Annotated in this window: 54 protein-coding genes (1 of these 54 cut by a window edge); 18 read left to right on the forward strand and 36 right to left on the reverse strand. The window is 56.5% G+C overall.

Translation table 11 applies throughout. The features are described 5' to 3' along the window. On the forward strand, positions 1-752 hold a 752-nt coding region (locus E5180_RS14950; protein WP_206338744.1), incomplete at its 5' end, for a hypothetical protein. A gap of 47 nt (positions 753-799) precedes the next feature. Here the strand turns inward: E5180_RS14950 and E5180_RS14955 are convergent. The 18 genes from E5180_RS14955 to E5180_RS15035 form a co-directional block, all read right to left on the reverse strand. After that, positions 800-1,081 carry a hypothetical protein gene (locus E5180_RS14955; protein WP_138925247.1) on the reverse strand — a complete coding sequence of 94 codons (282 nt, stop codon included), beginning with the start codon at positions 1,079-1,081 and terminating at the stop codon, positions 800-802. A gap of 152 nt (positions 1,082-1,233) precedes the next feature. After that, positions 1,234-2,532 carry a DUF5623 domain-containing protein gene (locus E5180_RS14960; RefSeq protein WP_138925248.1) on the reverse strand — a complete coding sequence of 433 codons (1,299 nt, stop codon included), beginning with the start codon at positions 2,530-2,532 and terminating at the stop codon, positions 1,234-1,236. 372 nt (positions 2,533-2,904) lie between these two features. Then, the gene (locus E5180_RS14965) at positions 2,905-3,633 is read right to left on the reverse strand and encodes a DUF736 family protein (RefSeq protein ID WP_138925249.1); all 729 of its coding nucleotides are present in this window, start codon (positions 3,631-3,633) and stop codon (positions 2,905-2,907) included. A 172-nt stretch (positions 3,634-3,805) separates the two neighbouring features. After that, entirely contained in the window at positions 3,806-4,054 is a 249-nt protein-coding gene (locus tag E5180_RS14970; RefSeq protein WP_138925250.1) for a hypothetical protein, read from the reverse strand. A gap of 92 nt (positions 4,055-4,146) precedes the next feature. Then, positions 4,147-4,593, reverse strand: a complete 447-nt coding sequence (locus E5180_RS14975; RefSeq protein WP_138925251.1) for a DUF6915 family protein — start codon at positions 4,591-4,593, stop codon at positions 4,147-4,149. 1 nt (position 4,594) lies between these two features. Further along, on the reverse strand, positions 4,595-4,981 hold the full coding sequence (locus E5180_RS14980) for a DUF6878 family protein (protein ID WP_138925252.1): 387 nt from the start codon (positions 4,979-4,981) through the stop codon (positions 4,595-4,597). Positions 4,982-5,151: 170 nt separating this feature from the next. Next, the gene (locus E5180_RS14985; protein ID WP_138925253.1) at positions 5,152-9,411 is read right to left on the reverse strand and encodes a strawberry notch-like NTP hydrolase domain-containing protein; all 4,260 of its coding nucleotides are present in this window, start codon (positions 9,409-9,411) and stop codon (positions 5,152-5,154) included. Positions 9,412-9,530: 119 nt separating this feature from the next. Beyond that, entirely contained in the window at positions 9,531-10,187 is a 657-nt protein-coding gene (locus E5180_RS14990) for a DUF6927 domain-containing protein (protein WP_138925254.1), read from the reverse strand. Positions 10,188-10,288: 101 nt separating this feature from the next. After that, on the reverse strand, positions 10,289-10,882 hold the full coding sequence (locus E5180_RS14995; protein WP_138925255.1) for a regulator: 594 nt from the start codon (positions 10,880-10,882) through the stop codon (positions 10,289-10,291). 84 nt (positions 10,883-10,966) lie between these two features. After that, a complete protein-coding gene (locus tag E5180_RS15000; RefSeq protein WP_138925256.1) occupies positions 10,967-12,949 on the reverse strand; it encodes a ParB/RepB/Spo0J family partition protein in 1,983 nt (660 codons plus the stop codon). A 156-nt stretch (positions 12,950-13,105) separates the two neighbouring features. After that, positions 13,106-13,495 (reverse strand): DUF3768 domain-containing protein, encoded by a 390-nt coding sequence (locus E5180_RS15005; protein WP_138925257.1) that lies wholly within the window; start codon positions 13,493-13,495, stop codon positions 13,106-13,108. Positions 13,496-13,585: 90 nt separating this feature from the next. Continuing rightward, positions 13,586-14,518: an ArdC family protein gene (locus E5180_RS15010; RefSeq protein WP_138925258.1), complete on the reverse strand. Its 933-nt coding sequence runs from the start codon at positions 14,516-14,518 to the stop codon at positions 13,586-13,588. 41 nt (positions 14,519-14,559) lie between these two features. Further along, complete coding sequence (locus E5180_RS15015; protein WP_138925259.1) at positions 14,560-15,030, reverse strand: hypothetical protein; 471 nt, start codon at positions 15,028-15,030, stop codon at positions 14,560-14,562. Positions 15,031-15,792: 762 nt separating this feature from the next. Further along, complete coding sequence (locus tag E5180_RS15780) at positions 15,793-15,945, reverse strand: hypothetical protein (RefSeq protein ID WP_171048986.1); 153 nt, start codon at positions 15,943-15,945, stop codon at positions 15,793-15,795. Between the two features lie 37 nt (positions 15,946-15,982). Further along, positions 15,983-17,038: a plasmid replication protein RepC gene (gene repC, locus E5180_RS15020; protein WP_138925260.1), complete on the reverse strand. Its 1,056-nt coding sequence runs from the start codon at positions 17,036-17,038 to the stop codon at positions 15,983-15,985. Between the two features lie 238 nt (positions 17,039-17,276). Next, the gene (gene repB / locus E5180_RS15025) at positions 17,277-18,245 is read right to left on the reverse strand and encodes a plasmid partitioning protein RepB (RefSeq protein WP_254700586.1); all 969 of its coding nucleotides are present in this window, start codon (positions 18,243-18,245) and stop codon (positions 17,277-17,279) included. Further along, positions 18,245-19,444, reverse strand: a complete 1,200-nt coding sequence (gene repA / locus E5180_RS15030; RefSeq protein WP_138925262.1) for a plasmid partitioning protein RepA — start codon at positions 19,442-19,444, stop codon at positions 18,245-18,247. Before repA ends, repB begins: the two co-directional genes overlap by 1 nt. 597 nt (positions 19,445-20,041) lie before the next feature. Then, a complete protein-coding gene (locus E5180_RS15035; protein WP_171048987.1) occupies positions 20,042-21,151 on the reverse strand; it encodes a tyrosine-type recombinase/integrase in 1,110 nt (369 codons plus the stop codon). A gap of 113 nt (positions 21,152-21,264) precedes the next feature. Between E5180_RS15035 and E5180_RS15040 the strand changes: the two genes are divergently transcribed. The 9 genes from E5180_RS15040 (at position 21,265) to E5180_RS15080 (ending at position 31,761) form a co-directional block, all read left to right on the forward strand. Further along, positions 21,265-22,227 carry a DUF1403 family protein gene (locus E5180_RS15040; protein ID WP_138925264.1) on the forward strand — a complete coding sequence of 321 codons (963 nt, stop codon included), beginning with the start codon at positions 21,265-21,267 and terminating at the stop codon, positions 22,225-22,227. An 11-nt stretch (positions 22,228-22,238) separates the two neighbouring features. Continuing rightward, positions 22,239-22,883: an SMC-Scp complex subunit ScpB gene (scpB, locus tag E5180_RS15045; protein WP_138925358.1), complete on the forward strand. Its 645-nt coding sequence runs from the start codon at positions 22,239-22,241 to the stop codon at positions 22,881-22,883. An 84-nt stretch (positions 22,884-22,967) separates the two neighbouring features. Further along, positions 22,968-24,194, forward strand: a complete 1,227-nt coding sequence (locus tag E5180_RS15050; protein ID WP_138925265.1) for an ATP-binding protein — start codon at positions 22,968-22,970, stop codon at positions 24,192-24,194. Further along, a complete protein-coding gene (locus E5180_RS15055; RefSeq protein WP_138925266.1) occupies positions 24,191-25,096 on the forward strand; it encodes a restriction endonuclease in 906 nt (301 codons plus the stop codon). Before E5180_RS15050 ends, E5180_RS15055 begins: the two co-directional genes overlap by 4 nt. Positions 25,097-25,220: 124 nt before the next feature. Further along, positions 25,221-27,149 carry a Qat anti-phage system ATPase QatA gene (gene qatA, locus E5180_RS15060; RefSeq protein ID WP_138925267.1) on the forward strand — a complete coding sequence of 643 codons (1,929 nt, stop codon included), beginning with the start codon at positions 25,221-25,223 and terminating at the stop codon, positions 27,147-27,149. Then, positions 27,149-28,015, forward strand: a complete 867-nt coding sequence (qatB, locus tag E5180_RS15065) for a Qat anti-phage system associated protein QatB (RefSeq protein WP_138925268.1) — start codon at positions 27,149-27,151, stop codon at positions 28,013-28,015. The genes qatA and qatB overlap by 1 nt, the downstream gene beginning before the upstream one ends. Further along, entirely contained in the window at positions 28,012-29,352 is a 1,341-nt protein-coding gene (gene qatC / locus E5180_RS15070) for a Qat anti-phage system QueC-like protein QatC (protein WP_138925269.1), read from the forward strand. Before qatB ends, qatC begins: the two co-directional genes overlap by 4 nt. Continuing rightward, positions 29,345-30,103, forward strand: coding sequence for a Qat anti-phage system TatD family nuclease QatD (gene qatD, locus E5180_RS15075; RefSeq protein ID WP_138925270.1), 759 nt, complete (start codon positions 29,345-29,347; stop codon positions 30,101-30,103). The genes qatC and qatD overlap by 8 nt, the downstream gene beginning before the upstream one ends. Positions 30,104-30,204: 101 nt before the next feature. Then, positions 30,205-31,761, forward strand: coding sequence for an LA2681 family HEPN domain-containing protein (locus E5180_RS15080; protein ID WP_138925271.1), 1,557 nt, complete (start codon positions 30,205-30,207; stop codon positions 31,759-31,761). Positions 31,762-31,871: 110 nt separating this feature from the next. Here the strand turns inward: E5180_RS15080 and E5180_RS15085 are convergent, their stop codons facing one another. From E5180_RS15085 to E5180_RS15115, 6 genes are all read right to left on the reverse strand, one after another. Next, positions 31,872-32,459, reverse strand: coding sequence for a hypothetical protein (locus tag E5180_RS15085; RefSeq protein WP_138925272.1), 588 nt, complete (start codon positions 32,457-32,459; stop codon positions 31,872-31,874). A 231-nt stretch (positions 32,460-32,690) separates the two neighbouring features. Next, the gene (locus tag E5180_RS15090) at positions 32,691-33,266 is read right to left on the reverse strand and encodes an ImmA/IrrE family metallo-endopeptidase (protein WP_138925273.1); all 576 of its coding nucleotides are present in this window, start codon (positions 33,264-33,266) and stop codon (positions 32,691-32,693) included. Beyond that, on the reverse strand, positions 33,250-33,621 hold the full coding sequence (locus tag E5180_RS15095; protein ID WP_138925274.1) for a helix-turn-helix domain-containing protein: 372 nt from the start codon (positions 33,619-33,621) through the stop codon (positions 33,250-33,252). Before E5180_RS15095 ends, E5180_RS15090 begins: the two co-directional genes overlap by 17 nt. Positions 33,622-34,366: 745 nt before the next feature. Continuing rightward, entirely contained in the window at positions 34,367-35,293 is a 927-nt protein-coding gene (locus E5180_RS15105; RefSeq protein ID WP_138925276.1) for a tyrosine-type recombinase/integrase, read from the reverse strand. A gap of 172 nt (positions 35,294-35,465) precedes the next feature. Beyond that, positions 35,466-36,221, reverse strand: a complete 756-nt coding sequence (locus E5180_RS15110; RefSeq protein WP_441351455.1) for a hypothetical protein — start codon at positions 36,219-36,221, stop codon at positions 35,466-35,468. Between the two features lie 201 nt (positions 36,222-36,422). After that, entirely contained in the window at positions 36,423-36,746 is a 324-nt protein-coding gene (locus tag E5180_RS15115; RefSeq protein ID WP_138925360.1) for a winged helix-turn-helix transcriptional regulator, read from the reverse strand. Positions 36,747-36,930: 184 nt separating this feature from the next. Here E5180_RS15115 and E5180_RS15120 point away from each other — a divergent pair, with 184 nt between their 5' ends. The 5 genes from E5180_RS15120 to E5180_RS15140 are packed head-to-tail and all read left to right on the forward strand — an operon-like array spanning position 36,931 to position 40,949. Next, positions 36,931-37,743 (forward strand): DODA-type extradiol aromatic ring-opening family dioxygenase, encoded by an 813-nt coding sequence (locus E5180_RS15120; protein WP_138925277.1) that lies wholly within the window; start codon positions 36,931-36,933, stop codon positions 37,741-37,743. A 55-nt stretch (positions 37,744-37,798) separates the two neighbouring features. Then, positions 37,799-38,698, forward strand: a complete 900-nt coding sequence (locus E5180_RS15125; RefSeq protein ID WP_138925278.1) for an NAD(P)H-binding protein — start codon at positions 37,799-37,801, stop codon at positions 38,696-38,698. Between the two features lie 10 nt (positions 38,699-38,708). Next, positions 38,709-39,344 carry a glutathione S-transferase family protein gene (locus E5180_RS15130; RefSeq protein WP_171048988.1) on the forward strand — a complete coding sequence of 212 codons (636 nt, stop codon included), beginning with the start codon at positions 38,709-38,711 and terminating at the stop codon, positions 39,342-39,344. Positions 39,345-39,404: 60 nt separating this feature from the next. Beyond that, entirely contained in the window at positions 39,405-40,436 is a 1,032-nt protein-coding gene (locus tag E5180_RS15135; RefSeq protein ID WP_138925280.1) for an Atu2307/SP_0267 family LLM class monooxygenase, read from the forward strand. A 24-nt stretch (positions 40,437-40,460) separates the two neighbouring features. Beyond that, positions 40,461-40,949 (forward strand): luciferase domain-containing protein, encoded by a 489-nt coding sequence (locus tag E5180_RS15140; RefSeq protein ID WP_138925281.1) that lies wholly within the window; start codon positions 40,461-40,463, stop codon positions 40,947-40,949. A gap of 252 nt (positions 40,950-41,201) precedes the next feature. Here E5180_RS15140 and E5180_RS15145 read toward each other — a convergent pair whose 3' ends face one another. The 11 genes from E5180_RS15145 to E5180_RS15195 form a co-directional block, all read right to left on the reverse strand. Then, on the reverse strand, positions 41,202-42,344 hold the full coding sequence (locus tag E5180_RS15145; RefSeq protein WP_089423291.1) for an acyl-CoA dehydrogenase family protein: 1,143 nt from the start codon (positions 42,342-42,344) through the stop codon (positions 41,202-41,204). A 2-nt stretch (positions 42,345-42,346) separates the two neighbouring features. After that, positions 42,347-44,335: an acetyl/propionyl/methylcrotonyl-CoA carboxylase subunit alpha gene (locus E5180_RS15150; protein WP_254700588.1), complete on the reverse strand. Its 1,989-nt coding sequence runs from the start codon at positions 44,333-44,335 to the stop codon at positions 42,347-42,349. Further along, positions 44,332-45,132 (reverse strand): crotonase/enoyl-CoA hydratase family protein, encoded by an 801-nt coding sequence (locus E5180_RS15155; protein ID WP_138925283.1) that lies wholly within the window; start codon positions 45,130-45,132, stop codon positions 44,332-44,334. Before E5180_RS15155 ends, E5180_RS15150 begins: the two co-directional genes overlap by 4 nt. Positions 45,133-45,141: 9 nt before the next feature. Further along, positions 45,142-46,740 carry an acyl-CoA carboxylase subunit beta gene (locus E5180_RS15160; protein ID WP_138925284.1) on the reverse strand — a complete coding sequence of 533 codons (1,599 nt, stop codon included), beginning with the start codon at positions 46,738-46,740 and terminating at the stop codon, positions 45,142-45,144. After that, positions 46,737-47,360 carry a TetR/AcrR family transcriptional regulator gene (locus E5180_RS15165; RefSeq protein WP_089423295.1) on the reverse strand — a complete coding sequence of 208 codons (624 nt, stop codon included), beginning with the start codon at positions 47,358-47,360 and terminating at the stop codon, positions 46,737-46,739. The genes E5180_RS15160 and E5180_RS15165 overlap by 4 nt, the downstream gene beginning before the upstream one ends. Positions 47,361-47,433: 73 nt before the next feature. Then, on the reverse strand, positions 47,434-47,868 hold the full coding sequence (locus tag E5180_RS15170; protein WP_138925285.1) for a PaaI family thioesterase: 435 nt from the start codon (positions 47,866-47,868) through the stop codon (positions 47,434-47,436). Next, positions 47,861-48,826 carry a methylmalonyl Co-A mutase-associated GTPase MeaB gene (gene meaB, locus E5180_RS15175; protein WP_089423297.1) on the reverse strand — a complete coding sequence of 322 codons (966 nt, stop codon included), beginning with the start codon at positions 48,824-48,826 and terminating at the stop codon, positions 47,861-47,863. Before meaB ends, E5180_RS15170 begins: the two co-directional genes overlap by 8 nt. A 5-nt stretch (positions 48,827-48,831) precedes the next feature. Continuing rightward, positions 48,832-50,523 carry an acyl-CoA mutase large subunit family protein gene (locus E5180_RS15180; protein ID WP_302664659.1) on the reverse strand — a complete coding sequence of 564 codons (1,692 nt, stop codon included), beginning with the start codon at positions 50,521-50,523 and terminating at the stop codon, positions 48,832-48,834. Positions 50,524-50,538: 15 nt separating this feature from the next. Further along, positions 50,539-50,967, reverse strand: a complete 429-nt coding sequence (locus tag E5180_RS15185) for a cobalamin B12-binding domain-containing protein (protein ID WP_138925286.1) — start codon at positions 50,965-50,967, stop codon at positions 50,539-50,541. After that, the gene (locus E5180_RS15190; protein ID WP_138925287.1) at positions 50,960-51,613 is read right to left on the reverse strand and encodes a TetR/AcrR family transcriptional regulator; all 654 of its coding nucleotides are present in this window, start codon (positions 51,611-51,613) and stop codon (positions 50,960-50,962) included. The genes E5180_RS15185 and E5180_RS15190 overlap by 8 nt, the downstream gene beginning before the upstream one ends. Before the next feature lie 189 nt (positions 51,614-51,802). Further along, positions 51,803-53,104: a TetR/AcrR family transcriptional regulator gene (locus tag E5180_RS15195; RefSeq protein WP_254700589.1), complete on the reverse strand. Its 1,302-nt coding sequence runs from the start codon at positions 53,102-53,104 to the stop codon at positions 51,803-51,805. A gap of 106 nt (positions 53,105-53,210) precedes the next feature. Here E5180_RS15195 and E5180_RS15200 point away from each other — a divergent pair, with 106 nt between their 5' ends. The 3 genes from E5180_RS15200 (at position 53,211) to E5180_RS15210 (ending at position 56,859) form a co-directional block, all read left to right on the forward strand. After that, positions 53,211-53,972 carry a glucose 1-dehydrogenase gene (locus E5180_RS15200; RefSeq protein ID WP_089423321.1) on the forward strand — a complete coding sequence of 254 codons (762 nt, stop codon included), beginning with the start codon at positions 53,211-53,213 and terminating at the stop codon, positions 53,970-53,972. Positions 53,973-54,070: 98 nt separating this feature from the next. Continuing rightward, positions 54,071-56,008, forward strand: coding sequence for an AMP-binding protein (locus tag E5180_RS15205; protein ID WP_138925288.1), 1,938 nt, complete (start codon positions 54,071-54,073; stop codon positions 56,006-56,008). After that, the gene (locus tag E5180_RS15210; RefSeq protein ID WP_089423323.1) at positions 56,005-56,859 is read left to right on the forward strand and encodes an SDR family oxidoreductase; all 855 of its coding nucleotides are present in this window, start codon (positions 56,005-56,007) and stop codon (positions 56,857-56,859) included. Before E5180_RS15205 ends, E5180_RS15210 begins: the two co-directional genes overlap by 4 nt. Before the next feature lie 18 nt (positions 56,860-56,877). On the opposite strand, the gene E5180_RS15215 is transcribed toward E5180_RS15210, so the two are convergent. Then, on the reverse strand, positions 56,878-57,361 hold the 3' portion of the coding sequence (locus E5180_RS15215) for an NADPH-dependent 2,4-dienoyl-CoA reductase (protein ID WP_138925289.1). 1,556 nt of this gene lie beyond the right edge of the window; the window shows 484 of its 2,040 coding nt (coding positions 1,557-2,040); its start codon lies beyond the right edge, outside the window; its stop codon occupies positions 56,878-56,880.

Here is a 57,361-nt window from a genome sequence, read left to right on the forward strand (position 1 = left end):
ATGGGCGCATACCCGATGAGAGCTTCGCATCTCAAGGGTTGAAAGTGTTGCTTGATGAAGGCGAAACACCATCCATAACAGATCTCGATTTGGCGATGCGCCTTGCATCCGCTGCAGTCCCACTACTTGGGCAAAAGCAGTTCGTGGATATTGATAGTGTCCGGTTCAAACTGTCTCAGCCACTCATGCAGATTTGGCAACCTATGGAGTTTTCAGCGCCGGACTTGCTCGATGATCGACCAATGTTCTGGATACCTGACGGTGGGTATTGGACACACGCAGGCGACGACTACCTGATGGATCACGATATCTGGACGCATAGCACACTGGGTGAGCCTCTGGATCTGGCATTGGCGCTCATCAATATTGACGATCCAGATGTCTTCTTGAAGGTGTCTCTGACGCCCATGCCAAAAAGACCGAAAAAATCTGGCCCGTTACAAGAAAATTGGCGGGGAGGGTTTCATCGTTCATTCCAGGTTCTGAGGATACGGACGGGTGAACCAACCCAAGAACTTTGCCTGAGTGGTGCCACAAAAGAACGTTTCGAACAGGGCTTCATCGGGTGGGCAATTCATGAGGGGCATGAGGTTGTCGACGATCGGTCGCAAACAAAAACCGAAGCGCTTATCCAGCGCGATGTGAGGCGTGCCTCGCAACACCTACGACAAGTAGAAGCGATCATGGGTGGGGCCAATCCAAGAGACAAAGAGCTCTTGAAACGCATTAGAGAGGGAAAAGAGGACGTCTAGGCAGCGCCATGCCGGTCGGCCTCTTTTTGCGGAGCCCCTTGCGAGAGTTATTGAACCACAATGCTCTCACCGAGGGCGAAAGCGGCCAAAGCAGGGTAGTGTGAAAACACGCCCTGTTCAGCACCTGCAATCTCGGCAAGCCGAGACCGAGCCTCAGCGACAGATTTCGCATCTTCGGGGACCAGTTCGCGAAAAACGGCCAAAACGGGCATCGCAACCTCAACTGTCGTCGCGAGCGTACCGCGTTCGCTGAACTCGTTGTTAAAAGCTCCTTTGCCGATGTCATCGACCAGAGCAAAGGCTTCTCGGCAAATTTCCGGGTATTTCATTATCTGTCTTAACCTTTAACCAGAGTGCAGGAAGGATTGGCGCGTTTGCTGTGCCAATCCAAATTGTGTTTCATCGTTCTAGGCCGCAGACTAAGCTGTCCCCGCGACTTTGTTTCGGGGACGGCCCAGTGGTCTCATCCAAACTTCGTCGCTCATTTCGCCTTTGCCAGAAGTAAAATTGACATCTCGACACGCCGGAGCTGCTGGCGAAGTGGCGCGCAATCTGGATAGGCAAGCTTTAACTTCCGTTCCAGTCCACGAAGGGCTGCAATAACGTTTTCTGTTGAACGAAGCTTCTCAAGAAAAGACTGATCCTCATCGGTCCACTGATAGTAGACCTCGAAGAACTCGGGCCCTTCGAGCTGCCCCTGGCCAATTTCTAGGCTCATCCAGCCCTCTAGATCTGACCGAAGCGGGCTCATGCGCGTGTAAACCACCGAGCGCGAAAACTCTGAACGCATCGCAGTCTTAATGATACGTCCGGCTTCGATATGACCTTCAATTCCGAGTTCACCGATTGGACGGCGTCGAGAACACCCAGGGTTATAGTTGTAAGGCACCGTCGATTTACTCGGCGATGGGTAGATCATGCCTTTGCATCTTGCACGGCGCTCGTCCTGCCGAGTCTTGGCCAACGGACTCAGAAAAGTCTCCCAAGAACTAACGGACTCGCCGGTCCAGTTGCCGCTGACCATGGGTGCTGGCATTGCATCAATCTTCTCGATCAAGGCATCAAGATCGTAACCGGAGCTCTCATCGACACCGACATACAGATCACAATTGTAGGGACTATACAGACCTGGCCAATCAGTCTTTTCGATGCGCCAACCTGTTCGATCAGCCCAAGCTGCGCGCTCTTCAACATCAGGAGCGCCCCCGTAAGGTTCATCAATCAGGACAAACTGACCGCTGGCTTGGTCAATCCAATCCGTCGAGTGGTCCATGTTTGGAAGTTTATCGCGATTCAGAATCTTGGGATATGCAGTACGGTTTCGATATGGCCGCAGCCCAGTATGCTCTATGAAGCGAAGCGATCGTTCTGCGGTACAAAGCCTGCTTCGCGCATATTCTTGGTTCGGTGCGATGTCGTCACACACGAAATGATCGCCGGCAACCATTCTTAGATTGCCGAAGCCACGCACGTACCTTAGTGCGCTTTTCTCGCACAGATCCAGAATTGGCATCGACATTTCAATCCGCAGAGTTTCTCGCCCGCATCGATGGCGGAGCTCTTTGTCGCTCCAATAGATGGTCAAGAGTATGTATGGTTTTGAAAGTGCGGTCCGGGTCATAGGGAGGGACCGCTGCGCGTGACGGAAACTCTCAAAATTCGCAGATTTGGCAGCAAGTTCCAGCGCGTCAGAGTGCCGGATACCTTTCGTCTTCTTGTACTGCTTGGCAAGCCGTTTTACCCCGGCAAGGGTGTTGGGATGAATATCTTCGATCAACATAGCAATCTCCGGGCCTGAAATGGAAACGCCACTCGCCAATCGCCCCTCAAGCCAGAATGCTAGCCAATAAGGAAGATGTGAAATTCGTGGGCAGCGCTGCCTGCAGCTTCGAAACGGCGAGTGCCATGCTCCTGCCAAGAGCATCTTCAATATACGAAGCAGCGCTTTGATTAGCAAGTCTCACTCGGCAATTCCAAGTACTTTAAACACTGGTCTGCGAAATTCTTATAGGTTTTTCAAGACCCTGACCGATCGCGACTTTTTCTTACCACGCCGAGTAGTATTTTGGCAGCCTTTCAGCCAACCCGACAAAAAAAGGGGAACCGCGTTGCCGCGGCTCCCCTACCCTGTCTGTCGATGGTCACGCTTCGATCAGGCAACCAGTGACAACCCACTGCTTGCGTCCGGCTGCTCATCCCCGCTCTGCACAAACGGAATGATCGAGAACGTCTGGCCACCCCGTTGCTCTTCGTTCTGCACGGCATTGACGCGCAGATCACCGTCAGGCGTGTTGATCAGCAGCGACAGATAATCGTTGCCGGTCCGGGTGCTTTTCGCCATCCAGGCGGAACCGACGCGGATCGCTTTGCCCTTCGGCGAGCTGACCTCGATCCGGTAGTCGGGATGGGTTTCCTCGGTCTTGTAGTCGTTCTCGATGAGCATGAAGTCCAGATCGAACATCATGTTGGCGATGTAACCCGCAAATGCGTTGTCAGCATCCATAGCCGTCAGCTCGCCCGAGATTGATCCGGATTTCATCGTGCCGTTTGAGACCAGCGGGATGATTTCGAAGTCTTCGCTTTTGGCTTTTCGTGCCTCCTGCGTTTGCACCGCATTAACGCGGAATGGCCCAAGACCAACATCGATCTGCATTGAAATGTAGGGATTACCACTGGTATTTCCGGTTTCGTTCCAAGCCGTGCCGATACGCACCTTGCGACCGGATTTATTGACGGCGGTGACGTCGAAGTCCGGGCTGCGCTCAGACATCTTTGCGCGAGTTTCCAACTGGATCGCGATGTCGAACTTGGTGTTGTGGATTGTGCCGGTGAAGACAGCGGCTGCGGTGTCGGCGTTTTTAGTAAGGGTTCCTGCGAACATGGGTCTTATCCTTCTTGGGTTATCGGTGCCCGACATCTTGCCAGACCATCCGAGATTGCTTTTCGACCCCTTGTGGGATCACAAAACAGAAAGCCTGCTTTCAACTTTCTCCCGACCTTTCCGCCGGGAACGCACTCTATTTGTGGGTTGAGGCAGTGCCGCATAGATCACCCTAAAATTCCTTCTGACTGATCGTCGCGGTGATGCCCCGCACGGGGGCGTCACACTCAGCGATGAAGAACTCACCTTCCGCTCCATTGAGCTGTGTTCCGGCGCGATTGGTCAGTCCGATCGCGTTACCGTTGGGCAAATAGACAATCAGATATTGCCCAAGGCAATCTTTACGCACGACGTAGCCCGTGTTGACCCAATGCATGGTCTTGCCTGCATCTACTGCGGTTTTAATGTCGTTGATGTTCATCAGATTCTCCTCGGTTGGCACAAAAAAGCCTCCGAGACAGCAAAGTCTTAGAGGCGGTGAAATTCGGAATTAGGCGCAGGTAGGATGGTGTTTCAGCAGTGGGCCGTACGCGCATTCATCCAATCGTTGAAGTCGAGAACAGTTTTGCCGGTGATAACCTCGGCAATCCAATCCGCACGCGGATCGCTGCCAAGTTCGGCTTGCGCCAAGTCAATATGCCCATTGGCCATCCAGCCTTCAGGTTGGATATGCCGAAACCAATCCGCCATGCCCGGAATGCGGCCCTGACAGTCTTCTTTCACGTGCTGTTCCCCGATCCAACGGACGGGAATTGAACGCCCTGCAGAATTCGTGATGGTTAGACCGAAGACCCGCTCCGCCTCAAAGATGCCCTGCGTGTGATGCCGCAAGGCGCGATGCGTGAAGAACGCCATATGCGCCTTGGAGGCATCAAACCAATCGTGAATGACTTGATAGTCGGTGGGTTTGCCGCCGAATTTACGCGCCGAACTTTCAGCGTGATGCAGGGGATGAGCCATATCAAAGCCCCTCGTGATAGCTGTGGGTGCTTTCGACGTAGCGGTCGGCATGATCGAGGTCGATGCTGTCCTTGGTGAGATCCCAGGTCAGCGTACCATAGCCACCATCGTTGTTCTCAAAACCCGGATGCTGCTGATAGGCAAATGCCCAAGCAAACTCGTCTAGCTGGCTGGAGAGTTCAGACGGCAGCACAGTGGCACTCGGCTGCAGCGTGATGTCCTCAACATTGCCTGAATCGCCGTAGCCTTCGTATTCTGCGGTCACCTCAGTGACCCCGAGTGCGCGTAACTGCACGAGCATCATGGCGCGGGTTTTGGCGTTTTCAGCGTCGCGTTCGGCAGCCCATTTTTCCATTGTGCTGGCGAAGTCTGTGTTTGTATCTGTCATGGTCTGTTCCTTTTATTGGAGGGTGTTTGACGATGCCCGTCCCCAAGATAGGACAGGCATCATCTGGCTCGTTGTTGGGAAGAGAACGGGATCAAGGCACTTGGCACCGCTGTGAAACAGCGCCTGATTGGTCCCCATCCCGCACACCCGACCAAAGGCTGACTTTCTCTTTAGGCCGCCTGCTCGCTCGGCCTCTCGACCCCGTTCCCCACGATCCGGGTCAGAATCGCTTCCGCATCGACCCCTGCCCCGTGCGGGACAAAGACCCGCAGCTGGAAGGCGATGATTTCAGTAAAACACCCGAGGGTTTTGAGACCATCAATCGTGCCCTTGTCCGCCCCACCAATTTCCAAGCGCACATCGCCTGCAACACGGCGGCGCGTCAGAGTCATGCCGCGCCCCAGATCGACGGGTGCCGTCGTGCCAAGCGCCGCTGTCAGCATTTCACTCGGTGTTTCAGGCGTCCCTGTCATGAATCGCGCCCGAAGGGCTGCAGCCCCCTCCTCACTAAGTGTGCGTCCGATCATGCTCGCACAGCCCTCGGACGTGACGCGATAGATACGCTCGTTGCTTGTCGGGATGGTCTTCCAGATCGGAAGCAACAGACCCGTGAGCAAGTAGAGCTTTGTCGTGGTGGTTTTGGGCAAGCTGTCGGCCTCATCGTCCCAAAGCCGAATGAACTCTGATTGCTCGACAGCCTCCCAAGCCGAGGCTTCGAACTTGGCCTCTTCGAGGTAGGATTTGCCAGTTGGACGGATAACCTTGCGCATCAGGGTGACCATGTCTTCGTCATACATCTGCATAGGACGTTTTGAGATCAGCCCAACCCGCCCCGATGCGCGATTGACCATAGGGATTTTGTCGAAGTTGTTGCCGAGTGCACCATCGGCGCGCGCAATGTGAACAGGATCCGTCACCTCCAATCCGATGATACGAGTGACTGCACCCGATTGCGGGCAGGTCCATAGATCCTCCGCCGAGACCTGTCTAATCGTTTCGCCTCGCAGCGTTTCCACCCCGAGATCAAGCGTACCTGCATCCCTTGCACGTTCAGTTTGGTCCGCGATGCGCTGCATAAACTCAGCAAAGAGCGCGTTCTGCATATGGATAGGAAGGGCCAGCACCCGATTGAGGAACCGCTGGATGGGCGGCAGTTCTTCCAGCAGCACGCCATCCTTGTCGATTAGCCGCAACGCCGTCCAATCGGTAAAGGTCTCATAACCCATCGCCTCCGCTCGCCCCGCCGCAAGATCGGCGTAATATCCACGCAGCGCGGATCGCGCGATGGGGCTTTCGAGATTGTCTTCTTCGCGGAACATGCCTTGCGAGCCAGTCTCGCGTTGGCCTTTGGTGAGTGCGCCAAGTTGGTCAAGACGTTTACTGATTGTTGACGTGAAGCGTTTTTCACCGTGGACGTCCGAGGTGCAGACCCGGAAGAACGGCGCGCTGACTTGCGCGGAGCGATGTGTACGCCCAAGCCCTTGGATGGCTGCATCCGCGCGCCAGCCGGGTTCCAGCAGGTAATGGCGACGCCGCTTCTGGTTCTTGGCAGTTTGTGCCGCATGATAGGATCGCCCCGTGCCACCCGCATCCGAGAATATCAGGATGTTCTTTTCCCCATCCATAAACGCCTGCGTCTCGGAGGAATTACTGCTGGGGCTGCGCTTTTCGATGAAGAGAGCGCCGTCGCTCGATTTGAGCGGGCGGATGGACCGCCCCGTCACCTCTGCGACTGCCTCATCCCCGAATGCCCAGAGGATTTGATCCAGTGCCGCGGGGATCGGGGCCAGCGCCATCAAATCCATCATCGCCTCGTCGCGCAGGGCCAGCGCTTCGCGAGAGACGACCAAGGCCCCAGTTTCATCCCGCAGCGGCTCTGCAACAACAATGCCGTCAATCTCGACCAGCTTCTGGGTGTGGATCGGAAAGGCCTGTTCGAGATAGCCAAGCACGTAGTCGCGCGGCGTCAGCGCGCCCTCGACGAGTTCATCATCGGGGTCCATCACCTCCATGCGCCGTTTCAAAAGGCTTTCGCCCGTTGAAACCATTTGGATAACGCAGGCATAGCCATCGGATAGGTCCTGCTGAATAGCGCTGACAATCGACGGAGCTTTCATCCCCATCAGCAGATGATTGAAGAACCGCTGCTTTGTGCTCTCGAACCGCGACTTGGCGGATGCTTTTGCAGCAGACGCATTTGTCTCTCCCGAGGCATCATTGACGCCTGTCGCGGTCAGTGCGGCCTCCAAGTTATGGTGGATCGTGCGGAACGCGCGCGCATAGGCATCGTAGATCTCTGTTTGGGCGGACGTCAGTGCATGTTCCAGCACATCGTATTCGACCCCGTTAAAGCTCAGCGCCCGCGCGGTGTAGAACCCGAGCGTCTTAAGATCGCGGGCCACAACCTCCATGGCAGCCACGCCGCCCGCCTCCATCGCTGAGACGAAGCTCTCGCGGCTGGGGAACGGATATTCTGGGCCTTGGCCCCAGAGCCCGAGCCGGGATGCATAGGCGAGGTTGTGGACAGATGTGGCTCCCGTCGCCGAGATATAGAAGACGCGAGCGCTCGGAGTGGCGAGTTGCAGGCGCAGACCTGCAAGACCTTGCTGGGATGGTTTTGCCCCCCTGCCCTGCTCTGATCCGGCCGCATTTTGCATCGCGTGGGCCTCGTCAAAAGCGAGCACGCCATCGAAGTCGTCTCCCATCCAGTCGAGAAGCTGGTTCAGGCGCGTGGTGCCACATTTGCCCGCGGAGCGCAGCGTTGCATAGGTGACGAACAAAATGCCATCGCCCATGGTGACAGATTGATCCGGTTTCCATTTCGAGAGCGGCTGTATATCTGCGGGTGAGCCACCAAGGTCGGTCCAGTCGCGCACGGCGTCTTCAATCAGGGTTGCGGATTTTGATACCCAGACGGCTTTGCGCCGCCCAGAGAGCCAATTGACCAGAATGAGGCCTGCGCACTCGCGTCCCTTACCGCAGCCAGTGCCATCCCCGAGGAAGTATCCCAAGCGGTAGGCTCGTGCCTCCGTATCCTCATCACTGCGCAACATCTTGGTCTGATCCTCATCGATGGTGAACTTGCCGGGCAAGTCCCGCGCATGGGCGTCGTTGGCCATGATAATGGTTTCAAGTTGGGCCTCAGAGAGATGGCCCTCTGCAATCAAGCGGTTCGGCAGCCGCAGCCCCTCGGCGGCCTGCAAGGACGGCACGGGGGGTGCGACTGAGGCCATGGCAATGCTTTCAACAAGCGGCGTCGGGTGTTCCTGTGCGCCGGCGATATCGATCCGCTGCGGGCGATAGCGGGCGTATATCTCGGAGATGGGGGTGTTTTCGCGCGGTGTCTCGAGCGTGGCGAACGACAGCGGTGTTGCAGCGTGTTTAGGAGTTTTGGCGGCAGATGCCTTTGATGCGACAGGCTTGCGTGCCTTGTGGGACCCGGGTGGCATCAGAGGGAGCCCGACATTCAATGAGCGTGCCGCCGTCACAGGCGGGCGCGTCGCGGCAATCTTGTCCACGATACTGACCGCCTCATCGAGATCATCAACGGAGGCTCGGATCATCTCGCCGCCCTCATCAACCTTATCGAAGACCATCAGCTGGGTATCCACGCTGGTGCCAAGTTTACGGTAGACATGGCCGGGGATGGTCAGGGCCAGCCGTGGCGTGAGAAGGCTCATCGCGCGGGTCCAATGTGCAGCATCCCGCTCGGGGGTGAAGCCCATCGGCATGATCGCAACAAGACGCCCTCCAGGTGCCAATCGTTTCGCGGCGCCGATGAGATGTTTTGCTGCTATATGCTTATCACGAGAGCGATCGACCGAGGATGCAAACGGCGGGTTCATCACGACAACGCTGGGGGCTGTTGTTGATGTCAGCAGATCATCGATATGCTCGGCATCATGTCCGCTCGCCTGCGCGTCAAACATCACATCAAGCAGCCGTTGGCGAAACGGATCGACTTCGTTAAGGAAAAGCTTGGCCCCTGCCTGCTTGGCAAAGCCTGCCAATGAGCCGGTTCCCGCAGAGGGTTCCAACGCAGTCTCACCTGTCCGGATTGCGGCCGCGCGCGCCGCGAGGGCTGCGTAAGGCAGCGGGGTCGAGAACTGTTGCAGGCGAATTTGTTGCTCGGACCGACGGGTTTCGGTCAAGAGCCGCATCGCGAGGTTCTTGGCAGCACCAAGTGCGCCTGACCCGTTCGCATACAAGAAAAGTGTTTGAACCGCAGCAGCCTGCATCATGTCGTAGGCCATACGCCAGCTCCATGCACCGCTCACGTCGCTGCCGCCAAAGGTGTTGCGCATAATCTTTGAAAGAGAGGAGCTGCGCAGAGGGCCGCGCGCGATCTCGGCGGCGATCAGCGACAGGGCTGATTTAAGCTGAGCGTTAGATGGGGTTAGATTGGAGTGCTTCTGGTTGGGATGGGCCATGTTTTCTGTCCTTTGTGATCCGGGTTGAGGTTCACAGGACAAAAAGCCTCCTCTACGCTTTGCAGCGCGGAGGAGGCCCCTAGGGCCAGAATACGGCGTGGAACGCGCTGTGGGGCCTCCTATGGCGTCTGCTGGCCAAAATACTCCGCCAACACGGCACTGCCCTCAGCTATTTCACTGCTGATGAGGGTCGATCCCGCCAGCGACGCCTTTGAGAGCCGTACAAGGCTGCCGGTTTCCTCAATGCGGTAGCAGCGGCGTTTTTGCCGCCCTCGCTTGTAATGCGTCGCGGTGACGATCTGACAGGTGCTGCCATCGCTGAGGGTCACAGGGGCAACCAACTTGATCTTGTCGCCCTCAGCGTAATCAGGGATCGCGGCCCAGTCCCGACACCGCTGCCGCCAAGCGTGGGCGTAGCTTTCGGGGTCTTTCAACTCGGACAGCAGATTGAGGATGCTTAGCGGCGCGCGGGATTCGCAAGGACCGGCGCTTTCCTCCATGTCCTTGTAGCCCCAGCACCCGTCGTCGGTGCGCGTCAGGAACACCGCACCGAAGGTGAAGGTTCCATCTTCGTCGGTTGCATATGTTCGATCCTCCAAACGTGCCGCATCAAGGCTCTCAACTTTTGCTGCCGCATACCACGTCGAGCCAACCTTACTGGCTTTGAGCAGTGTCGTGCGGCGCGTTTCTGTCTCGAAGGTGCAGAGACGCGTGATCTCTGCTTTCTCATCGGCGTAGGTCTGAACTCGCCGGTCGGTGTAAAAGAGCCAACCCATTTCAGCGTCCTTTCTTTCATAGAAGAGTCATTTGTCGCCAATGTCCCGAGAAGGCCGAAGGCCTGGCAGGGTATTGGCGATGCGAGTGAAGAAAGGGCGCGTTACGCCGCCCTTCGGTCTTCGAGCTCCATGAGTGCATCGAGCGGCACGCGATACGGCTGCATGGCATCGAAGTCTTCGCAGTTGCCGCAGTTCTGAACGATGGCAAAGGTGTCGCAGGCGTCCTTGAGGACCACTCGGAATGTGCCACCCAAGCCTGACGGAACCTCATAGGTGCCACCAATCAGGAAGTCTGAGGCGCGACGGACGAAGACACGGATAGAATGCCCATCGGTTGCCAGCCGAATGGCCCCCTGCTCACGATCAATCAGGGTTTGCACATCATCAAGGATGTCAGTGTAGAACTGCCCGGTCAGATCGCGGAACGCCATTTGACGCTGTGCCATCCAATCGCTGTCGCGAAATGGATTGATGCCATTCGCGAAGGCAAAGCTGGGATCGGACTGCTCGGTGGTGACGATGCGCGTGGTTGATCCGTCAATGCCGTTGGAGCGCAGATGTACGCCGTTCCCAACGATGAGGATCAGGGCAGGCTTGTCGACGGGCCCGTTCCAGTTGGGCAGAAAGGTTGAACACGAGCGCGCATGCGCGATTTGCACCACGACAGCGGACGCGGAGAATTTGAGAATAGCCATGGGGATGTCTTTCTTGGTGTTTCAAGGGAATGTCGGGATCTGACCCGCGCCAGGTTGTTTCCAAGCGCGGGTCGCCTCGATGGATCAGGCGGCTTTCGCCTGAACGGTCTCGGTTTGGGCGGCGGCTTCTTCCGCATCGACAACCAAGCTGACGCCACCGGTCGTTTGCATCATCGGCGGGCACCAGGCCGCGACCGCTGCATGCTGTGCCTCCGTGAGCGTCGCAAAGGGCTCGGCGAAGAGCTTGTCGCAGAATGCAACGATCTCTTTCTTGCTCATGGAGGCTAGGGTCACTGCCTCCTGCGCAAGGCCGAGTTCCTCACCAAGGATTTTGAGCAGCCATGCCTTTTTGAACCGGTTGAACAGCGCCGCATTCGGCGTCCAATGCGCGCGCACGTCGGGCATCACCTCGATCTCGAAGTCATGCATCAGGCTGTCGCTTTGTCGGCTGCGGGCAAAACACGATTGCGTGGTGCTGGCCGTGGCATAGGCGACCAGTTTGGCCTTCTCGCCTGTCTCAAGGGCGCGGAACAAAGCAAACTGATCTGCAGGAGACTTCGCCTCATCCGCCCAAGATAGATCGAGCGCGTCATGCGCCTCAGCAACCTGTTCCAGTGAGGTGCCGTCGATCTCATCCATCTTGGCGTGGCTGCGGTATTCTTTGCGGGCCTCGACCTTGACGGCGTGAGTTGCGCTCATGCCGCCAAGCACGTCCGTGACCAGCTTGAACAATGTCAGATCGAGCGTGGCCTCCGGATGCAGGGTCATGGCCGCGCCGAGCGCCATTGCCCGTTCAGTCTTGAGGTCTTGGGTCAGCGAGGCGGGGTAGACGATTGCGTCTGCGCCCTGCCCTTCGACGTTGTCTGACGTGCCGCCGGCGCTGGCTGTCTGCGCTGTCGCCTCAGGCTTGTCCTCTGGCCGTACTAAGCCAACATGCAGGGTAATCTTGCCGTTTGACCAGGACGCGATAACACCACCCTGCGCAAGATCGTCTGCACTGTAGGCTTCCTGCAGATCCCGCGCCTCTTCTTCGAGCGCATCCACGCGGTCGTAGAGGGCGTTGTAGGGATCGGTCTCGAGGGTCTCGTCCTCCATCTCAATCTGTAGTTTCTCGAGCTCCTCGGTGATCGCATCGACACGCTTTTGGCCAGCGGCGTCAGGCTCGACCGGACCGGGATGGACGCGACCGTATTCTGCCATCGTTGCATAATCGTAGCGCACCAATGCCTCGGCCCACGCAAATCCCATTTGGGCCCGTGCATCTTCGGCAGCGGCGGTGAGTTTTTCGACCATGATCGTCTCAACCAAAGCGATGTCCTCTAGCACGGAATGCTCCTCGAGGAGATCAGCAGCGATGGGACCACCCCGCGCCTCATAGTCCTCGCGCACGAAGGCCCCGATATCGTCGCTCACCTGCACACCGCGGGTTTTAAGCGCCTGACGCACCGTATAGGCCTGCACGTAGCTGTCATCGCTCGTTAGCGCCTCATACACCTCAAGCTGCACGGCTTGGCTTGGATGGTCCGCAAAGGCCTTCATCGTATCGAGGGTGATCGTCTTGGCGCGCGCGGCTGCGCGGATATCGGGATGGATCAAACCATAGCGCAAGCGACCCTTCACGGCGGCGACTGTGGTGCCAAAAGTCTTGGCAATCGTCTCAGGTGACTGCCCATCGACCTCCATCATGCGCGCGAAGGCTTCGAACTCGTCGATAGCGTTCATCGGGGCTTGGGTGATGTTTTCTGCGAGCGAGAGCGCTGTAGTCACATCGCAGTCGTCCGGCACCAAGCGGCATTCGATCTTGGTTTTGTTGGTGAAGCCCTTGGCGGTCTTGTCAACGACCAGTTCGTTCAAAGCTGCGCGACGTCGACCACCTGCCAAGACGCCGAACTTGCCATCAATCTTTTGCACAAGCAACGGTTGGATGATGCCCAGAACGCCGATGCTGGCCTTGAGATGGGCTATCGCCTCGGACTCGTAGGTTTCAGGCGAGTTGCTGCGCACGTTGGCAGGATGCGACGTGAGATCACCAATGGCGACCGAGATAGATTTGAGAGCATGTGTCATGTGATGTCCTTTTGAGATGTTTGCGCCGCCCCGAACATTCGGAACGGCCTGACCAATCCCCAGGGCGGGGATCACATGAAAAATGGCCCGCTTTCCCTTTGGAGGGGTCAGCGGGCCTTCAGATTGTGCATCGCTTGTGAGGTTGGGCCCCCTGCCCTACCAGTCGGATGCCATCATAATGGTGAGCACGCGCATGGTGGTTGCAGGGTTGTCAGGGGCCTCAGCGCCATACCGGAAATCGCTATCCGCTTCATAAAGATCGATTTTCCAGAAGACCTTTTGCCCGCGGATATCCACTGCACCAAAGTCGTGGCACCCGTCTGGATCGTTCTCTGGCTCGAAGACGTCGAACTCACCCACAGCTTGCACGGCCTCAAGGGCTAAGCCATCTTCTGCCATCGCCAGTGAACTTGCGAGGTGCATTCGACCCTGAATGGGCTGCGAAGGGGTTTCACCAAGGCAGGCGAGTTTGCGGAAGGCATCATTCTGCGCCGCGATTGCTGCGATGTCGGGGCCTTCGGTTTGAGGGAGTGCGGAAGTGGTCATGGGTCTGTCCTTTCGAGGAAATTGAAAACACAAAACCCAAAGCTTGCTTTCACTCTTTGAGCGACACCGCCTGCGACAACACCTGACTTCTCATGCTGCCTGGTCGGTGGCCCCTGCCCTGCCCGCCTCTGAGCGTGCAATGAGGTAATCACAGGCCTTCTGCGCGTCCGCCGCGTGTTTGAAGATTGCCGTCTTGTCCGAGCGCAATACGCGCAACCAATGATACAAATAAGACGCGTTCAGCTCGAGCGTATGCGCAGTGAACCCGAGCTCCTGCCCCAGAAAGCAGGACGTCAGTTCTGCGACGATCTCTTCGCGGGAATAGGCTGTGTTGCCAAATCGGCTGAGACCGTAGTCTCGGTTCAGGCGATGGGGCGCCTTGGTGGCATGGGCAAGCTCATGCGCCCAGACCCCGTAAAAGTTCAGGGGGTCCTTGAAGCGCTCGATGCTTGGCATGAACACCTTGTCGACGGGCGGATTATAGCGTGCCTCGGTTCCACCAAAGACCGTCGTAATATCGATGGCATCAAAGAACGCCTGCATATGCGGGATTGGCGCAGATGGCACATGATCGGGGACCGGACAAGCATCCGGGCGGAATGCCTCCGGCAAGCCCTCGATTTGATCTGCGTTGAACACGCGATATGACTTCTGGAAGCGAAAAACACGGGCTTCTTCGGTATTGCCATCGTTGGTATCTTGCTCATCATCGGACTGCGTTCGACTCTGGCCATAATAAACAACAACAGACGAGCGTTCGCCCTTTCGGATCTTTGCTCCAAGAGTATTCGCCTGCGGCACGGTCATCCAGAACGGAGAGGTATATCCTGCCATCACCGTGCGCATGGTGAGCAGGAAGTTGTTCACGCCTTGATAGGGCTCACTGTTGTGGCGCAACGGACGCGCGCTACCGCCAGCGGTCCACGGTTTGCGCCACGGCAGAACACCGCGTTCGATGATGCGGATGAGTTCATTGGTGATGGCTTCGGATGCGTCAAATTTGGACGTGCGGGAACGGGCCATGGCTGGCCTCCTTTCGGTTGAGATTGATTTGGAAGGATGGGTTAGGTCGCGCGACCTGCGCGCGGATCGTTGACGATACGAGCGCCGAGGCGTTCGCTAAGATCGAGATATGTCAAAAGCGGTATCCGGCTGGAGGACGTCCAAGGTTCTGGATCAACCGTGCCATCCATTGTGACCTTCGGCAGGTTTACCAAGGTGATGATGTCGCTGATGGGGCGGCAGTCAATCAGAGGCGTTCCAAGCCGGACGGCCAAGCTGGCGAGCGGGAAGCGTTCAACGGGGGCATAGAGCGAGACTGTTGTCAGCCCGAGGTGAAGAATGGTCCCTCCCCCACCGCAGCTGACATAGGCATTGGGGTTGTTGAGGGCCGCACGGAGATATCCAAGATCGCGGCGGATTGTTCGGCGTTCCAGCCGACAAGCCTCATCAAGGTCACCAGTTCTTCTAAGCTCTCGATGCCACCACCACGACTGAGCTTCAGTGCGCAGCACGCGCAATACTTCTGTTTGCATGGGAGGTTCCTTGTCAGGACAGACAGGCCGGAAACTGACCCGGACCCGTCAGGAACACCCACAAGGGTTCCTTCAGACAGTCCCAAAACAAGAAGGAAACTTTTACTTTTCGGCAGCGCCAGATCCGAACCAAATTGACCTTACCCAAAACAGCTGCGGGGCATCTACGATGAGATCTTTGACCTGGCCATTGAAGTATCGAGCATCGTGAACTGGTAGAAATCAGTTCAGATTGAATGACGCTATCTTAATGAAGGTCAGCGAGGTGATTTTGGACCTCCCCTAGGGCTATTCACCGTCTATCTCATTGATAAATATATATTTATCGCTATTTGAGCAATCTATTCAGGACATTTTGGATGGCAATAAGCGAGTAGATACCAACGATCACCATTCAAGAGCATGAATAGAGAAGGGCATACAATTTTAGCAACAAAACTCCTTATCCATCTTACGGTTACCCGACCTAGACAATCGACAGCGGTAGCACCAACTGGAAGCCTTGCATTTTCTCTTTGCAATATACGTCCGGGGATACACCTGCCTTTTTAAAGCATGGCTGCGCGCGACCAGTATCATGGTTTTTGTTGCTGTGTACGAAGATGACCAAGATTGTACGTACTGTCTCCGCTCATTGAAGGAAGTGTTTAAGTTTCTAGCTAACGACATCAGCGAAACATGGGAGCTCCAATAATGTTGGAATGATGCTCGCACGCGGAGTGGTGTTTCGTCGAAGTGCGGTCAGAGCGTTCACTCATGATCTCAGACTGAGTTATGGAAATACGCATTCTCGTTGTGCTGAAAATATTCATGGCTGCCCTCAAACTTTTCACCGCCATGCGATTTGGTCCATTCGCCAATGGTGCGTATGACTTTCAACGAATGGCCGGAACCAAAGGGTAAGTAAATCGTCATTTTCGTTGTTCTTTCAAAGTGTCCACCGCGGTGGACGTTATGCATTTACAGTATCTGCTTTTGATAACCTATCGAGCAAGACAGTTGGGTTGAACTGCTGAACTCTTTTGCCAAGTGTTATGCTATGAAAATAGGCTCCGAAGTCTCTGATCTGGCTCCCTAGCTGAAGTATGATGAAGATGGCACATGATGCCTTCTCTGAGCCTACGGCCGTCTTTGCTTTGTCGAAAGTGTTTGAGTGAATGCCCATCATCGGTGCAAGGGTGCGTGCATGGTTTTCGATGTCTAGCCAGCAATGGAGCCTGTTCGTTGAGAACGATATTGCCTGATCACATATCGAGATAAGTTTCTGAATTGTTGGTGGCTCGTTGGCTTGATTGTCTTCTAAATCTTTTTGTTCTTTTATAGACCTAGAATGGTGCCGGACAATTTGTCCGTCATTGGCGGGCAGTTTGATCGTTTCTGGAGCGTCCACCGCGGTGGACAAATCGATATATTCGGCGTCAACGTCGGTCAATAGATTGCGATATTCTGCAATCGTTAGCTTTCTCCGGAGTCTTTTACGAACTTCGGAAAGCAAGCTGTTTCTGGGATCGCATTCTTCCAAGCGGGCCAGTTTTGTCAGTATCTGTTTACGGAGGAAAATACGATCTCGACGGTTGTTTTCCATTTCCTGAGCGACGGATAACAGCTCGCTGGCGCGTTCCAATAACGGAGTAAGAGAAAGACCATAACTGATGGAATGACCATCTGATGATCTTACACGGTAGCGTTTCCGGTTTGGACTGTCGTGGCGCTTCATAAAGCCGAGTTCGACAAAGCGGTCGATATGTCTGCGGAGTGTCCTTTCATCGATACCTCCGACGCGCCGGCAAATCTCGTTGTTGGAGGCGAACACGGTATCACCGTGACCTGGCCTGAGGAAACTCAGCATAGCTTGAAGTGTTTGGACGTGGCCGGGGCGTAGTTCAAACATGCTACGCGAGTCTCTGAGGGCCCTGAAGATTGCCCAGATATCAGTCTCATGAGGTGTTTGCGAACCTGACGCTGGAACAGCGGGGGTGCTTTTGATTGAGAGTTTTGTGAATGCCATGATTTATGAACGACGACCGTTTGGCCCACAACTTCCCCGTCTTGTCTCGCGTTTTGAAGCACGACAAGGCAATAAAAAGACGTCCACCGAATCGGTGACTCTTGACCGTTGTATTGGAGGTTGCTACATCAAAGGTGCAAAACTACTGATGAGGGCTCTCCGAGGGAAACTTTGGGGGGCTCTTTTCTTTCTGGTCTTCGTATTTCTCCTCTGCTCGTGTTTCTAATTTTGACTGGGATCAGGATCCCGAGTCTCTCTCACTCTGCCACTGGTCGAAAAGCTGCAGAAGCGTTGCCTCTGCACGATCTTCTAGCCACTGGCCGAATTCCGGGTTGTCCTTGCGGGCGATTTTGATAGCAATCGCTTTGCCATCAACTGCAAGCGTCGCTAGAGGACTGCCGTTCTCATCTTTTACGACGGTCGTCAGGCCCTTAGGGGCTAGCCTCACAGCGGGTTTTATCTTTTTAGCGCAGGCAGCGTACACCGCTTGAAACTTCTCTGAGCTTGGTGTCTCGATGGGCAGTTCGCCAAGCGTTTCCTTTGCGATATCAATAAGTTGTACTCGCTTGGCAAGAGCGGCCAACTCCCCCCACTGTCGCCTGCCAACACCATGAGCAGGTCCGATTATTCGTACAAGCTCTTCAGGTAATTGCTCAATGACTACGCGATGGTTCGATACGCCTTGTCGCGTCAGCCCCAACGCGTCCTGGATAATGCTGGGTTTGTATCCGGCCTCGTGCATCTCTTTGATAAAAAGAGATTTTTCGATAAAGGAAGGGTCGAGCCGAAGGTTGTTCTCTTGGCCTTGTGCGATCAATGAGGCATCGTCGTCCAGCGTACGGACAATTGCCTTCACTGATCCGCCTATTTTTCGAATTGCCGCAAGTCTACGTCGACCATAAACGATGCGGTAGCGATCATGCTGGTCCGAGGGACGGACCATGATTGGTACCTGCTGACCATGCTTTCGTATGCTCTCGGCGAGTTCGTCAATGCTGCTGTCTTCCAAAATCAATCGGTCGCGCAGTCCGTCCATATCGATCTGATCAGGCTCTATGTCGCGAATAGAATTGGCTGTGATCTCGCGGAGGGAGTCACGAAGCCCACCGACAGAACCGGGTAGCTTTGTAGATCTCGCCGGGGCAGGGGAGGGGGATGCGACTTTGTTGTCATCTGCTGGGGGTTGGTTGAAAATGTTGCGTGCCATTAGCGGCGCCCCCATGCCAGCTGAATTGTCTGCTCAAGCTCATCGGCAACGCTGTCTATACTGGATAGCGCACGATCAATGGTTTTGCGAATGAACTGACCGGGGTCCACTTCATAGACAGTCTGTTGGGTCATTCCTGCATCTGATACTGCAGTCGACTTTAACATCGGTTCTGTCATGACTTGCCCAGCAAGAATTGACCTCAAATATCCGGCCATTTGGGTTTGGGGTCCGTCCGAGGGCTCATACCGCGTGATAAGGAACTTGACGAAATCCCAAGTGACTTTTCGTCCAATAGCTTCTTCGACGGCCTTGATAGTCTCTGACGCGAGTTTGAGGAACTGACTCATGGATGCAATGTCAAGCATACCTGGGACAACAGTGACGAGCAGGCCAGTCGATGCGGCTAAGGCTGTCAAAGTGAGAAATCCCAATTGCGGAGGGCAATCGATTAATACGATGTCGTAGTCTGCTTCCACTTCCTCTAGGGCTGCAGAAAGGCGTTCTGCAAAAATTGGTTGTACTCGCCGAGCGAGTGCGTTCGCTGTTTCGGTTTCGTACTCAGAAAGCATTAGACCCGCTGGAACCATGTCTAGCTTGTGGAAATAAGTCTTCTGAATGACTTGGCTGAGGGGGATCTGATCTTCATAACGCAAAGCGTCGTATATCGTGCCGCCTTCAGCAAATTCGAGCTCTGGCCGAAAGCCAAAAAACGTTGTTAGACTAGCTTGTGGATCCAGATCTAGTACGAGCACGCGGTAGCCGCGTAAGGCATAGCGCTGTGCAAGATGGATTGTAGCGGTTGTCTTGGACGATCCACCTTTGAAATTTACGACTGATATTACCTGTAGGCGGTCGCCTTTGCGGCGGCCGGGCAGGTAAGAATCGGCATTTTTGCCAGTTCGAGCTAAGATATTTCGCAGGTCATCGACCTCTTCGGCCGTATAGAACCTGTGACCGCGACCATCAGTGAAGACTTCCGGAAAGCTACCGTCTTTATGGCGATTACGCAGATTGGATGTGCTGACGCGAAGCAAACCAGCAACTTCGGTTGAGCTGAAGCGCCTGAGGAATTTTCGCTCTTCGGGCTCGAAAGCTATCTTCATCTGCCGGTCAAGAGACTCAGCAAGATTGTCTGCAAAGGCTCCGATATCAGAAGAACCTATACCTTGTGCATAACCTGTGTTTTGTTCATTCATCTACTGCCGCCTGTCATGGCCTTTATTAAGGCTCTTCGCTCTTCTGACGACCCAAGGTGCGTCTGACGCGCTTTGTCGTCAAAATGGGAATGCCATGAATGAGTGAGTCCGGCAAGAAAAATCTATATGTAGTGCAATAGTTATCCACAGCACCAATCAGGTCCGCGCATGAGGATGGCTACAATATACTGATAAATATGTATATTTCTATTTTTAGCTCGAGTTTCTCGTGGAAAACGCAACTCTTCAGATTGGCGACGGTTGGGACTAGTGATTTTTTTCTTCAGCTATGATTCTTCGATATTTTTGTATGACGAATGTCAAATTGTTGTCGGAAATATCCCTTAACGGGTGTCAACGGTACTTGACGATGAGACCAAATTCTAACTTTCGTGCACTTCAAGTGCGAGAAGGTTAGAATTTTCTCGCTGGATCGTAAAAAAACGTCCATGAAGTTGGATTGACCAAATGATACACGAGAGCACACCTATTGCGCAAAAGGAGGCTCCTAATGCACAAATGGTGTGGCCTCCAATAGTCGAATGGTGGGTTCCCAAATTCGAACCAAATCTTTCATTTTGAGCGGCTAGTTCCTAGCTAAAGCCCTGCCGCCTTGGTCAGGTTCACGCGGAACCGATCCCGTCGACGTTGATATCGGCGGGTCATCTCTGCGGAAGCGTGGCCCAGTTGTTTTTGGACGTAGCGTTCGTCGACTTCGGCGGAGCTGGCGAGGCCCGCCCGCAGGGAATGCCCAGAGAACAGGGCGAGGCGTTCCTTTTCTGGCAGCTCGCTTCGGAGTCCAGCGTCCAACACGGTTTGCTTGATCAGGCGCGCAACGTGCTTATCGCTTAGCCGTGCCTTAAGCGCATTCTTTCCATCCCGTGTAGCGCGGACAAACACTGGGCCGAAATCGATCTTGGCGAAGTGTAGCCATTGTTCGAGTGCGTGCACCGGGCAAGTCTGGCTAGACGATCCGCGGCCGATCTCGACCTCACGCCAGCCGGTCTTGGCGTTCAGCGTGAGCAGGGCACCATCCTCGAGGATCTCGATCCAGCCACCACTGTCGGGTGTGTCGTCCTTACCAACATCTAGGCTAACGATTTCAGAACGACGGAGACCTCCTGCGTATCCAATAAGCAGAATGGCCCGATCACGTAGGTCTCTCAGCCCAAATCCAAGGGTCTCAATCATATCAAGGATGTCCTCGGCAAGGATGGCCTCTTTCTGTACCGAAGGACGGGCGTGCTTGCGTTTGATCCCGGCCAGCACCGTGGCGATGTGACGGTTCTTACGATCGAGGTTGAAGCCACGCTGTGTGTAGTTCCAACTGAGACCTGAGAGCCGACGATCTATAGTTGAAACCGAAAGGGCAGGGGCTTTGCCAGTAGGCGCAGCCAGATCTGCAAGATAAAGCCCGATCATTTCGGGCGAGGGGGGCAGGGGGTCTATGCCCTTCATCCGGCACCAGCGAGAGAAGTGTGCCCAATCCTTCGTGTAGGCCTTTAGCGTGTTCTCAGATGCAGCGTGCTTCGCATAGTCGCGGGCAGTCTCAACCAGCCGATCGAGTGTGCCAGAACCAGCCACAAAGGTGGGGAGGCTTAGAGCCTCATCGGAAGAAGGATAACTTTCGTTGTCCTCGTTGGGGCAGGGCGCGTTTGCTGGACTTGAGGGCGATTTCTCGTTGCTTTTTGACATGTCGCAGAGCATATCTTTCTATGTCCGATAATACAAACTTATTGGACATAACTGGGAGCAGCAGGGTGGGGCGGTTTGTGCCGTATATTGTAGACGAAAGCGCCGCCGTGCGATAGTGTTGTGGCATGACATATCAGCCTGCCGCTATTCAAGACGACCTGAACACCCTACCCAAGCTGCCCGCCTGGGTCACCTCTCAGCGTGCAGAAACCCTTGAAACTGTGACCTTTCGGTCGGGGGCGGCGCTGACCGTGCTCGACGCTTTGGTCACTAATCCGACCCACGGGGTGCCCGTGAAGCTGCTGGCCAACCGGCTGGCACTGACCGCCGCGACCGCCACCTCGAAACTCGAGGGCCGACTGGCGCGGGAGGCGGATATTCGCGATGCCTATCATCTAACGCCGCCAGGCGAGGCGCGGGGTCCCGACGGCGATCTCTTGGCCTTCTGGCGCGACGCAGTGCGGTTCCGACTGAACGACCGAGAATGGCAAGCCGGGCTTGGGAGCCTCATCGGACCTGACGCTGAGACTGACGTGCACATTTGGCTCAACGCGAGTATTGCTCGCGCGAGGACGCATGGGCCGTTGGCTGGGTGTGTTGCGGTACTGGGGGCGGTCCTCGAAGCGGATGACCGGGCCGAGCGGATTGCCTGCCTGCTCAGTGATGTGGTTCTGGCACGCATCTTGAATTGGCCATCTCTTCTTCCGATCACGGCGCAGCATCTCACCAAGGCACTGTTGCGGGACTTGGTCGCAGACGGGCAGGGGGGTGAGTTGAACGTTCAGCAGCGCCTCGTCGAGTCCATCGAAGACACGATCCGGATCGCGTGCGACTGTTCATCGAGAGCGGTTGCTCTTCAGTCTGTGGCCCCGAAGTTGCGCGCCAAGGGATCGGAGGCGGCGGTCGATCTGTTCCTGTCTGAGGATGCCGTCGCCCCGGCGTCGATGCTGTCACCGATGATCCAAGGCACGACCACGCGCATGACGGATCGAGCGGCGCGGCGGTTTTGTGATCGGCTAGTGGAGCTGGGCATTGCCCGCGAGTTGACCGGGCGGTCAACGTTCCGGCTCTATGGGATCGTACCATGACCCGCACCGCCATGAACGTTGCGGCCAAACGAAAGCCTGTGAAAGGGCAGGGGCGCACGAAAGACGAAGACTTGTTTGACCGGGAACTTGCAGACCTGCCGCAAGAGCTGCGCTGGCGTGAATGGATGGGCCGGATCGAAGCCGTGTTGTTTGCCAGTGCGTCGCCAGTTGGTCGCGACGACCTGGCGCGCGTGGTGGGGCAGGGGGCCTCGGTTGAGATGCTGATTGCTGATATCCGGGCGGAACTGGTGGGCCGACCCTATGAGCTGGCCGAAGGTCCCGGCGGGTGGATGTTCCGCACGAAGACGCAGTTTGCGGATGCGATCAAAGCCGCTGCCGACCTTGGTGATCAATCCCTCGCGTTCACCGAGACCGAGATGGGGGTGCTTTGCGCCATTGCCTATCACCAACCGATCGACCGGGCTGGGCTCAAAGACATTTTTGGCAAAGACGTCAGCCGCGATCTGCTGGCGCGGTTGCGGTTCAAGGATCTGATCGCCAGCGGTCCGAGAGCACCGCGACCCGGCGCGCCGCATACCTTTGTGACGACGGAGACGTTTCTGACAGCGTTCGATTTGCAGACACTGCGGGACTTGCCAGAGTTGGAGTTGGCTGTTGGAAATGCAAGTAAGGAGACCGAGGCAACGCAGAATTGAAGATCTTCGCTTTCAATTGGTCGGATCTTGACTTTCAATTGGTCGGGTGAGTACTTTCAATTAGTCGGAAGGAATCGCACGACAATGTACCCAAGATTTGCCAAGGCTAGAGTGGAAGAAGCGCTGTCCGACACCCGCGTGGTTCTCATCTCGGGGCCGCGTCAGTCCGGCAAGACGACACTCGCAAACGAAATTGCGTCGGACAAAACACCCTTCCTGACATTGGACGATGCCAACGTATTGCGATCGGCGATTGATGATCCGGTCGGTTTCGTCCGCGGATTGGACCGCGCTGTGATCGATGAGATTCAACGCGCGCCCGATCTTCTGTTGGCAATCAAGAATCTGGTCGATGACGATCAGACACCGGGAAGGTTCCTCCTAACGGGTTCGGCCAACCTCATGACCATTCCAAAAGTGGCGGATTCCCTTGCCGGTCGCATGGAGGTCGTTCGGTTACTGCCTCTCTCACAGGCAGAAATTCTGGGTACGAAATCAGAGTTCATTGATCGGGCCTTTGCCCGAGAGAAACCGACTGCCGGCCAGATGATCGTCGGAGACGACCTCATTGAAAGCGTCCTTTCAGGCGGGTATCCCGAAGCGCTCGGTCGGGCGCGATGGTCGCGGAAGCAGGATTGGTATCACGCCTACCTCGATGCGATCGTCCAACGTGACGTCCGAGACGTCGCACAGATCGAACAACTTGCCGTCATGCCAAAATTGATGTCCGTACTTGCCGAACACTCAGGCCAGTTAGTCAACTACACCGGGATCGGTGCGGGCCTCGACCTCAACCATGTCACCACACAAAAATATGTAAATGTCTTCGAAAGCCTTTACCTTGTTCATACGCTCCAGCCCTGGTTTACAAACCGCCTGAAACGTCTAACCAAGTCGCCCAAACTACATTTTCTCGATGCGGGCCTCCTAGCCGCGATGCGAGATGTTTCGCCGGACGTGGTTCGCAGGGACAAGACGAGCTTCGGGGCGATCCTAGAGACCTTCGTGTTCGGCGAACTGCGAAAGATCGCCACTTGGAGCGAACAGAGGTGCACGTTCTCGCACTTCCGGGACAAGGACAAGAACGAGGTTGATATCGTGTTGGAGAACCGCCGCGGCGAGGTGGTCGGGATCGAAGTAAAATCATCTGCCACCGTTTCGACCGCCGATTTTTCCGGAATGCGCAAACTGGCGGACGCCTGCGGCAAAAAGTTCGTCCAAGGCATGGTGCTCTACGATCACGATAAGGTCGTCCCCTTCGGCGAAAACATGTTCGCAGCCCCGCTGTCATGTCTGTGGGGACGCTCATGAATCTCGTCGAGGAACAATGCGTCGAGGATCTGGCGGACCTGCTTTACGGCTTATTGCCCGGGAGCGGAAACTCTCGGACCGCATTTCCATTGGCGGCTGCAAAGGTCCAATGTGAAGACCTGTGGGTCGGTGGTAGCAAGCGCCCCGCGATCGTCCAGATGTTATCATCAACCCTCGGGCAGAGGCGACACAAATTTAGCCCATTGATGCTGATGATCGTACGGCAATCAATGACCTGGCGCAGGGGCAAAGGAGAGCCGCTGACCCGTGCAGAGGTAGTCGCGTTGAACGCGCTTCTCTTGCGCCTGTCGCTAAAGGTGCCCGAGCTCAACGACCCCGCGTTCCTTGAATCACTGCCAGGAGATGAGTCTGAGCCGGAGACAATTCCAGAAGAAGCGACAACCACGCTGTCAGACGAACTGGCACAGACGTTATCGGCACGATTGATCGGCCTATTTGAACACCCGCCGCAGCGTCGTGGCTATGAGTACGAGCGCTTTCTCACAGAACTTTTTGCCGCTTATGGGCTGACGCCACGAGCACCTTTCAAGCTGACGGGCGAACAGATTGACGGAAGCCTTAAGCTGCATGGGGAGACCTACCTCGTCGAAGCCAAATGGCAGGCTGGCCTTACAGGTCAGGCCGATCTGCTGACCTTCTCCGGCAAGGTCTCGGGCAAGGCGACGTGGGCGCGCGGGCTCTTCATTAGTAATTCGGGGTTTTCTGAAGACGGCCTCAAGGCTTTCAGGACCGGTAGGCGCACGAACATAATCTGTGCCGATGGCCTCGACCTACATCAGATCGTTCATAACCGTCTCTCATTGATCGATGTTCTTGACGAAAAGCTGCGACGGGCGGCCGAAACCAATCACGCGTTCGTTCCGGTCCGAGAGTTACTATGATGAGTTCCGAACCAAAAGGGCGAAGAAGTGCCGGCATACCATTAACTGGGCGGCGGGCGATTAAGGGACAAGCCGCGCGGGGCGACAATTTTGAAATGACGATATACTGTGGAAACCAACTTTCATGATTATTCCAGATAACGAGACCGCCGTCGACCTGATCTACTCTGAGGCCGTCTCCGCGACGGTCGCCAAAGTGATCAGAGACTCGGGGACCGAACCTCTCACAGTCGGCGTCCATGGGGATTGGGGCGCGGGAAAGTCGAGCGTTTTGCTCATGCTCGAGGACGCGTTCTCGAATGATGATCGCACTTCGGTCATTCGGTTCAATGGCTGGCTGTTTCAGGGCCTCGAAGACGCCAAAACCGTAGTCATCGAAACGATCGTCGAACAATTGCTACGGGATCGCGCGCTCACGACCAAGCTGAAGGACGCATCAAAGAGGCTGCTGAAGCGCGTTGATCTCATGAAGGTCGCGTCCAAGGCGGGTGGCTTCGCCTTGACCGGGCTCACGGGGATCCCGTCCCCGGACATGCTCGGCGGACTCATGAAACAGGGAAAATCGCTTCTCGCAGGAGGCGCAAGTCTGACGGTTGGCGACATGACGGGCTACGTCAAAGAAGTCACAGACTGCCTCAACGACCCTGATGCCGAAACATTACCTGCCCACATTCATGCGTTCAGGTCGGAATTCGAGGAGTTGCTCGCGGCGGCAGATATAGATCGCCTCGTTGTTGTCGTGGATGATCTTGACAGATGCCTTCCCGCGACCGCAATAGAGACGCTTGAGGCGATACGCCTTTTCCTGTTCGTGCCCGGAGCGGCATTTGTCATCGCCGCCGACGAGGGGATGATCGAATACGCCGTTAGGTCTCATTTTCCGGACTTGCCTCTGTCGTCTGGCCCGTCGACCTACGCTCGAAATTATCTCGAAAAGCTCATTCAGGTCCCGTTCCGTTTGCCGCCGTTGGGATACGTCGAGACCAAGATATATTTGACCCTCCTTGTGGCTGGGAGCTCCCTCGATACCGGTTCGGTCCAATTCAAGACGTTGCTAGAACTCGGTCGTGAAGCGTTGAGGCGCCCTTGGGACGGGAACGGGTTGAGCCGGGGCGCGATCGAAGAGCGGCTCGGCACGGTCTCCGCGGAGCTGGAGAACGCGCTTATTTTGGCAGATCAACTCGCGTTGCCACTGGCCGAAGGGGCTCAAGGTAATCCCAGACAGATCAAGAGGTTTTTGAACACACTCAATCTCCGCCTCGCTATCGCAGACGCACGTGGGATCGGAGAAGATGTAAATCCCGCTGTCCTTGCCAAACTGATGCTCGCAGAACGCTTTAAGGCAGATTTCTTCGAGCGTCTGGAGGCAGAGGCCGCTGTCAGCGGTTCCTCGAAGACAGTCGCAGACCTCGAAGAAATCTTACGCAAGGAACCTGAGGAGTCTGACAAAGCCAAGAAGCCGGCGTCGGCCAAGAGCCGGGATCGGACCGAAAAAACAACTGACGACGACCTTCTTGCGAGTGAATGGGTCAGACGATGGGCTCTGGTTGCTCCAGCGCTAGCGGATGAGGATTTGCGTCCTTATTTGTTCGTGTCTCGTGATCGCAAGGCGTTGTTCACCGCAGGCTCAAATCTGGCGTTGAAAGAGGACTGGATCGAGAAACTTTGCGGCAGCACCCTTGGCGCACGCGCTGCGGCTGTTGAAATCGCAAAACTCACACCGGGAGAGATCGAGCAAATTTTCGACGTGGTCGCCGCAAGGATCAGGGCTGCGACGGATCTAAAGAAGCGACCCGATGGTATTGAGGGCCTAATGGAGCTTTGCAAGATATCTGCCAATCTCCAAACCCCGACGGTTCGCCTCCTCGCCGACCTGCCAAGCGGTCAGCTGGGGCCTTGGGCGGCAACCGGTTGGGAAAAAATCTTCACCGGTGCGGAGGCCAATCGCGAATTTACCAAGATCAAAGAGGCCTGGGCCAAACTTGACGAAAATAAACCACTGCAACTAGCAGCAGGTGGTGGACGAAGTTTCCGTGGCAAGGGGGCAAGATAATGGGAACGTCGAGTTCATATGGTGGCCCATCATCCGGCCTTGTCCCAGACTGGGTCGATGGTGTCGATTCGGGTATGGGGGGAGACGCGACCGATCAAGACGGAGGCGGCGGTTCTGACACCGAAAATCCTACACCGACCGACGGCGATGACGCTGGCACGCCACAGACGTTGCCCGCTGTAGCGCCTCCCGGCGGCAAGTTCGCCTATCCTCGGGGACAGTTCACCCGATTTACCAATGGGGGCGGGAACAAGTCTCTCGGACGCGCACTAAAGGGTTACGTCAGCGCCGCGGGGGGCGGTGCCGGGGCCACGCGGCGAATGCCGCACTCAACTCGGGTAGCATCCGGTGTCGCCGGGCTCGCGAGCGCGGTCGCGACTGACGGTGCCGAGGCGGCACTAGCCCGATTTAATCTTCAAGACCTCGCAGGCCGTCCCGCCGTAGAGGTCCTCGAGGCCGTGGCGGAGGTCATCTGTCCTGATGGTGGAACGATTGATGAGTCGATCGCTCGCGACGCGATGCTCGAAGCAATCGCAGAGGTTGCAGAAGATGATCCCGGCGCGTTTGATGAGCTATCTACGGATCAACTCGACGAATTCCTATGTGACGTGATCACCCGAAGCATTGTGACAAAGGTTCTCAACGAGATTGGGACGAACGCGTTGCACGGGTCAGCGTCTGATGCCGATTTTCGAGAGGCTGAGCGGATTACCCGAGATTTTACGCAGGGGAGGGTGAGGGATGCGCTCGGGAACAGGTTCGATGCTGGATCACGTCCGACGCAATCCGAAATTGATAGAAGCATTTCTGATGTCTATGCCGATACATTCGACATGCTAGGCGCAGTTCTGGAGACCATGCAATGAGACGTAATATCTTTGTACGCCTAGGCCATCAGGACGACGAACCTGCTCAAGACACCGCTGATATCATCATCGATATGATCGATAGTTTTGGTGATCTCGACAGGGGGTTGGGCCAGCTATTGGAACGACTCTTCAAGTTAGGCGCGACACCGAGCGAAGCTGCGGTCGATTTAATGATCGTCGCGACCGCAGTATATGCGGCCGACACCGGCGTCTCGCGGGAACGGTACGCCGATGACGGCTGGACGCGTATGATTGATCTCAACGTCGCAGTGTCGGAACCAGGCCTCTGGCGGAAACAGCAGGACCATTTATCCAGAATGCTTCAATTCTTGACTGGTGATCATTGGGGTTTCACGTTTCGCGATCGACCAAACGACCTCCAATCCTTCACGAAGCAACCTGAGGAGATGGATCTTACGGACTTTACGCAAGTGAGTCTGTTCTCTGGCGGATTGGACAGCCTCATCGGGGCGATCGACCTCCTGGCTTCGGGACAGCGACCGCTCCTGGTCAGCCACTACTGGGACGGAGAGGCATCAAGTGCGCAACGGCAACTACTCGAAGTATTGAAGGACCGTCACGGCGATGCCTTCGAATCTGTCCGGGCCTATATAGGATTCCGGAAGTCGGACTTTGCAGAGGCCGGGAGCGACAACAACCAAAGGGCGCGATCCTTCCTCTTCTACAGCCTCGCCGTGGTTGCGGCCGACGCGGTCGCCTCTACCAACAAGGTGCTTATCCCCGAAAACGGTTTGATCGCCCTCAATGTGCCTATGGATGCCCATCGGCTCGGATCACTGAGCACGCGCACGGCCCACCCGCATTTCATTCGGTCGATGTCCGAATTGGTAAATGCTCTGGGCGTCGACGTGACATTGGAAAACCCTTATCGATTCAAGACGAAGGGGGAGATGGCCAGACAGTGTTTGGATCGCGACCTGCTTGCCGAGTTGGCACCCGCCTCGATGTCATGTTCCCATCCGGCACAAGTGCGATTTGAGAGCGCACCTCCCCAGCACTGTGGTCGTTGCGTCCCGTGCCTGATCCGTCGCGCGTCGCTCGCTGCTGGGCTCGATGAAGCGGATACAACTACCTATTTTCTCGATGATCTTAAGAAAGGGGTCTTGAACTCGAAATCGGCGGACGGGAAGAACATCAGATCCTTCATGTTTGCTGCCGAAAACCTGCGGAAAAATCCAAGCCGGGCAAGGTTTCTAGTGCAAAAACCTGGGCCGCTGGGCCGCGATGATCTGGACGCTTACGTCGACGTGTATCGCCGGGGCATGAATGAAGTCTCGGAGATCCTTAAGGGTGTTAGGACGAAGCATGTCTGATGAGGATGCGTCCGGTCCCGTCGACTTTCATTGTCATCTCGATCTCTGTCAGGACATGCGGGCGGCATATACGCGCTGTGAGTCCGCTCGGTGCTTCACACTCGCGGTCACCACGACACCGAAAGCGTTTGCCCGGAATAAGAGCATGGCGCGTGATAGTCACTTTGTACGCGCCGCCCTCGGCATACACCCGCAGTTGGTCGCTGAGAGGGCGTCGGAACTCTCCCTCTTCGAAGAGCTCGCGTCCTCGACCAGGTTTATAGGCGAAGTTGGCCTCGATGCCGGCCGCCGGTTCTATCCATCCTTCGAACGCCAGAAGCTGGTGTTCGAAAGCGTGTTGGCGCTGTGTACGAGGCTCGGCGATAAGGTCATTAGTATTCACAGTGTCCGGACTGCCAAACAGGTTCTTGACGTCGTCGAACGGACAGGCGCGTATCGCACCTGTGTCCCGGTGCTTCACTGGTTTAACGCGTCTGAATCAGAGATCAGGCGTGCTCTCGAACTGGGCTGCTATTTTTCTGTCAACGAGCAGATGTTGCAGTCTCCGAGGGGGCGGATCCTGCTTGATACCGTCCCTATCGAACGCGTCCTCACTGAAACGGATGCCCCATTCCAGTCCGATGAGTTTGGCGGCAGATATCCGGGTGACGTCACTGGAGCCATCCGATTGATTGCAGATGCATATGGCGAGGATCACGCGGTGACCTCAGATCGGATCAGACGAACGGCAAAGCAGCTGTTGACCGGTTGATCGCGTTCGGCGTAGGGCATTTTCGCAACCCCAAGGGACAGATGGCATTCAGAAAGTGAACTTTGATAGATGCCGGCCGGAGCAGGAATGGAGGAAGCGGCATGTCTTCTGACAATATCAAACAACTGTACAACTTGCGGGAAAACGATCCTCAAAAAGCGATTGAGCTCGCGCGTGTTCCGGGTCCCGGACCGGGAGAGAGGGAGGCCGCAGCAGTTGTCCTCGTCGATTGCGGTGACGCCGTCGGTGACTTTGCCTCTGTGAGCCAAGGCGTCGAGATCTTTAACGAGCTTGTGGAATCTGGTGGGTCCGATGCGGCTCTCTCTTACAATCTCGCAAATGCCTTGCAAGTACGTGCCCGGCTAGCATATGGGCCCGTATCTCCGATCTCAGGCCAGGCTTTCGAAGACAGTTTTCGGGCAAGAGTTCGGTTCGGAGAGGTGTTGCGCGATGGCATAGCATCTCCGGAGCTAAAATCTCAAGCGCTGACAAATATAGGTATTCTTCTATTGGATACATCTCGTTGGGTCGAAGGCCTGGATTGCTTTCAGCGAGCGCTCGAGGCGCTGCCACGGAACGGTGTCGCAGCATATCAAGAAATGCGGCATTCAATGGGACTGGCCGGGCTCTTTCACCGACAGCACGAGACTTATCAAACCTACTGTCACATTGATACGCTCCTCCAGCGTATACGTCGGCTCTCCGACGTCGTGTTCTCAAACCAGGACGTAATCATCGATTTTTCCGGGAGGGACGTATTGCGAACTGTGATCGACGCCGCGAACGATGCCGCGAAGATCGAGTCTGTCCCTCGAAAGGCGATTGAAAATCGCTATTTCGCATTCATTGACGCGGAGGGATTGGCGCTGTCGCTCTGTTGCAGCGTCGAAGAGTACGAAGCCGGTCGGTTCGATTTGTTGACGATTCCGTCGATAAGGGCAAAGGAGTCGGATGAGCACTGTGTCCCAGAAGTTTTCGCTATGATTAATGTGATGAAATCAGACTACGCGTTCGCGCGGCAAGTTTACTATGACGTCAGAGAGTATGATGTGGAGACGCCATATTTGGAGACGACCTCTCACGCGGACACTTTAGACTACGCCGTCTACGGTGTCCGTTATTCGGCTCTGACGAGTGCGCAACGCATCGCGTTCGACCTACTCGACAAGATCGCCGTCGCCCTGGCGTGCTATCTTGGACTGAAGAAAGCATACAAGTCGAGCTTTGCGGACGTTTGGGGTAGGACTGGAAAGGGCGGAATCTTCCAGCTGCACGATGAGATATCCGCCCATCTAAGAGCTGGTAATCCCGGCTTGATCGCGCTGTTTAACATCTACCATGACATCTCGAAGGATGAGAGCCGCGGAGATGGATTCATGCAGGCCCACAAGAGCTACAGGAACAGCTCGACGCATCGCTTCTCCGTCTTCCATGATGACATGTTTTCCGAAGACACGTCCTCTGCCTCCTTGGCGGTTGATCATACGCATCTAAACAGGTTTGATCGCCTAACCCTCGATTCACTGAAACTCGCACGCGCGGCCCTTTTCTACTTCGTGGATACGATCAACTTTGCCGAGGGCGCGCATCGAGACAGAGAAGGCGCTATAGTCCTCTCTTCGAAAGTTCCCGATCATGACTACATTCGAGGTCGATAGCGGGCTTTAATAGATCGTCGCCAACTGCACGCCGTTGGCATCCACGCCTCCAGGTGGCCCAATCTATTCTCGTACCTTCCAAAACAAGTCGCGATCGCGTGTCCGTCTGGTCATGTACCTTCCGGCAGATCCGGCCAGCGACGAATAACCGCGTCCCTGACTTCAGTCTGCACCGGCTCTGGCGCACGACGAACATACTCCAACGCGACTATGAGATTTTCTACTGGCAGCGTTTCGAGAAAACGTATCGCCGCGTCGACTGAGAAGGGTTCGTCCCGCACATCCGCGAAGTTGCTTGCAAGCGCGGTCCAGATCGCTGCGTCGAACTCTGAATTCTCCAACCACGCACGCACCGTACGAACTGTTTCCGGGTGACGTTCCATCGCACGTTCGCTCACGTCGCCGGACAATAAGTCCGCGAAACCGACGCCGTTAACGTGCAGCATTCCCTCGCGAACTCGAAGATTCTCCTTGGCTGCGCCAAGATCTTTGAAATTGCTTGTCGCGACGAAGGTTGGGCAAAGGGCTCCGTTGCCTTCGTTGATCACCAGGGTCAGACGTGGTGTCGGTCCGTCCTTTCCGGAGATTCGGCTGAATTCGATGGGCACCATCGGTCCGGTGGGCTCAAAAGCGTCAGAAATTTCAAGAGATCTAGGGTCCCATTGAAGGGAGCCCCATGCCAAAATACAGATCTTCATACACGTGCCCTATAAGGAAGTTAGTCGAACGGTTGTGACACAGATCATCGCGGAAACCACGTGGCTTAAGCAAAGAAAAGTACCTCGTACACCGGAGGCATGTGTGAAAGACCACCTTCGGCGCCAGTAACGTTGAGACCAGTGCAATATTGCGGATAGGGATATCATCGGTACTCTTGCTAATTGCCTTGTCTGGATAAGCTTAGACTGAAAATTGAGCAAAACAGGAGGTTACGCGACATTCTTTCGACGCATGTTCTTCGATGCCCGCACCGCGTCAGTTACACCAACTCGATATTGATAAAGTTGCCAGCTAACTTGGTATTCATCCTCAATCTGGGCTCTTGAATACCTATTCATAACCATGAAAACTGTTGCCTTTTTGGGTAACAGAAGTGTCGCACCGAACCACTTGGCCTCTTCTTCAATATTGCGATCAAAGGCGCGCTCGCCGTTCTCTTTGATTGGAACGTCCATGTCGTGTCCTAAGATGACGTGAGCAAGCTCGTGGGCCAAATCTGAATTCTGTCGGCGTGGGTGATTAAAATCGTTGTGATGGATTTCCCTGTAGCTACCGTCAGAGATGATCAACCCCGAGAAGGGATCATCGGGATGGCTGGCCCAGTAATTTGGAATCTCTGGTGGAAGGCAGCTGTTTTTCTTAATCCCAAATATTGGAACGCCCAGATGTTTGGCGAGTTTTCTCGGACACAGGGGCGCATGTGGCTCGAGGTTCAGTTCACCTCGAAACTCTTCGGCGTATCGCTCTGCCTCTGCCTTGAATCCGTGCTTAAACTTGTGCGCCATCCGCCCTACGTTTCCTCATGTCTTCATACAGCGTCTTAATCATCAGTTCCATCGTTTGGGCGTCTTCACCCTTGATGTTCCTGTCGGCCCGCAAGAGTGTTGTGATCTCGGCTAAGGTATCCTTTTGCGATCGTGTCATCGTTTCGGTCCGATAGAATTGGCTCACATCAAGGCTTGACCACGAGGCGAGTGCCGCGAGGCTATCAACGTCGGGGCGTTTCCCTTGTCCCATGCGGGTAAGCGTCGAGGCAGACACCTTGGCTTTTTCTGCAACTTTCTTCCAAGATACCTCCCGGTCGCGTCTGATGGCGTCGAGGGCCGCATAGAATCCTTCAGCATCAAAAAAATTCGACATGTGATCTCCCGTTTCACTGTTGCAATATACCGGGAATCGGATATACAGCAATTGCTACCTAGCAACATAACGTCATCCTAGCAAATGAAAGGAAATCACATGGCTAAAAAAGGAAGTGGCACTCGTGCCCGAAGCACCATATCTGGACGCTTCGTTACGAAAGCTCATGCAAATCGCAGTCCACGTACAACAGTGAATGAAAGAGTTGGTGGTGGATCAACTCACGGTGCAACACGTAGTGCTGTCTCGGGCAAGTTTGTTAGCTCTGGATATGGCGCTCGCAATCCTCGCACAACGATGCGCGACGGATGAAGTTCGAGGCAATGCGTGAACCGAGCGATGGCAAGGCTGAGGCTTCATCTCCTGCAGCTTTGCCATCAAGCCTTTGATTTGATCAGGGCAAGAAATGAGCGGTGAAAGTACAAAAACTAGCGCACCACATTGGCCGAGGCTGCATGCCGGTGAATTGCTGCTAGTTAATTAGGATTTTGACAATTAAGAAGAGTGAGGCAGAGCCCGTGATCAGGCACCTGTGCCATGTTTGGGGGGATGAAGTCGACATTCCTCGTGCGGCAGAAAGCGAACCAAGTTTTCTCACTTTCAAGTCTTGGCTGGATCAAAAGGGATACGGCCACTACCTGAACTTTCGCTCCGTTCGTGGCGCGTCAGCTGACGCCGAGCTCTGGTTTGATGAAGAGTTTAAGCAGCAATGGCGAAACTAGAAAACGACAGAGCGTATCGATATTTACTCAACTAACGCATTTAAGACATTGGCCCTTTCTAGCGCGCGCCGAAGCGCGGTGTTCGAAACCCTTACATAGATTTCGGTGGTCCTGAGGCTAGCATGTCCGAGCAGAGCCTGCACAATGCGGATATCGGAGCCCTCTTCGATCAGCAGTGTCGCAGCTGAATGGCGGAACCGGTGCGGCGTCAGATGCGGCACGATCCCTAAGCGGTGTGACAGCATGCGCAGCCGTTTCCGAAACGTTTGCGACCGGAGCCGGCGGCCCAACGCATTCAGGAAGAGCGGCGATTTCAGGGACCCGTGTTCAGCGCAAAACATGCAGTAGCGTCGGAACGCGTCCTGCAACTCTGCGTTTGGCACAAAGACGATGCGCTCCCTGTTGCCTTTGCCGCGCACAATCATCTGTGCCGCGTCGGTTGAGACATCGCGTATCTTCAGGTTGGTCAGCTCGCTGATCCGCAGACCCGTCACAATCAACAGCTTGATCATCAGGATTGTAACTTTCTGATCTGCGGCGAAAGCCTGGTCAGAAGGCTGCGCCCTGGTCAGCTCAGTTTCCGCGTGCAAGACAGCTTTCAACGTGTCGCGTTCAATCGGGCGCGGCAGGCGCCGCGGGATCCGAACTGAGATGCGGACGTCCACAAACGGAGAGGGCAGGGCGCTGTTCCGATCCGCGCACCAGGCAAAGTACGACTTGAGGGTGACCAGCCGCCGCTCGATGGTTGCGGGCTTGGCCTCTAGATCATCGCGCAGATGACGGTGGTAGGCAAGGATGTCGTCTTTCGACAGCGGATCGGTGAGATGACGCTCCTTGGTGAAGCGCGCGAAGGTGCGCAGATCCTGGGCATAGGCCCGCAGCGTGTGATGTCCGACGCCGCGTTCATCGCGGCAGGCATTGACGAAAGCGGTGTGATCGAGATGGGGCATGTTAGACTCCTGTTGAGGTGTCCAAACAGTTGATCATAGGCGCTTCGTCGTTTCGAAGTCAGCTCTCTTTGGAGTAACGATAATGGCCCGCATTATCGTTACCGACAGACCGCGCGGCTGGCGTTCGATGAGTTTAGATCTTTTAATATTACATAATAAACCTTACGCTCCGTCAGTAATTGACCTGTTCGAAGCCGTAATTTCCTTCGTAATCACGCCAATCAACGAAGACCGATCGATGGTAAATACTCGGACAATTATATCCCCATCGTTCAAGTCCAGTATGTGCCTCGGGTAGAGCTGCTGGAGCAGATCGAGCCCATGAAAAATCACCTTGGGTTCCATAGGTACCGAGGTAAATGGTAGCAGATCGGTTGCAGTCTCCATCGCGGCCGGACTCGTTTTGGCGTGCATATCGGACATCATAAACACGGATTGAGCGTACAAAGTTGAATTCGGGGCCGCTGATGTCGATGTCAGCGCGGTCTTGGACCAACTGGAGCGCAAATCCTTCCGGAAGCAGGTTAGGCTTTGGACCAGCAATATTCAAAACGGCATTTTCAGAAGGCAGAGGTTCAGTTGCTGGCGACAGAAGTGGTCGCGGGCGATCCTGACTAGTGAACATGATATCGTAGAAACGACTTCGATTATCTGACGGGGCATCTGGATCATAGGATGCGCCCATTGGGCACCGCCAAATCTGCAATGGCGGCTCAACGGGCCAAGGCGTGATCCGGCGGATGAATTCAGCGCGTGCACGGGCACATGGAACTGACGCTGGCCAGCCGCCAGAGAGGCACAGCAAAATTGCGCAATCGATCTGATAAGTTTGAGCCTGCACACGATTGGCAAGGCCTACGGACGAACCAACAAGTGCAAGTACGGCGACAATTGAGTATTTTCGAAATCTGCGAAGCATGTGAAGCATCCTATCGAGTAGGGTGCAAGCAGCATGACTCCATTAGTATATTATTGCAACTCCAAATATATTATTGCTAAAATACGCATAATCAATCTTATGTTAAATATAGCGTAGCAAGCTGGATATTAAGCAAATAATATTGGCTCAAATTGGCAGATTTCGCGGTAGCAGATAAAAATTATGTGGACCACCACATCGTTGAATTGATCATTCTGCAGCAACATTACCCGTTTCAAACGCCCCTTCAGATTGCCACCGTTGCGCAATTTCACCTAAGGATTCGAGCACTTGGCGCAGATCGTCACCTCGCTCAGTCAGACCATAGGTAACCGCGGGTGGGATCGTTTGAGTCTGATCGCGCCAGATCACTCCGGCCGCCTGCAACATTCGCAACCGCTCCGTCAGCACACGGGTTGAAATTCCCGGCACTGCCCGTTTCAGCGCCCCAAACCGCTGTGGCCCAACATCGTTTAGGACCCAAAGAATATAAGTTGTCCACGGCCCCATCAGCAGGCGCAAAATGGAGTCCATGGGACATGCGGGCGGTATTTTCTGTTTCATTTTGAGTTTCTCCAAGGGTAGTTACCTTTACGTGCCTACTTCCCTTTAAAAACTAAGGCGCTTTATAATACTAGAGTGAAAAGAAAAACCTAGCAAGCATGGGCGGGCTGGATCGTCAGGCTTCGCTCGCAATAAAGACGAAAGGATGCAGTACATGCCCCGGATGCCGACGATGTTCATTCCACACGGTGGAGGCCCATGTTTCTTCATGGACTGGGACCCGCCAGAAACCTGGAACCGACAGCGCGAGTTCCTTGCGGATTTACCGGCAACATTGCCGGATGCCCCCAAGGCGTTGCTGGTGATTTCAGGCCATTGGGAAGAGCAGCAGTTCACAGTGCAGAAAAACCCGGCCCCGTCGCTGTTGTTCGATTATAACGGGTTTCCACCTCACACCTACGAACTGACTTGGCCCGCGCCTGGCGACCCCGCGCTGTCCGACAGGGTGCAGACGCTTGTCGAGGCGGCCGGGTTCCCCTGCCCCGTTGATGAGGCGCGCGGTTACGATCACGGCGTGTTCATTCCGCTCAAGGTGGCCTTTCCGCAGGCAGACATTCCCTGTGTGCAGCTTAGCCTGCGCAGCGATCTTGACCCAACTGCGCATATTGCGGTCGGGCGGGCACTGGCGCCGTTGCGCGACGAAGGTGTGCTGATCATTGGTTCGGGCAACACCTATCACAACATGCAAAAAATGATGCGTGCGATGCGGGGTGGTGTCACCGATGCCGTGAACGGGCAGGAATTTGACCGCTGGCTAAGCGATACGGCCACCCGCACCGATCCAGCAGAGCGTGATCAAATGCTGGCTCAGTGGGACGCCGCCCCTGGTGCCCGCGATGCCAACCCGCGCGAAGAACATCTGATTCCGCTGCATGTTGTCGCGGGGGCCGCCCTTGCCGACAAAGGCGTGAAAACGCTGGAGGATCACGTGCTCGGAGCAGTCGAAAGCGCGTTTACCTTTGGCTGAATCCCATCAGACGCTTGAACATCCAAATCCAACCCGAAAAATCGAGGAATACCCAATGACAAACATTCAAAACGGCCCTTTCATCGTCACCGGTGCATCCGGCCAGCTTGGCCGACAGGTCATCGACAATCTGATTGCGGCCGGTGCCGGTCCGATCATCGCCGTTTCGCGTTCGCCGGAAAAGCTGGCCGATCTGGCTGACAAGGGCATCGAGGCCCGTAAGGGTGATTTCAACGACCCCGCATCGTTGAGCGCGGCTTTTGCGGGTGGCAAGCGTCTGCTGATCATTTCGACCGACGATCTGGAACCAGGCAAGCGACTGGCAGCGCATAAAAACGCCGTTGCAGCCGCGACGAAGGAAGGGATCACACATATCGTTTATACGTCATTGACAAACCCGGTTGAGGAAAGCCCGATCACGTTCGCCAAAGATCACAGCGACACCGAAGCGCTAATCAAGGACACCAGTGTCGACTATACCATCCTGCGCAACAACCTTTACACCGATCTGGTGCTGATGGGTGGTGGGCAAAGCATTGGAATGGGGCAACACTTCGCCGCTGCTGCTGAGGGGAAAACCGGCTATGTTACTCGCGCCGATTGCGCCCGCGCCGCTGCAGCGGCCCTGATGCAGGAAACCGGTTCAAGCGTTTTGGACATCACCGGCCCCGCGGCGCTTTCCCAAAGCGACATCGCGGCCTTCCTGTCGGAAATCTCGGGCAAGGATATCCCCTATATCCCGATCTCAACCGACGATCTGGTCCAGGCAATGATCGGCGCTGGCTTGCCAGAGTTCATGGCAAAGGTTTTTGCGTCCTTCGACGAGGCGATGGCCAAGGACTATCTGAGTGTTGCAACGGGTGATCTGGAAAAACTGACCGGACAGGCCGGCCAGTCGGCGCGTGATTTCCTGATTGCCAACAAGGCGGCCCTGCTCACCCCACCGGCGCAATAAGGAAACCATGATGAAGCTTTACAACGCCAATTTCTCGCCCAACGCCCTTCGGGTGCGGGCGGTTGCCCTGGAACTGGGGATCGATCTTGAGATCATCGAGGTCGACATACGCGGCGGCGACAACCGCAGCGTGGAATTCCTGTCGATGAATCCCAATGCCAAGGTGCCGGTGCTGGCAGACGGCGATTTCGTGATATGGGAATCCCGTGCCATCAATTCCTATCTGGCAAGCAAGAAACCCGAGCGCGGTCTTTATCCTGACGACCCAAAGGCCCGGGCAACGGTGGATCAGTGGCTTTACTGGCAGACAATTCACCTTGGTCCGGCAATTCAAAAGTTGTCGTTCGAGCGGTTCCTGAAAGCGAAGTTCGGCATGGGAGAGGCGGATCAAAGCGTCATAGACGCCGAGTTGAAGAACGTAGATCAGTTCCTAGCAGTGCTGGAATTCGGCCTTGCGGGCAAGGATTGGATCGCGGGCGATCTTAGCGTTGCGGATTTCGCGCTGGCCTCGACATTCATGTACCGTGTGCAGTCTGATATCTCGCTTGACGATCTCCCGAACGTCGCGGCCTGGATCGAACGGCTTGAGGCGCGCGCTTCGTGGAAGGAGGCGTTTGCACCTGTTCGGGCCCTATTTGGCGTTTAGAATCCACGGAAATATCTGCGGGGGCGAGGTATTCGCCCCCGCCCCAAAGAAGGCCATATCGTGCAAATAGGCATATACACATTCGCAGAGTCGGGCGCCGATCAAGCTGGCAGCGTCAGCCCTTCCCAAAGGCTGCGCAATCTGGTTGAGGAAATCGTGCTGGCCGATCAGGTCGGGCTGGATTGGTTCGGCGTTGGCGAACATCACCGCCCCGACTATGCAGTTTCAAATCCTGCTGTAGCGCTGGCAGCGGCGGCTACACAAACCAAAAACATCCGCCTTTCCAGCGCCGTCACTGTGCTTAGTTCCGATGATCCGATCCGCGTCTTCCAACAGTTTTCGACGCTGGACAACCTGACCCAGGGGCGCGCCGAGATCATGGTCGGGCGCGGTGCCTTTGTTGAATCCTTTCCGCTGTTTGGTCATGCGCTGGATGACTACGACGGCCTTTTTGCTGAAAAACTCCAGCTTTTGATGATGGTGAACGAAGCCGAACACATAAGTTGGCCTGGCACAAAACATTTGCCTGCGGTCGATCATCAGGGCGTCTATCCACGTCCCTATCAGGACAAGCTGCCGATCTGGCTGGGTATCGGGGGAACCCCACAATCGGCGGTGCGGGCCGGCACACTTGGCCTGCCTCTTGCGCTTGGTATAATTGGCGGGGAACCTGTGCGGTTTGCGCCTTTGTTCGATCTTTACCGCTCTGCCGCCACCAAGGCCGGGCACGACCCGGCCATCTTTGAAACCTCACTGAATGTGCATGGGTTTGTGGCCGAAACCAGTCAAGCCGCCCGCGACATTTACAGTGGCCCGCATAACGAGGTCATGACCCGACTTGGCGCAGAACGCGGATGGCCCCCGGCAACCCGTGAACAGTTTGATACCATGAGCGGCCCCAGCGGCGCGTTGTTCGTGGGCGGCCCCGCAGAACTGACCGACAAGATCCTCGCCCATCATGAAATCTTCGGCTTTACACGGATTACCATTCAGATGGCGATCGGGCGGCTCGATCAAAAATCCCTGATGAACGCGATCGAGATCCTGGGAACCCGCGTTGCACCGGACGTCCGCAAGGCTCTGGGGTCCTAACCATATAAACCAGAAAGGCTGGAAATGTTTGAACTGACGCCCCGCATCGGCCCGCGACCAGAGACTACCGATTGCGCGCCTCACGAGCAGGTAACCCAAAACCCCGATGCCAGTACCTATCAAAAGCTCAAAGAGCGCGCATTTGATTTTCCCTTTGTCGAGCGTCGCCCCAGCATTATCTCTGTCCCCGGAGCCGAAGCTCTTTGGCTGGCACATGATCATGCCCACGGCTGTCAAGAATCTTTTATGGTGGGAAATGAGTTTGCCCATGTGCATCCGCATTATGACGGCTCCATGCATCTGATGCTGCCAATCGAATGTACGCTTGAACTGTTCGCTAAAGGATGGGGCGAGCCGCACCCGATGGCGGCCTCAGGCATGATCCCCGCAACCGCCGTCATGGTGTTCGCCGCGCGGGACACAGCCGAGATCGAAACAGCATTGAAAATCCTCGCTACGTCTTATGATTTCGCGCGTGGAAAACTCTCAAACCCCGCGTCGATCCGGCTGTGAAGCTGGCTCCCCCATGTTTCTGAACGCATTTAGCGCCCGAGCTGGCGCATTAAACCTGAGCAAAATCTGCGAACTTTTGAGCGGAGGACGAGGCGAAATGAGTTTCGGTCAATTTCAGATGTTCGTGACAAGTCAGAGTAGTTACACGTGCCAGATCGATACCGTGGGGTTTCGTGCCAATGGCACCGCAAAGTGCGTTAACCTCTCAGTTCAACAAACACGTTAATTCATCCGGAATCCAGTTCTTGCCGTCTAAAGCCGCTTGGCAATTTCTTCCAACATCACTTCGGTTGCGCCGCCGCCAATGGCCTGAATACGCGCGTCGCGAGACATCCGTTCAACCGGGGTTTCGCGCATGTAGCCCATGCCGCCGTGAAACTGAACGCAATCATACATCACCTTGTTGACCAGATCGCCGCAATAGGCCTTGACCATCGAAACCTCTTTGACACAATCCATCCCCTGAGCGTCTTTCCACGCCGCGCTGTAGACTAGTTGCCGGCCAGCCTCGACCTGGGCGGCGCGCTCGGCAAGTCGGTGACGGATCACCTGTTTGTCCCATAGAACACCGCCAAAGGCAGGACGATCCTTCACATAATCCAGCGTCAGTTCGATGGCTTTCTGCGCCTCACCCATGGCCATCGCTCCCAGAACCGTTCGTTCGTTCTGAAAGTTCTTCATGATGGCGTAGAAACCCTTATCAACCTCGCCCAGAATATGGTCGCCTGTGACACGGACGTTGTCAAAAACCAGTTCGGCAGTATCCGAACACAGCCATCCAGTCTTGTTCAGCTTCTTGCCGACCGAAAATCCCGCTGTGCCTTTTTCGACTGCAAAGATCGTGACCCCGCGCGAACCTTTTGCTTCGGTGTTGGTTTTGGCAGCGACGAAAAACAGATCGCCATGCACACCATTAGTGATGAACATTTTGGTACCGTTGATCACCCAGCCATTGCCGTCGCGGACCGCGCGTGTGCGCATTCCTGCCACGTCTGACCCGGCACCGGGTTCGGTTACGGCAACGGCACAGACGCTTTTGCCTGACGTGATACCCGGCATCCAGCGTGCCATTTGTTCGGGTGTGCCTACATTGGCCAGATGCGGACTGGCCATATCCGTGTGCACCAGCAGGTCAGCTGAAAAGCCTCCGAATGTGCAGCGGCCCAGCTCTTCTGCCAGCACGACGCTGGCCATCGTATCCAGATCCGCTCCGCCATATTTCTCAGGGTAACGCATTCCAAGAAAGCCCAGCTCGCCCATCTTGGCGAATACCTCGCGCGGGACTTTGCCTGCTTCTTCCCAGGCGTCGCCGTGCGGCACGATCTCGGCCTCGACAAAACGGCGGATTTGCTCGCGCAGCATGGTCAGTTCGTCGGAAAAATATGGGTTGGTCATGGTCATTCCTCGGGGTCGATGGTGATCAGCACGGCGCCCATATCGACGTTTTCTCCGGCTGCATAATTGACTTGGGCGACAGTGCCCGCACAGGGCGCGGTCAGGGTTTGCAAAAGTTTCATGGCCTCGATTACAACAACCGGTTGTCCGGCGATGACAACATCACCGGGTTGGGCCAGAACGTCCGAGACAAGGCCGGGCATCGGTGCGCGCACCTGATTGCCGCCACCCAGTGCGGCCTCGCCAACCCCTTGAATGATCCTGTCGCTGTCCAGAACAACAAACGAGGCGCGACCGGTTTGACCATCCAACGAAACTTTCTCACCGTCGATTTCGGCGCTTGCGCTATGGCGCATGCCGTCAGTTTCATAAGACAGTATGCCGCCACGCAGGCTGGCGTTTTCCATTTCAATAGGGGCCAGATCATGAAGGGTGACGATATAGGTCCCGTCGCGCCCCTCGATGCGGGCATCTTCACCGTTGATCCGGTAAATGGCGCCACCTGGTCGACCGGACGGTTCGGTCACGCGCCAGGCACCCAATGCGGTCCAGGGATCATGTCCGCCCCGGTCATTGCTGGCCAGAAAGTTTGTCAGAACGGCCTCGGCCCACTGATGGTGGCCGGGTATGGGCGCGTGCCAGCCATCGGGATAAGCCGCACCAAGGGATGCGGTGCTGTGCGTTCCGGCGACAAAATCCGGCAAGGCCAGAAGATCGCGCAGAAAGGCGATATTGGTGCCGGGCCCGGTGATGTGATACTTGGCCAGCCCCTGATCCAAAAGCCGGATCGCCGACGCGCGATCCGGTGCCAAACTGATCAGCTTGGCCAGCATGGAATCGTAATAATGGCTGACAATGCTGCCCGCGCGCACACCGCTATCGAGCCGCAAGCCGGGCATGTCGGGGGCGGCGTAGCTGGTGATTTTTCCGATCTCGGGGCGATAGTTGTTGGCCGGGTCTTCGGCGGCGATGCGGGCCTCGATCGCCCAGCCGGAGCAGGTGATATCGTCTTGCGCGAACGGTAGCGACTCGCCCCCGGCGACACGCAACTGCCATGCGGCAATGTCGATGCCGGTGACCGCCTCTGTCACCGGATGTTCCACCTGCAGGCGGGTGTTCATTTCGAGAAAATAGTATTCGCCGGTATCGGCATCCAGCAGGAACTCAACCGTACCCGCGCTGTCATAGCCGATGCCCTTGGTCAGCCGCACCGCGCTTTCCAGAAGGCTGGCGCGAACGTCGGCTGGCAGTAGTGGCGCAGGTGCCTCTTCGATCACTTTCTGATGGTTTCGTTGCAGCGAACAATCGCGTTCAAACAAGTGGCGCACATTACCCTGCTGGTCCGCAAGGATCTGCACCTCGATATGGCGCGCGGTGCCGACATAGCGTTCCAGCAAAATCTGGCTATCGCCGAAGGCAGCCTCAGCCTCGGCCCGAGCGGCAATCAGTTCGGTGGTAAAATCGGCCAGATCATGCACCTGTCGCATACCGCGCCCGCCGCCCCCGGCGCTGGCTTTGATCAATAGCGGCACGCCGATGATATGCGCCTCGGCCAGCAGCCGGTCGTCGGACTGATCATCGCCGTAGTAGCCCGGCACAACCGGCACGTTTGCCGCAACCGCAACCGCTTTGGCCGCGATTTTTGAGCCCATCAGCGCAATGTTTTCCGGCGACGGTCCAACGAAGACCAGACCGGCATCAGCGCAGGCCTGCGCGAAACCTGCATTTTCGGCCAGAAACCCATAACCGGGATGAACAGCCTGCGCGCCGGCCTGTTTGGCAGCCGCAATAATCCGGGCACCATCCAGATAGCTCTGGGCGGCCTCGGACGGGCCGATATGCACCGCCGTCTCGGCGGCAACCACATGCGGTACCTCCCTGTCCGCGTCGGAATAGACTGCGACTGCGCGCAGGCCCAGACCCTGACAGGCCCGCACAAGGCGCAGGGCAATCTCGCCCCGGTTGGCGATCAAAACGGTTGAGAAATTCATTTGCCGGTCCGCCATGGGGGCAGTGTCTTGCCCAGAAAACTGTTGATGCCGGTGGTGCCTTCGTCGGTTTCCCATGCGTCCGCCAGGCGATCGGCGGTATAAATCATGCTGTCGTTGATACTGTGGCTGGCGACGTAGGCAATCAGTCGCTTGGTTTCACCGACTGCACCCAAGGCCGCCTCAAGATGGTCGGCGATGATCGAGTCAATCCGCGCGTCCAGATCGTCAGGCGTTACCGTTTCGTTCAGCAACCCGATCTTTTCGGCATTTGCTGCGCTGAACAAGGCCCCCGACAGCATCGTGGCCCGCGCATTGGCCGCGCCGATGCGTGCCACCACATGAGGCGAGATATTGGCCGGGATCAGCCCCAGACGCACCTCTGTCAGACCAAAGCGTGCGGTATCGACACCCACGGCGATGTCACAAACTGAAATCATCCCGACCCCGCCGCCATAGGCCGGGCCCTGGATCCGCCCGATCAGCGGTTTGGGCAGCGCATTCAACGCATTCAGCATATGCGCCAGCTTGCTGCTTTCGCGGATACGGGTGGCACGGTCGGCTGCGGCATTGCCTTTGAACCAGTTGAAATCACCTCCCGCGCAAAAGCTTTTGCCTTCGCCGGTGAGAACAACAACCCGGACGCTGTCATCCGACGCCAACAAATCTGCGGCTTGTTTGAGCTCGTCAATCAGCTGACCGTTCAACGCGTTGTGCTTGGCAGGCCGGTTCAGCGTCAGGCGCGCCACGCCGCGCGTGTCCGTTTCAACAGTGATGGTCTGGAATGTCCGGCTGGTCATAGTACGGTCCTACATTCGGTAAACTGGGGAGTGTCCCATTGCATCAGGTGTGCTGGACACGATCGACAGACAAAGACCCAACACATCACGGGTTTGCGCAGGCTCGATGATGCCATCATCCCAAAGCCGTGAGGTGGCGAAATACGGGTCCGATTGTTCGCCGTACTGGGCGCGCACGCGGGATTCGATTTCGTCCAGTTCTTCTTGCGTGGCGGTGGGGGCTTTGACATTGGTCCGGCGCAGTTCCAGCATCACGTTGCTGGCGATATCGGCCGACATCGTGGCCAGCACCGCGCTTGGCCATGCGAACAGGAAGTTCGGCCGAAAGCCGCGCCCGCACATGCCGTAATTGCCCGCGCCATAAGAACCGCCGACGATGACCGACAGCTTGGGCACCCGCGCGACTGCCTGTGCGTAAACCATCTTGGCGCTGTTCTTGGCTATGCCTTCGCGCTCGGCGACAGTTCCAACCATGAAGCCGGTGATATTATGCAGAAACAGAAGCGGGATGTTGCGCTGATCGCAAAGGGTTATGAAATGCGCGGCTTTCAGTGCCGATTGCGATAATAGCGCGCCGTTATTGCCGATTATCCCTACCATATGACCATGTATGCGGGCGGTGCCGCAGACAACCGTTTCGCCCCATTCAGGTTTGAATTCGCTGAAACCGCTGTCATCCACGGTGCGCGCAATAATTTCGCGCACGTCATAGGGCATTTTGGGATCGGCGCTGATCACCCCGCCAAGCTCTGATGCGGGGTATCGCGGCGACAGCACCGGCGCGACCTTTGCTGGCTTACGCTCAAAATTCGTCTCGCCGATCAGGGTGCGGGCCAGCGCCAACGCCTGGTCTTCATCCGCCACCAGATGGTCGCTTACGCCAGAGATCCGCGTGTGCATCGCGGCGCCGCCTAGAGTCTCGCCGTCAACCTCTTCGTTGATCGCAACCTTGACGATTGACGGGCCGCCCAGATGGATGCGTGCGTTGCCATCAACCATGATCACCTGATCGCTGAGCGCCGGAATATAGGCACCACCGGCGGTACAGCCGCCAAACACCACCGATATCTGCGGCAATCCGGCAGCCGACATGCGGCACTGGCGATGAAACGAATTTCCGAAATGGTCGCGGTCGGGGAACACCCGGTCCTGTTCCGGCAGATAGGCCCCGCCGCAATCCACCAGATAAAGGCAGGGCATACGGTTCTGTTCGGCGATCTCCTGCGCGCGCAGGTGTTTTTTCACTGTCTCGTGGAAAAAGCTGCCGCCCTTGACGGTAGCATCATTGGCGATGATAACCACATGCTTGCTCTTCACAAGGCCGATACCGGTAACGATTCCGGCCGCGGGGACCTGATTGTCATACTGGCCCCAGGCGGCAAGTGGCGACAGTTCCAGAAAGGCCGTGCCCGGGTCGATCAATCGGTCGATCCGGTCGCGCACCAGATGCTTTCCGCGCTCATGGTGGCGGGCGCGCAGCTTTTCCGCGCCGCCAGTTGTGGCAAAGGCCATGCGTGTTCGCAGAGTTCCCAACAAGGTTTGTGATTGCGCCCAGTTTTGTTCAAAAACCGGGGATCGGGTATCTATCCGGGTTGCGATGCGGCTCATGTGTTGTCTCCGCTTTGGCTGAGAATCCCGTTCAAGAATGTGTCGGCATAGTCATCGGCAAGATCCTCGGCGCTGCCCTTCTGGGGGTCGAACCATTCAAGCGTCGCGTTCAGCGCGCCGATCAGCAGCAAGCGAAACCGGGGCAGATTGACATCGCTGCGGATCGCGTCCCGCACCTTCAATTCTGACAACAGATTATCCAGGAAAGCCTCATAGGCGCGGCGAACCGGTAGGTTGGCGTCGCGCACTACAGGTGGCACTTGGCCGAAGATGCGCACGTTGGCCGAGGTGTAAGCGCCATGTTCCAGCAAAGCACATAGATGCCCACGGAGTACTGCACGAAATACGTCACGCGCGGGCGCATCTGCACTCAAGGCCGCCACCCTGTCGCGGACCTCGTCATGAACCGCTTGGATTCCTGCATCAAGAATTTCCGTGATAATGTCATCTTTAGAGGCGAAGTGATAGTAAATGCTGCCGGCCTTGATCCCCGCGGCCTCGGCGATCATGCGCAGAGATACCGCCCCGTATCCTTGGCGGCCTAACAGCAAGGCGGCCGCATCCAGAATGCCCGTGCGGCCTACCTCGGCGTTTTGTGCAACTGTTTTCGAGAGTGCCATCGTGCCCTACAAAAATTTACCTACCTAACACTTGTTAGGTGTCGGGCGACATCCTGTCAACCCGGTTTCAAAGTCAGGTAAAATTCTTGTGGCCAATGATATAGACCGTGCCTGTAAAGGACGCTATATGCCCTGCCGTGTCGCCGCTGACCGTCACTTCGTAGACCGCGATCTTGCGAGACCGAGAAACTTCGGTTGCTGTCGCGGTCAATACATCCCCAAGCCGGGCTGCGGCGTTGTAGGTGATGTGAACGTCAATGCCTGCCGCCAGTGTGCCATAGCTGTTCGACGCCACCCCAAAGGCACAATCCGCGACTGAAAAAATCGCGCCGCCATGGCAGGTTCCGTTGAAGTTCAGACTGTCCTGACGGACCGGCATCCGGACAATTGCATGACCGCGACCCATCTTGGCCAGTTCAGCGCCCAACGACTGCATATAACCGTCGCGCGCCACAAATTGCGCCTTCAACAGTTCAAATGACGGTAGGTCGGTTGCAGAATCATCCATTGTCTTGGCTTTCGCATAGTCGCATCAGGACCTTTGTAATTGCATCGTCCAGACCGATCCCTGCCTGTTGAAGGTCCGAAACCACCGCGTCGATGGTTGCGCATGTATCGTTCAGAACGCGATGTTCTGCATATTTGGCGACGGATTGTGCCAGCAAGCGCCGGGTACGCCCGCCAAGGGCATCACGCGGGCCTTTCATTTTGCGCGTCGCGGCCCGGTGATCGACTGCGTCGGCCAGTTCGCACAGGCCCGTCCGATCGACTGCATTGGTCGCCAGGACCGGCACTTTCCAGTCGCCCGGCGCACGCAGGGCCAACATTGCCTGCAACTGACCAACTGTCCGTTTGGCCAGCGGCAAATCGGACTTATTGACGACCAGAATGTCGGCGATCTCGAGAATGCCTGCCTTGATCGCCTGAACGTCATCCCCCAGGCCCGGCGCCGAGATGACAATCCTGACATCCGCCATTTCCGCCATCTCGACCTCGGATTGCCCTGCACCCACGGTCTCCAGAACGATCACGTCAAAGCCCGCAGCGTCCATAAGGTCAGCCACCCGCGCGGCCGAAGCCGACAGGCCGCCCAGATGCCCCCGCGATGCAAGCGAGCGGATGAACACGCCGGCGTCCATCGTGTGCTCTGCCATCCGGATCCGGTCACCCAGAACCGCGCCGCCGGTAATCGGGCTGGAAGGATCGACAGCGGCGACTGCGACTGTCCGCCCCCGCCCCCGCATTTCCCCGATGAACGCATTCACCAGCGTCGATTTTCCAGCACCCGGCGGGCCGGTAAAGCCAACCACGATCGCGCGGCCCAGATGCGGCTGGATTGCTTTCAACAGCGCACTGACAGTTGGACCATCACGCTCGACGATGCTTATTGCGCGGGCAAGTGCGGCGGTTTGTCCGGCCAACAGACGCGCCAAAAGCCCCGGCTTTTCGGCGGTTTGATCCTGCACGGTGATCAGGCGACTACAAGCGGTTGGCCAAAGCCCAATTCGTCCCGCAACACCTTGACGATTTCACCCAGTGTGGCGCCAGCACGCACCGCGTCGATCTCGGCGGCGAAGACGTTGATATCTTCGGACCGCGCGGCCTGACGCAATTCCTGCAATGCATTGTTCAGCAAAGCGGGGTCGCGGGCAGCCTTGATCTTTTTCAGCTGCTCTACCTGTTGTTTCATATGTACCTGCGAGGGGCGCTTCAGGAAAGGTCGGGCCGAGGCGTCTTCATCCTCTTTGAATGCGTTGACGCCGACAACGATCTGTTCGCCGCTGTCCACCTGATCCTGGAATTCAAGGGCGCTGGCCCCGATCATTTCTTGCACAAAACCGCTTTCGACGGCCTTGAACATGCCGCCTTCCGCGTCAATTTCCGCAATGACATTCAGGATTTCCACCTCCATCGCATCGGTCAGGGATTCAACGTAATAGGACCCACCCAACGGGTCGATCACATCGCACAAATGCGCCTCGTGTTTCAGGATATTCTGGGTGGAAACGGCAACCTTGGCAGAGTCTTCGGTAGGCGTTGACAGAACTTCATCATAGCCGTCCGTGTGCATGGATTGCAGCCCGCCAAGGATGCCGGCCATTGCCTGTATCGTTACCCGCGCGATATTGTTCAGCGGCTGTTGCCGGGTCAGATCGCAGCCCGATGTCTGGGCGTGAAACTTGAACCGTTTGGCGCGCGGATTGGTGACCCCGAAACGATCGCTCACAAGCCGGTTCCAGATACGCCGTCCGGCGCGGAACTTGGCCACTTCTTCAAAGAAACTGATCGAGATGTCGAAAAAGAAGGTGAACCGTTCAAGGAATTTTTCCGGGTCCATCCCGCGCGCTTTGCAATCCTCGGCGTATTGGATGGCGGTGGACAGCGTCAACCCCATCGCCTGTGCCGGGGTCGCCCCGGCCTGTTGCATATGCTGGCCAACGATCGAAAAGGCGTTCCAGTTCGGCACATGCTCGGCCAGATAGGCGGCGGTGTCCAGCTGCACCCGGCGGGCACCTTGCAAAGACAGGCGATAGAACATGTGGTTGGCGACGAAATGCGAGATGTAGTCGCTTTGGTTTGACGTTCCGGTGACCTTTTTCCAATCGATCCCGCGCTTTTCGGCCACCACCAACATCTGCGCCAACATGGTGAACGGGCTTGGATCGTTCAGACCGATCGAAATCTCGTCAATCGGGATGTCTGCCAGACATATGTCCATGTCCTCTTCGGTATTGATAATGGTCCCGCAAGTGCCCAGAATTTCTGGCTCTACCTCATCACAGTCGATCCCCCGGTAGACCGAATTGCACGGTATGATGCTGAGTGCGCTGGCCCCTGAGGCCAGTATTTTCTTGATCCGCCCATTGAAATCCACCGGACGGCCCAGCCCGATCAACTGGCGCTGCGACCATGTGCGCCCGCGATGCATCGTTGGATAAATGCCGCGCGTCATCGGATCGGCGCCTGGAAACCCAAGTTTTTCGTTATAGGCACCATCGGGATCGTCCGACGGCCAGTAAAGCGGTTCGACCTTGATGCCAGAGCGATTTCTGACCGGTTTGTCCTCCCCGATCAGGGCGTGATAATTCTGTTGCCACTCGTCAAATGCAGCTTGGTGTGTACCTTTTCCGGTCGACATCACGGGCTTGGCTATCTTGTTCATCACTTCTGCCTTTCTCTAGTCCAAAGGGCGTTCGTTGCTGGCGGCGATTGCAAGTCTTTCCACCTCGGTGACAATGTCTTCGCGCACGGCTCCAGGGTGAAACACCTTCGAAACGCCTGCGGCCAACAGATTCGCTTCATCTTCATCGGGTACAATGCCGCCGACTACGACGCGCACATGGCCCAACCCGGCCGCATCCAGCGCGACCATCAGCTTTGGAACCAACAGATGATCGGTTGCCAAAGAGCTGATGCCGATGACATCCACGTCCTCTTCGAGCGCCAGCGCCACAACCGCGTCGATGGCCTGCCAGGGGTTGGTATAGATCACTTCCATGCCCGCATCGCGCAGATAGGCCGCGATGATGCGACTGCCGCGGTCGTGCCCGTCCAGTCCGATCTTGGTAACCAGCACCCGCGCAGGGGCCAACAGAACGTCATTCATCCTCAATCCTCCTCGAAACTGGTTCACCTGACGCATCTGTACGGGCCGCTTCGCTGGCCCCTGCCCCGACCAGCGGCACGTGCAGATTTTCGATGAATTTACGGGCAAGTCCGGCTGGTGTATCGCGACCCTCGCGGTACCAGACTGGCGTGTGATTCATTGCGCCAATCAGCATCAGCCGCAGAACGCTTCGGTCGGTCTGTGGCGGCAATGGCAACGCATCGCAAAGCCTCGTGAACCGCGCCTCGTATTGCCGACGCAAGCCAACCAGAGTCTTTTCCGCGTCGCTGAAATCTGACGGCAACGTTCTGATCACGACATGGGCATAGCTGCTTGTACCCAGCAGCATCGCCAGGTGCGCCTCGCAGGCGGCCTGCAAGCGCACCCAGGGGTCCGCGCCCGCGGCCTCCAGGGCTGTATCCACACTGGCGCTTATCCGCTGCACGCCTTCTTCGAATACGGCGACAAGCAAATCATCTTTTGATGCGAAATGATAATACAGCGAACCGGGCAACATGCCGGTTGCCTTGGCGATATCGCGCGTTGACGTACTGGCAAAACCCTTTTCAACAAACTGCTGCGCCGAGACGTCAAGAATGAGTTCTCGGCGATTGTTGCTTCTGGCTTTGGGTGCCAAGGCTGTCATCGTGATTCCTTAAATAAGCAAACGATTGCTTGGTTATTTCGCCAATTGTCAAATTTGTCAACAAAGGCTTGCAGTGAAATGCCTTGCATCAATCAGATCAGTAAACCTTTAAGCAGTCTCGCCGAAGGCTTTAGCCCGAGCTGATCTGAAAAATGGGGCTTTCCGGCGCATTCAGACGAGCGTGTTGTTTTACTTCGACAGTCCGCCAAGAAGCAGTTTTTGCAGAATTTCGACAAGTTCGGGCAACGAGATATTTCCCTCCTGCCCCGCCTTTTTTGGGTCAAACCATTCAACGGTCCAGTTCAATGCACCCAACATGACCTGCCGCAAAGGGACGATCCTGATATCGGAACGCAAGCAACCGGAGTCTTGCGCATCTTTCAGAATGCGGTCCCAAAGCTGCGCATATTCATGGCGCACTGGCCAATGGCGAGCGCGCACATTACTGGGCAGTTGACCATAGATTCGAATATTTGCCGAAGTGAATTCACTGGCCTGAAACAGACACTCCATATGTGTCTTGATCGCTGCAGACATTCTGCTCAGGTCATCAGGAAACTTTTCCCAATCAGAAACGGTCCTAGTCACACCCTTCAATAGATCGCGCAGCCCCAAATCCAGCACTTCATCTAAAATGTCATCTTTTGACCCGAAATGGTAGTAGATGCTGCCGGCCTCGATCCCAGCCTCGGTCGAAATGGCCCGCATTGTTGCCGCTTTGTAGCCACGGTCGCGGATGATCCGCGCGGCCGCAGATAGCACTTGCATACGTGTACGTGCTGCCTTGTTGGTATCGGCTTCCGGTTCAAAAATCTGCCGGTCGCGATGCCGGGGGACAAGAACCAGAGCGTGCTCTTTTGTGGCCATCCCATCCAGCAATAGCCTTGTAACCCGCTCGGACAGTGTTGCGACGGGAAAACGCTCCGTGTCATACCATTCGACCGTCCAGTTGAGCGCGCCGAGCACGAACTGGCGTACAGGCCTGATCGCGATATCGGTGCGAATACAGCCATTCTGCTGGGCTTCTACCAAGAAACCGTTCCACAGGTCGGAATATGCGCGTCGCAGCGGCCGGTGTTTTTGGCGTAACTCTTTGGGTAGCGTCGGAAAGTTGCGAATATTGGCGGATGTAAAATCGCTTTCAGACAAAAGAAAGGTCAGGTGTGTATCGACCATCTCTGACAGGACCTGTCGGAAATCCTTGTCCTGCGCCCTAGCCTCGGCCAGAACCCGCGACGCCTCGACATAAAGGCGGCGCAACCCAAGCTCCATAACTTCACCCAGAATGTCTTCTTTGGACGAAAAGTGGTAGTAGATGCTGCCAGCTTCCATATTTGCAACTTTGGCGATTTTGCGCATGGTCGCGGCATTGTACCCTTCATTGCGGAAAAACTGTGCCGCCGCCGCGAGGATCGTCTCTCGCGTCTGCTCGGACTTACTTGGCTGTCCGTCATGCAGCACAGCGTTTTGGGGTTTGGGCGTCATATTCATGGGTAAATACCTCTGGACACACCGATATCAAGCAGATAAATTCAAACAGATGTTAGATTTTAGCCCGTGCGCGACTAAACAGCAAGGGCCCAAGAGGAGTTACAGGATGCGTGGACTGCAAGGTAAAAGAGTGATCGTCACAGGTGGTGGCAGTGGGATTGGACGCGAAGTGTGCAAACGTTTCGCCGAAGAAGGGTCCGAAGTTGCGGTGTTTGACCTCAATGCGGACGGCGCGGCCGAAACCGTATCGCTTATTGAGGCAAATGGTGGGAAGGCCAGCGCCTACACGGTTGATATCGCGGATCGCGCCGCAGTCGATAGCGCTGTAACTGCATTCGAAGCGGGCGGGCCTATCGATGTTCTGGTCAACAATGCGGGCTGGGATGTCGCAAAGCCGTTCCTCGATACCGATGTCGCGCTCTGGGACAAGATCATTGCAATAAACCTTTATGGGCCGCTGCATATGCATCACGCGGTACTGCCCGGAATGGTTAAGAATGGGGGCGGTCGCGTGGTCAACATTGCTTCGGATGCCGGGCGTGTCGGATCGTCCGGGGAAGCGGTTTATTCGGCTTGCAAGGGCGGAATCATCTCTTTTTCGAAAACAGTCGCACGCGAACTGGCCCGCAAAGGTGTGCAGGTGAACACCGTATCTCCAGGGCCGACTGACACAGCGTTGTTTGCAAGCTTTGCCGAAGGCGAAGCCGGCGTAAAGATTGCCGAAGGCTTGAAACGCGCCATTCCGATGAAGCGACTTGGCCAGCCCGAAGATTACCCTGGGATTGTCTGCTTCCTAGCGTCGGAGGACGCTGGGTTCATCACAGGTCAGGTCATTTCCGTGTCGGGCGGCTTGTCCATGCACGGCTAGGCATTTTAGTCGGGCGCGTGCGCCCCCTGGAAGGTAAATAAAAGAACTACCTCCTCAACTGGCCGCGCTACGGCGCGGCCTTTTTCACAAGGTCCGACATGTTTGATCCCGCCGATGATATCCGTAAAAACAGCAATCTTGCCGGTTTTCTGAACCATTGTGGCGCGGATACATACGAAGACCTGCTTGAACGGTCCAACGCCGACCCCGATTGGTTTTGGTCTAAGATTATTGATCTTGCCGGTATCCGGTTCTCGCATCCCTTTCATACACTGCGTGACTTCACCGGCGGCCCCGAGAATATCCGCTGGGCCACCGGTGCCACGCTCAACCTGACGCAAACATGTCTCGACGCGCGAATTGACCTTGGACTTGGCGGCAAGACCGCTATTGACTGGGTGGCAGAAGACGGGACCACCCGCAGCTGGACCTACAACGATCTGGCCGAGCAGAGCGCCCGTGTCGCCGGCGCTCTGGCCGCCCGGGGCATCGGCGCGGGCGATGCGGTTGGCATCTATATGCCGATGATCCCTGAAATTGCGGCCGCGTTTCTGGGCATTGCCCGGTTGGGAGCCATCGCTGTGCCGTTGTTTTCCGGTTTCTCCGCTCCCGCAATCACCGCACGGCTGAACGACAGCAACGCCCGGGCTGTGCTGACAGTTGATGCGTCACCGCGCCGGGGCAAGCCGGTGGCGATGGAGCGGACACTGGTCAGTGCGATAGACGATCTTCCGTTGGTGCAAACGGTCATCAGCCTGCGCCGATTCGGGGGAACATCCGCCGATCCGGCCCGCGATCTGGACTGGCATGACACTATCGCAGCGGCCGATCCGACCTTCCCCGCCGCTCCCGTAGACGCCGCAGGTCCCTTGATGATCGCCTATACTTCGGGCACAACCGGCCGGCCCAAAGGTGTGGTACACACGCATCTGGGAGTTCAGGCCAAAGCAACGACTGACTTCCTTCTGTGTCTCGACCTTCAGCGCGATGACCGGCATCTGTGGATGACGGATATGGGCTGGGTCATGGGGCCGCTGACCCTGATTTCGGTTCTTCTGGCCGGTGCCACGCTGGTGCTTGCCGAAGGTGCCCCGTCAACGCCAGACGACCCGTTTCGCTTGCTGCGCGTTGCCGCCGAAACGAAGGTGACCCACATGGGCGTGGCGCCCACGCTGGTGCGTCAGTTTATGGTACAGGACCCTGCCCCGTTGGCCGGATACGATCTGTCGCCACTGCGCATCGTCGGATCAACCGGAGAGCCCTGGACCGACGATGCCTGGCTATGGCAACTGGCGCATATATGCCGCCATCGCGCAGCCCCGCTGAATATTTCCGGCGGCACCGAACTGTTTGGCGCGATCCTGACCTCAACGGTGTTGCACCGGCTATCGCCGGGCGGGTTCTCGACGCAAGCGTTGGGGGTTGGCGCCAAGGTTCTGCGCCCGGATGGGTCAGAGGCTGATTTGGGCGAGGTCGGTGAGTTGGTGGTGGCCCAACCACCCATGGGGCTGACGCCGACAATCTGGCAGGACAAGGCGCGGTATCTGGAAACCTACTGGTCCACCTTCCCCGGCGTCTGGTGCCACGGCGACTGGGTGCGTCATGATGCTGATGGCACATGGTATATTCTGGGCCGATCCGACGACACTCTGAACATCGCCGGCAAACGCATCGGTCCGCCCGAGATCGAGGCGGCCATGACCCTGACCGGCAAAGTCATCGACGCCGCCGCCATCGCTGCGCCAGATGCGTTGAAAGGTGTCGCCGTTGTCGTTGTCTGCGTCGCAGCCCCCGGCGTGACCCCCGACGCGGCATTGGTCGACTTTCTAAAAGACGCAGTGGGCACAGCGGTCTCAAAACCGTTCCGCCCGCGCGAAATTCATTTCGTCGAAGCCCTGCCAAAGACCCGGACGATGAAAACCATGCGCCGCATCGTGCGGGCAGCATTTCTGGGCGAGGATCCGGGCGATCTGTCGTCCGTGCAGAACCCGGAAACCATCGCCCCAATCGAAGCATTGCAAGGAAAACAGACATGATCGTTATTTTCGGTGCCACTGGCACGATTGGCACACACCTTATTTCTTCGCTTTCGGACAAAGGCATCGCCCTGCGCGCCGTGACCAGCGATGCCTCGCGGATTGCGGCGCTCAAGGCGCAGGGTTGCGAGGCCATGGTGGCTGATTTCGACGACCCTGCCGCGCTGGCGCGGGCCTGCAAGGGGGCGCAAAAGGCGTTCCTTGTCACGCCCGCACATCAGGAAATGGGGCGCTGGAAGGCGAATGTGGTCCACGCCACAGCAGACGCAGGTGTGCAGCATATGGTCATGTCGACCGGGCTCGGGGCCTCGCCCAAGGCCCGGCTGACCTTTGGCATCTGGCATTCGGCCAGCCAGGAGTTGCTGAAGGAAAGCGGCATGGGCTGGACGTTGATCCAACCGACCTATTTCGTGCAGAATCTGCTGTGGCAGTCCGATAGCATCGCCAATGGAAACACTTACCTCGACGATGTGGGCGGACCCGTTTCCTGGGTCGATGCCCGCGACATCGCCGATGTGTCAACCGAAGCTTTGACCGGCGAGGGGCATCTTGGCAAAGCCTATGGGCTGACCGGCGACGAGGCACTGAGCGGCGACGATATTGCGGCGCTGCTGACGCAAACGCTTGGCCGCGACATCACTCGCCGCGCCGTTGGCCCCGACGAGGCGCGCGCCAATATGATAACATCCGGCATGGTCGCAGAGGTCGCCGATGCGATGATAGAACTGGCCGGACTTGCCCCGAAAGGATATCTGTCTGGCACCGAAACCACGGTGCAGGACGTTCTGGGCCGCCCTGCCCGCCGGTTCGCGGGTTTCATCACCGAGAACGCAGCCGCGTTTGGCCGGTGAATTCATCAATCAGGCGGATCAGAAGGTCTGCACCAGCCTGACCCCTTCGTCGATGGCGCGCAGCGCATCCAGCTCGGAGGCCTCTTTCGCGCCGCCAATCATGGTGGCAACAACGCCCTGATCCGTCAGCGCCTGATATAGCGCGCGCACCGGCTCCTGCCCGGTGCACAGAACAATCGTGTCGGCCTCGACGCTCATTGGCGCGCCATCCAGCGTGATGTGTAGTCCGGTATCGTCAATCCGGTCATAGCTGACACCGGTCAGCATCTTGACCCCGCGTTTGCGTAAGGCGTTGCGCAATATCCACCCCGTGGACACGCCCAAAGCCTTGCCCGGTTTACTGGGTTTGCGTTGCAGCACGGTCACTGCACGTGTGCCAGGAACCGGAGCCAGCGGATCGCCACTCAGCGCCCCGGGCCGGGTGAATTTTCCATCCACGCCCCAAACACTAAAGAACACGGCGCTTTGTTCTGTTTCGGCCGGTGCCGTGACCAAGAACTCT

This window comes from Sulfitobacter sp. BSw21498, assembly GCF_006064855.1.
Taxonomy (GTDB): Bacteria; Pseudomonadota; Alphaproteobacteria; order Rhodobacterales; family Rhodobacteraceae; genus Sulfitobacter.

Excerpts from the sequence above, each read along its gene's own strand:
- E5180_RS15080 (WP_138925271.1), top strand. The coding sequence starts at position 30,205 with ATGTCTTCTGACAATATCAAACAACTGTACAACTTGCGGGAAAACGAT.
- E5180_RS15110 (WP_441351455.1), bottom strand. The coding sequence starts at position 36,221 with ATGCTTCACATGCTTCGCAGATTTCGAAAATACTCAATTGTCGCCGTA.
- E5180_RS15200 (WP_089423321.1), top strand. The coding sequence starts at position 53,211 with ATGCGTGGACTGCAAGGTAAAAGAGTGATCGTCACAGGTGGTGGCAGT.
- E5180_RS15780 (WP_171048986.1), bottom strand. The coding sequence starts at position 15,945 with ATGACGATTTACTTACCCTTTGGTTCCGGCCATTCGTTGAAAGTCATA.
- qatA (WP_138925267.1), top strand. The coding sequence starts at position 25,221 with ATGATTATTCCAGATAACGAGACCGCCGTCGACCTGATCTACTCTGAG.
- scpB (WP_138925358.1), top strand. The coding sequence starts at position 22,239 with ATGAACGTTGCGGCCAAACGAAAGCCTGTGAAAGGGCAGGGGCGCACG.
- E5180_RS15040 (WP_138925264.1), top strand. The coding sequence starts at position 21,265 with ATGACATATCAGCCTGCCGCTATTCAAGACGACCTGAACACCCTACCC.
- E5180_RS14990 (WP_138925254.1), bottom strand. The coding sequence starts at position 10,187 with ATGGGTTGGCTCTTTTACACCGACCGGCGAGTTCAGACCTACGCCGAT.
- E5180_RS15120 (WP_138925277.1), top strand. The coding sequence starts at position 36,931 with ATGCCCCGGATGCCGACGATGTTCATTCCACACGGTGGAGGCCCATGT.
- E5180_RS15165 (WP_089423295.1), bottom strand. The coding sequence starts at position 47,360 with ATGGCACTCTCGAAAACAGTTGCACAAAACGCCGAGGTAGGCCGCACG.
- E5180_RS15210 (WP_089423323.1), top strand. The coding sequence starts at position 56,005 with ATGATCGTTATTTTCGGTGCCACTGGCACGATTGGCACACACCTTATT.
- repB (WP_254700586.1), bottom strand. The coding sequence starts at position 18,245 with ATGGCACGCAACATTTTCAACCAACCCCCAGCAGATGACAACAAAGTC.
- E5180_RS15150 (WP_254700588.1), bottom strand. The coding sequence starts at position 44,335 with ATGAATTTCTCAACCGTTTTGATCGCCAACCGGGGCGAGATTGCCCTG.
- E5180_RS14985 (WP_138925253.1), bottom strand. The coding sequence starts at position 9,411 with ATGGCCCATCCCAACCAGAAGCACTCCAATCTAACCCCATCTAACGCT.
- repC (WP_138925260.1), bottom strand. The coding sequence starts at position 17,038 with ATGGCATTCACAAAACTCTCAATCAAAAGCACCCCCGCTGTTCCAGCG.
- qatB (WP_138925268.1), top strand. The coding sequence starts at position 27,149 with ATGGGAACGTCGAGTTCATATGGTGGCCCATCATCCGGCCTTGTCCCA.
- E5180_RS15145 (WP_089423291.1), bottom strand. The coding sequence starts at position 42,344 with ATGACCAACCCATATTTTTCCGACGAACTGACCATGCTGCGCGAGCAA.
- E5180_RS15115 (WP_138925360.1), bottom strand. The coding sequence starts at position 36,746 with ATGGACTCCATTTTGCGCCTGCTGATGGGGCCGTGGACAACTTATATT.
- E5180_RS15170 (WP_138925285.1), bottom strand. The coding sequence starts at position 47,868 with ATGGATGATTCTGCAACCGACCTACCGTCATTTGAACTGTTGAAGGCG.
- repA (WP_138925262.1), bottom strand. The coding sequence starts at position 19,444 with ATGAATGAACAAAACACAGGTTATGCACAAGGTATAGGTTCTTCTGAT.
- E5180_RS15055 (WP_138925266.1), top strand. The coding sequence starts at position 24,191 with ATGAATCTCGTCGAGGAACAATGCGTCGAGGATCTGGCGGACCTGCTT.
- E5180_RS15035 (WP_171048987.1), bottom strand. The coding sequence starts at position 21,151 with ATGCTCTGCGACATGTCAAAAAGCAACGAGAAATCGCCCTCAAGTCCA.
- E5180_RS15085 (WP_138925272.1), bottom strand. The coding sequence starts at position 32,459 with ATGAAGATCTGTATTTTGGCATGGGGCTCCCTTCAATGGGACCCTAGA.
- E5180_RS15095 (WP_138925274.1), bottom strand. The coding sequence starts at position 33,621 with ATGTCGAATTTTTTTGATGCTGAAGGATTCTATGCGGCCCTCGACGCC.
- E5180_RS14980 (WP_138925252.1), bottom strand. The coding sequence starts at position 4,981 with ATGACAGATACAAACACAGACTTCGCCAGCACAATGGAAAAATGGGCT.
- E5180_RS15155 (WP_138925283.1), bottom strand. The coding sequence starts at position 45,132 with ATGACCAGCCGGACATTCCAGACCATCACTGTTGAAACGGACACGCGC.
- E5180_RS15090 (WP_138925273.1), bottom strand. The coding sequence starts at position 33,266 with ATGGCGCACAAGTTTAAGCACGGATTCAAGGCAGAGGCAGAGCGATAC.
- E5180_RS15185 (WP_138925286.1), bottom strand. The coding sequence starts at position 50,967 with ATGAATGACGTTCTGTTGGCCCCTGCGCGGGTGCTGGTTACCAAGATC.
- E5180_RS14970 (WP_138925250.1), bottom strand. The coding sequence starts at position 4,054 with ATGAACATCAACGACATTAAAACCGCAGTAGATGCAGGCAAGACCATG.
- E5180_RS15125 (WP_138925278.1), top strand. The coding sequence starts at position 37,799 with ATGACAAACATTCAAAACGGCCCTTTCATCGTCACCGGTGCATCCGGC.
- E5180_RS14965 (WP_138925249.1), bottom strand. The coding sequence starts at position 3,633 with ATGTTCGCAGGAACCCTTACTAAAAACGCCGACACCGCAGCCGCTGTC.
- E5180_RS15130 (WP_171048988.1), top strand. The coding sequence starts at position 38,709 with ATGAAGCTTTACAACGCCAATTTCTCGCCCAACGCCCTTCGGGTGCGG.
- E5180_RS14960 (WP_138925248.1), bottom strand. The coding sequence starts at position 2,532 with ATGTTGATCGAAGATATTCATCCCAACACCCTTGCCGGGGTAAAACGG.
- E5180_RS15050 (WP_138925265.1), top strand. The coding sequence starts at position 22,968 with ATGTACCCAAGATTTGCCAAGGCTAGAGTGGAAGAAGCGCTGTCCGAC.
- E5180_RS15180 (WP_302664659.1), bottom strand. The coding sequence starts at position 50,523 with ATGAACAAGATAGCCAAGCCCGTGATGTCGACCGGAAAAGGTACACAC.
- qatC (WP_138925269.1), top strand. The coding sequence starts at position 28,012 with ATGAGACGTAATATCTTTGTACGCCTAGGCCATCAGGACGACGAACCT.
- E5180_RS15160 (WP_138925284.1), bottom strand. The coding sequence starts at position 46,740 with ATGAGCCGCATCGCAACCCGGATAGATACCCGATCCCCGGTTTTTGAA.
- E5180_RS15105 (WP_138925276.1), bottom strand. The coding sequence starts at position 35,293 with ATGCCCCATCTCGATCACACCGCTTTCGTCAATGCCTGCCGCGATGAA.
- qatD (WP_138925270.1), top strand. The coding sequence starts at position 29,345 with ATGTCTGATGAGGATGCGTCCGGTCCCGTCGACTTTCATTGTCATCTC.
- E5180_RS15140 (WP_138925281.1), top strand. The coding sequence starts at position 40,461 with ATGTTTGAACTGACGCCCCGCATCGGCCCGCGACCAGAGACTACCGAT.
- E5180_RS15190 (WP_138925287.1), bottom strand. The coding sequence starts at position 51,613 with ATGACAGCCTTGGCACCCAAAGCCAGAAGCAACAATCGCCGAGAACTC.
- E5180_RS14955 (WP_138925247.1), bottom strand. The coding sequence starts at position 1,081 with ATGAAATACCCGGAAATTTGCCGAGAAGCCTTTGCTCTGGTCGATGAC.
- E5180_RS15015 (WP_138925259.1), bottom strand. The coding sequence starts at position 15,030 with ATGCAAACAGAAGTATTGCGCGTGCTGCGCACTGAAGCTCAGTCGTGG.
- E5180_RS15010 (WP_138925258.1), bottom strand. The coding sequence starts at position 14,518 with ATGGCCCGTTCCCGCACGTCCAAATTTGACGCATCCGAAGCCATCACC.
- E5180_RS15195 (WP_254700589.1), bottom strand. The coding sequence starts at position 53,104 with ATGAATATGACGCCCAAACCCCAAAACGCTGTGCTGCATGACGGACAG.
- E5180_RS14995 (WP_138925255.1), bottom strand. The coding sequence starts at position 10,882 with ATGGCTATTCTCAAATTCTCCGCGTCCGCTGTCGTGGTGCAAATCGCG.
- E5180_RS15000 (WP_138925256.1), bottom strand. The coding sequence starts at position 12,949 with ATGACACATGCTCTCAAATCTATCTCGGTCGCCATTGGTGATCTCACG.
- E5180_RS14975 (WP_138925251.1), bottom strand. The coding sequence starts at position 4,593 with ATGGCTCATCCCCTGCATCACGCTGAAAGTTCGGCGCGTAAATTCGGC.
- E5180_RS15205 (WP_138925288.1), top strand. The coding sequence starts at position 54,071 with ATGTTTGATCCCGCCGATGATATCCGTAAAAACAGCAATCTTGCCGGT.
- E5180_RS15005 (WP_138925257.1), bottom strand. The coding sequence starts at position 13,495 with ATGACCACTTCCGCACTCCCTCAAACCGAAGGCCCCGACATCGCAGCA.